The 56,131-nt window shown below is 57.7% G+C and carries 59 protein-coding genes and 1 tRNA gene (2 of these 60 running past the window's edge); 40 read left to right on the plus strand and 20 right to left on the minus strand.

From position 1 onward, the window contains the following. The 8 genes from A6F69_RS06995 to A6F69_RS07030 form a co-directional block, all read left to right on the plus strand. Positions 1–3,218, plus strand: partial view of an intermembrane phospholipid transport protein YdbH family protein gene (locus tag A6F69_RS06995; protein WP_067599142.1) — the 3' portion only. The gene continues 55 nt to the left of window position 1, outside the view; 3,218 of the gene's 3,273 nt are visible here — the last part of the coding sequence; its start codon lies beyond the left edge, outside the window; its stop codon occupies positions 3,216–3,218. Positions 3,219–3,319: 101 nt separating this feature from the next. After that, a complete protein-coding gene (locus A6F69_RS07000) occupies positions 3,320–3,472 on the plus strand; it encodes a YnbE family lipoprotein (RefSeq protein ID WP_425388048.1) in 153 nt (50 codons plus the stop codon). 39 nt (positions 3,473–3,511) lie between these two features. Continuing rightward, positions 3,512–3,901 (plus strand): YdbL family probable chaperone protein, encoded by a 390-nt coding sequence (locus A6F69_RS07005; protein ID WP_067602707.1) that lies wholly within the window; start codon positions 3,512–3,514, stop codon positions 3,899–3,901. Positions 3,902–4,068: 167 nt separating this feature from the next. After that, on the plus strand, positions 4,069–4,404 hold the full coding sequence (locus A6F69_RS07010; protein ID WP_067599145.1) for an AtpZ/AtpI family protein: 336 nt from the start codon (positions 4,069–4,071) through the stop codon (positions 4,402–4,404). Between the two features lie 69 nt (positions 4,405–4,473). Then, positions 4,474–5,235, plus strand: coding sequence for a F0F1 ATP synthase subunit A (locus A6F69_RS07015; protein ID WP_067602710.1), 762 nt, complete (start codon positions 4,474–4,476; stop codon positions 5,233–5,235). Positions 5,236–5,285: 50 nt separating this feature from the next. Further along, a complete protein-coding gene (locus A6F69_RS07020) occupies positions 5,286–5,513 on the plus strand; it encodes a F0F1 ATP synthase subunit C (protein ID WP_067599148.1) in 228 nt (75 codons plus the stop codon). A 78-nt stretch (positions 5,514–5,591) separates the two neighbouring features. Then, positions 5,592–6,086, plus strand: coding sequence for a F0F1 ATP synthase subunit B family protein (locus tag A6F69_RS07025; RefSeq protein WP_067599151.1), 495 nt, complete (start codon positions 5,592–5,594; stop codon positions 6,084–6,086). Next, positions 6,079–6,603, plus strand: a complete 525-nt coding sequence (locus A6F69_RS07030) for a F0F1 ATP synthase subunit B family protein (protein WP_067599154.1) — start codon at positions 6,079–6,081, stop codon at positions 6,601–6,603. Before A6F69_RS07025 ends, A6F69_RS07030 begins: the two co-directional genes overlap by 8 nt. 71 nt (positions 6,604–6,674) lie before the next feature. Here the strand turns inward: A6F69_RS07030 and A6F69_RS07035 are convergent, their stop codons facing one another. The 6 genes from A6F69_RS07035 to aroA form a co-directional block, all read right to left on the minus strand. Continuing rightward, positions 6,675–7,655, minus strand: a complete 981-nt coding sequence (locus A6F69_RS07035; protein ID WP_067599157.1) for an NADPH:quinone oxidoreductase family protein — start codon at positions 7,653–7,655, stop codon at positions 6,675–6,677. Between the two features lie 5 nt (positions 7,656–7,660). After that, the gene (gene gloB, locus A6F69_RS07040; RefSeq protein ID WP_067599160.1) at positions 7,661–8,419 is read right to left on the minus strand and encodes a hydroxyacylglutathione hydrolase; all 759 of its coding nucleotides are present in this window, start codon (positions 8,417–8,419) and stop codon (positions 7,661–7,663) included. Between the two features lie 269 nt (positions 8,420–8,688). Then, complete coding sequence (gene rpsA / locus A6F69_RS07045; protein WP_067599164.1) at positions 8,689–10,395, minus strand: 30S ribosomal protein S1; 1,707 nt, start codon at positions 10,393–10,395, stop codon at positions 8,689–8,691. Between the two features lie 211 nt (positions 10,396–10,606). Further along, complete coding sequence (cmk, locus tag A6F69_RS07050; RefSeq protein WP_067602717.1) at positions 10,607–11,227, minus strand: (d)CMP kinase; 621 nt, start codon at positions 11,225–11,227, stop codon at positions 10,607–10,609. 14 nt (positions 11,228–11,241) lie between these two features. Then, positions 11,242–11,439, minus strand: coding sequence for a CBU_0592 family membrane protein (locus tag A6F69_RS07055; RefSeq protein WP_067602713.1), 198 nt, complete (start codon positions 11,437–11,439; stop codon positions 11,242–11,244). Between the two features lie 41 nt (positions 11,440–11,480). Further along, entirely contained in the window at positions 11,481–12,794 is a 1,314-nt protein-coding gene (aroA, locus tag A6F69_RS07060) for a 3-phosphoshikimate 1-carboxyvinyltransferase (RefSeq protein ID WP_067599167.1), read from the minus strand. Between the two features lie 183 nt (positions 12,795–12,977). Here aroA and A6F69_RS07065 point away from each other — a divergent pair, with 183 nt between their 5' ends. From A6F69_RS07065 to A6F69_RS07105, 9 genes are all read left to right on the plus strand, one after another. Beyond that, positions 12,978–13,319 (plus strand): TIGR02300 family protein, encoded by a 342-nt coding sequence (locus tag A6F69_RS07065; RefSeq protein ID WP_067599170.1) that lies wholly within the window; start codon positions 12,978–12,980, stop codon positions 13,317–13,319. A gap of 283 nt (positions 13,320–13,602) precedes the next feature. Further along, a tRNA-Ala gene (locus A6F69_RS07070) sits at positions 13,603–13,678 on the plus strand. A 117-nt stretch (positions 13,679–13,795) separates the two neighbouring features. Beyond that, positions 13,796–15,280: a signal recognition particle protein gene (ffh, locus tag A6F69_RS07075; protein WP_067602720.1), complete on the plus strand. Its 1,485-nt coding sequence runs from the start codon at positions 13,796–13,798 to the stop codon at positions 15,278–15,280. 43 nt (positions 15,281–15,323) lie between these two features. Next, positions 15,324–15,836: a 30S ribosomal protein S16 gene (rpsP, locus tag A6F69_RS07080; protein WP_067599173.1), complete on the plus strand. Its 513-nt coding sequence runs from the start codon at positions 15,324–15,326 to the stop codon at positions 15,834–15,836. An 8-nt stretch (positions 15,837–15,844) separates the two neighbouring features. Then, entirely contained in the window at positions 15,845–16,363 is a 519-nt protein-coding gene (rimM, locus tag A6F69_RS07085) for a ribosome maturation factor RimM (RefSeq protein WP_067599176.1), read from the plus strand. Between the two features lie 3 nt (positions 16,364–16,366). Beyond that, on the plus strand, positions 16,367–17,320 hold the full coding sequence (locus tag A6F69_RS07090) for a carbon-nitrogen hydrolase family protein (RefSeq protein WP_067599179.1): 954 nt from the start codon (positions 16,367–16,369) through the stop codon (positions 17,318–17,320). After that, positions 17,317–18,135, plus strand: a complete 819-nt coding sequence (trmD, locus tag A6F69_RS07095) for a tRNA (guanosine(37)-N1)-methyltransferase TrmD (protein WP_067599182.1) — start codon at positions 17,317–17,319, stop codon at positions 18,133–18,135. The genes A6F69_RS07090 and trmD overlap by 4 nt, the downstream gene beginning before the upstream one ends. Beyond that, a complete protein-coding gene (gene rplS, locus A6F69_RS07100; RefSeq protein WP_067599185.1) occupies positions 18,132–18,500 on the plus strand; it encodes a 50S ribosomal protein L19 in 369 nt (122 codons plus the stop codon). Before trmD ends, rplS begins: the two co-directional genes overlap by 4 nt. A gap of 176 nt (positions 18,501–18,676) precedes the next feature. Further along, positions 18,677–20,902 carry a S9 family peptidase gene (locus tag A6F69_RS07105; RefSeq protein ID WP_067599188.1) on the plus strand — a complete coding sequence of 742 codons (2,226 nt, stop codon included), beginning with the start codon at positions 18,677–18,679 and terminating at the stop codon, positions 20,900–20,902. A 7-nt stretch (positions 20,903–20,909) separates the two neighbouring features. Here A6F69_RS07105 and A6F69_RS07110 read toward each other — a convergent pair whose 3' ends face one another. After that, positions 20,910–21,770, minus strand: a complete 861-nt coding sequence (locus A6F69_RS07110; protein WP_067602722.1) for an alpha/beta fold hydrolase — start codon at positions 21,768–21,770, stop codon at positions 20,910–20,912. Between the two features lie 75 nt (positions 21,771–21,845). On the opposite strand from A6F69_RS07110, the gene A6F69_RS07115 reads away from it, so the two are divergent. Genes A6F69_RS07115 through A6F69_RS07140 form a run of 6 tightly spaced genes read left to right on the plus strand, consistent with a single transcriptional unit; the run spans position 21,846 to position 26,062 of the window. Then, positions 21,846–22,871: an aspartate-semialdehyde dehydrogenase gene (locus A6F69_RS07115; RefSeq protein ID WP_067599191.1), complete on the plus strand. Its 1,026-nt coding sequence runs from the start codon at positions 21,846–21,848 to the stop codon at positions 22,869–22,871. A 2-nt stretch (positions 22,872–22,873) separates the two neighbouring features. Next, positions 22,874–23,662 carry an arginine deiminase family protein gene (locus tag A6F69_RS07120; protein ID WP_245638204.1) on the plus strand — a complete coding sequence of 263 codons (789 nt, stop codon included), beginning with the start codon at positions 22,874–22,876 and terminating at the stop codon, positions 23,660–23,662. Positions 23,663–23,701: 39 nt separating this feature from the next. Continuing rightward, entirely contained in the window at positions 23,702–24,352 is a 651-nt protein-coding gene (locus tag A6F69_RS07125; protein ID WP_067599197.1) for a 2-hydroxychromene-2-carboxylate isomerase, read from the plus strand. Continuing rightward, positions 24,349–24,801 (plus strand): GFA family protein, encoded by a 453-nt coding sequence (locus tag A6F69_RS07130; RefSeq protein WP_067599201.1) that lies wholly within the window; start codon positions 24,349–24,351, stop codon positions 24,799–24,801. The genes A6F69_RS07125 and A6F69_RS07130 overlap by 4 nt, the downstream gene beginning before the upstream one ends. Then, entirely contained in the window at positions 24,798–25,550 is a 753-nt protein-coding gene (locus A6F69_RS07135; RefSeq protein ID WP_067599204.1) for an alpha/beta fold hydrolase, read from the plus strand. The genes A6F69_RS07130 and A6F69_RS07135 overlap by 4 nt, the downstream gene beginning before the upstream one ends. Further along, entirely contained in the window at positions 25,547–26,062 is a 516-nt protein-coding gene (locus A6F69_RS07140) for a hypothetical protein (RefSeq protein WP_067599207.1), read from the plus strand. Before A6F69_RS07135 ends, A6F69_RS07140 begins: the two co-directional genes overlap by 4 nt. Before the next feature lie 79 nt (positions 26,063–26,141). On the opposite strand, the gene A6F69_RS07145 is transcribed toward A6F69_RS07140, so the two are convergent. Further along, positions 26,142–26,702 carry a phosphoribosyl-AMP cyclohydrolase gene (locus A6F69_RS07145; RefSeq protein WP_083984848.1) on the minus strand — a complete coding sequence of 187 codons (561 nt, stop codon included), beginning with the start codon at positions 26,700–26,702 and terminating at the stop codon, positions 26,142–26,144. 314 nt (positions 26,703–27,016) lie between these two features. Here A6F69_RS07145 and A6F69_RS07150 point away from each other — a divergent pair, with 314 nt between their 5' ends. From A6F69_RS07150 to A6F69_RS07165, 4 genes are all read left to right on the plus strand, one after another. After that, positions 27,017–28,039 carry a YncE family protein gene (locus A6F69_RS07150; RefSeq protein WP_067599210.1) on the plus strand — a complete coding sequence of 341 codons (1,023 nt, stop codon included), beginning with the start codon at positions 27,017–27,019 and terminating at the stop codon, positions 28,037–28,039. Beyond that, positions 28,040–28,510 carry an ATP-dependent zinc protease family protein gene (locus A6F69_RS07155; protein ID WP_067599213.1) on the plus strand — a complete coding sequence of 157 codons (471 nt, stop codon included), beginning with the start codon at positions 28,040–28,042 and terminating at the stop codon, positions 28,508–28,510. It begins immediately after the preceding gene. Between the two features lie 6 nt (positions 28,511–28,516). After that, positions 28,517–29,422 carry a 30S ribosomal protein S6--L-glutamate ligase gene (gene rimK, locus A6F69_RS07160; RefSeq protein WP_067599215.1) on the plus strand — a complete coding sequence of 302 codons (906 nt, stop codon included), beginning with the start codon at positions 28,517–28,519 and terminating at the stop codon, positions 29,420–29,422. A gap of 147 nt (positions 29,423–29,569) precedes the next feature. Then, positions 29,570–30,115, plus strand: coding sequence for a DUF4287 domain-containing protein (locus tag A6F69_RS07165; protein WP_067602728.1), 546 nt, complete (start codon positions 29,570–29,572; stop codon positions 30,113–30,115). 41 nt (positions 30,116–30,156) lie between these two features. On the opposite strand, the gene A6F69_RS07170 is transcribed toward A6F69_RS07165, so the two are convergent. The 5 genes from A6F69_RS07170 to rpsF all read right to left on the minus strand — a co-directional run bounded on the left by A6F69_RS07170 (position 30,157) and on the right by rpsF (position 33,759). After that, a complete protein-coding gene (locus A6F69_RS07170; RefSeq protein WP_067599218.1) occupies positions 30,157–30,927 on the minus strand; it encodes an SDR family NAD(P)-dependent oxidoreductase in 771 nt (256 codons plus the stop codon). Beyond that, positions 30,924–32,372, minus strand: a complete 1,449-nt coding sequence (locus A6F69_RS07175; protein WP_067599221.1) for an AMP nucleosidase — start codon at positions 32,370–32,372, stop codon at positions 30,924–30,926. The genes A6F69_RS07170 and A6F69_RS07175 overlap by 4 nt, the downstream gene beginning before the upstream one ends. A gap of 124 nt (positions 32,373–32,496) precedes the next feature. Then, positions 32,497–33,156: a 50S ribosomal protein L9 gene (gene rplI / locus A6F69_RS07180; RefSeq protein WP_067599225.1), complete on the minus strand. Its 660-nt coding sequence runs from the start codon at positions 33,154–33,156 to the stop codon at positions 32,497–32,499. Positions 33,157–33,169: 13 nt separating this feature from the next. Continuing rightward, positions 33,170–33,394, minus strand: coding sequence for a 30S ribosomal protein S18 (gene rpsR / locus A6F69_RS07185; RefSeq protein ID WP_067599228.1), 225 nt, complete (start codon positions 33,392–33,394; stop codon positions 33,170–33,172). Beyond that, on the minus strand, positions 33,394–33,759 hold the full coding sequence (gene rpsF / locus A6F69_RS07190; protein ID WP_067599230.1) for a 30S ribosomal protein S6: 366 nt from the start codon (positions 33,757–33,759) through the stop codon (positions 33,394–33,396). The genes rpsR and rpsF overlap by 1 nt, the downstream gene beginning before the upstream one ends. A gap of 201 nt (positions 33,760–33,960) precedes the next feature. Between rpsF and A6F69_RS07195 the strand changes: the two genes are divergently transcribed. The 3 genes from A6F69_RS07195 (at position 33,961) to A6F69_RS07205 (ending at position 36,296) form a co-directional block, all read left to right on the plus strand. Further along, on the plus strand, positions 33,961–34,914 hold the full coding sequence (locus tag A6F69_RS07195) for a DUF808 domain-containing protein (protein WP_144573644.1): 954 nt from the start codon (positions 33,961–33,963) through the stop codon (positions 34,912–34,914). Positions 34,915–34,924: 10 nt separating this feature from the next. Then, positions 34,925–35,575, plus strand: a complete 651-nt coding sequence (locus tag A6F69_RS07200) for a glutathione S-transferase family protein (RefSeq protein ID WP_067599235.1) — start codon at positions 34,925–34,927, stop codon at positions 35,573–35,575. 244 nt (positions 35,576–35,819) lie between these two features. Next, positions 35,820–36,296, plus strand: coding sequence for a DUF3592 domain-containing protein (locus A6F69_RS07205; protein WP_067599238.1), 477 nt, complete (start codon positions 35,820–35,822; stop codon positions 36,294–36,296). Between the two features lie 130 nt (positions 36,297–36,426). On the opposite strand, the gene A6F69_RS07210 is transcribed toward A6F69_RS07205, so the two are convergent. Further along, positions 36,427–37,953, minus strand: coding sequence for a class I adenylate-forming enzyme family protein (locus A6F69_RS07210; protein ID WP_067599240.1), 1,527 nt, complete (start codon positions 37,951–37,953; stop codon positions 36,427–36,429). Between the two features lie 10 nt (positions 37,954–37,963). Further along, positions 37,964–39,400, minus strand: a complete 1,437-nt coding sequence (locus tag A6F69_RS07215; RefSeq protein ID WP_067599242.1) for a glutamate ligase domain-containing protein — start codon at positions 39,398–39,400, stop codon at positions 37,964–37,966. Positions 39,401–39,453: 53 nt separating this feature from the next. On the opposite strand from A6F69_RS07215, the gene A6F69_RS07220 reads away from it, so the two are divergent. From A6F69_RS07220 to A6F69_RS07250, 7 genes are all read left to right on the plus strand, one after another. Then, positions 39,454–40,284 carry an LD-carboxypeptidase gene (locus A6F69_RS07220; protein WP_067602731.1) on the plus strand — a complete coding sequence of 277 codons (831 nt, stop codon included), beginning with the start codon at positions 39,454–39,456 and terminating at the stop codon, positions 40,282–40,284. Positions 40,285–40,308: 24 nt separating this feature from the next. Continuing rightward, entirely contained in the window at positions 40,309–41,247 is a 939-nt protein-coding gene (gene fabD, locus A6F69_RS07225) for an ACP S-malonyltransferase (RefSeq protein WP_067599245.1), read from the plus strand. Beyond that, positions 41,247–42,008 carry a 3-oxoacyl-[acyl-carrier-protein] reductase gene (gene fabG / locus A6F69_RS07230; RefSeq protein WP_067599247.1) on the plus strand — a complete coding sequence of 254 codons (762 nt, stop codon included), beginning with the start codon at positions 41,247–41,249 and terminating at the stop codon, positions 42,006–42,008. Before fabD ends, fabG begins: the two co-directional genes overlap by 1 nt. A gap of 161 nt (positions 42,009–42,169) precedes the next feature. Then, positions 42,170–43,297, plus strand: a complete 1,128-nt coding sequence (dnaN, locus tag A6F69_RS07235) for a DNA polymerase III subunit beta (RefSeq protein ID WP_067599250.1) — start codon at positions 42,170–42,172, stop codon at positions 43,295–43,297. Between the two features lie 48 nt (positions 43,298–43,345). Next, the gene (locus A6F69_RS07240) at positions 43,346–43,750 is read left to right on the plus strand and encodes a hypothetical protein (protein WP_067599253.1); all 405 of its coding nucleotides are present in this window, start codon (positions 43,346–43,348) and stop codon (positions 43,748–43,750) included. A gap of 153 nt (positions 43,751–43,903) precedes the next feature. Then, a complete protein-coding gene (locus tag A6F69_RS07245; protein ID WP_067599256.1) occupies positions 43,904–44,383 on the plus strand; it encodes a glutathione S-transferase family protein in 480 nt (159 codons plus the stop codon). Positions 44,384–44,414: 31 nt separating this feature from the next. Beyond that, positions 44,415–45,497 carry a DUF2855 family protein gene (locus tag A6F69_RS07250; protein WP_067599258.1) on the plus strand — a complete coding sequence of 361 codons (1,083 nt, stop codon included), beginning with the start codon at positions 44,415–44,417 and terminating at the stop codon, positions 45,495–45,497. Between the two features lie 9 nt (positions 45,498–45,506). On the opposite strand, the gene A6F69_RS07255 is transcribed toward A6F69_RS07250, so the two are convergent. Continuing rightward, entirely contained in the window at positions 45,507–46,076 is a 570-nt protein-coding gene (locus tag A6F69_RS07255; RefSeq protein WP_067599261.1) for a hypothetical protein, read from the minus strand. 7 nt (positions 46,077–46,083) lie between these two features. Continuing rightward, a complete protein-coding gene (locus tag A6F69_RS07260) occupies positions 46,084–47,838 on the minus strand; it encodes an N-acyl-D-amino-acid deacylase family protein (protein WP_067599264.1) in 1,755 nt (584 codons plus the stop codon). Positions 47,839–47,907: 69 nt separating this feature from the next. On the opposite strand from A6F69_RS07260, the gene A6F69_RS07265 reads away from it, so the two are divergent. Beyond that, positions 47,908–48,804, plus strand: coding sequence for an alpha/beta fold hydrolase (locus A6F69_RS07265; protein WP_067599267.1), 897 nt, complete (start codon positions 47,908–47,910; stop codon positions 48,802–48,804). Here the strand turns inward: A6F69_RS07265 and A6F69_RS07270 are convergent. From A6F69_RS07270 to A6F69_RS07280, 3 genes are read right to left on the minus strand one after another with little or no spacing between them, the layout of a single operon-like run. After that, on the minus strand, positions 48,801–50,117 hold the full coding sequence (locus A6F69_RS07270; protein ID WP_067599270.1) for an FAD-dependent oxidoreductase: 1,317 nt from the start codon (positions 50,115–50,117) through the stop codon (positions 48,801–48,803). The two genes, A6F69_RS07265 and A6F69_RS07270, sit on opposite strands and share 4 nt — an antisense overlap. Before the next feature lie 33 nt (positions 50,118–50,150). Then, positions 50,151–51,035 (minus strand): alpha/beta fold hydrolase, encoded by an 885-nt coding sequence (locus A6F69_RS07275; RefSeq protein ID WP_245638205.1) that lies wholly within the window; start codon positions 51,033–51,035, stop codon positions 50,151–50,153. A 40-nt stretch (positions 51,036–51,075) separates the two neighbouring features. Further along, positions 51,076–52,773: an alpha/beta fold hydrolase gene (locus tag A6F69_RS07280; RefSeq protein ID WP_083984733.1), complete on the minus strand. Its 1,698-nt coding sequence runs from the start codon at positions 52,771–52,773 to the stop codon at positions 51,076–51,078. Between the two features lie 214 nt (positions 52,774–52,987). Between A6F69_RS07280 and A6F69_RS07285 the strand changes: the two genes are divergently transcribed. Both A6F69_RS07285 and A6F69_RS07290 read left to right on the plus strand, forming a co-directional pair. After that, positions 52,988–55,165, plus strand: coding sequence for an EAL domain-containing protein (locus A6F69_RS07285; protein ID WP_245638206.1), 2,178 nt, complete (start codon positions 52,988–52,990; stop codon positions 55,163–55,165). Positions 55,166–55,280: 115 nt separating this feature from the next. Beyond that, positions 55,281–56,131, plus strand: the 5' portion of a protein-coding gene (locus A6F69_RS07290; protein WP_245638207.1) for a sensor domain-containing protein. It continues 1,354 nt past the right edge of the window; 851 of the gene's 2,205 nt are visible here — the first part of the coding sequence; it begins with the start codon at positions 55,281–55,283; its stop codon lies off the right edge, out of view.

Here is a 56,131-nt window from a genome sequence, read left to right on the forward strand (position 1 = left end):
GGCCGCGGCGGAAGCGTTTTCAGTTTCTGTTCGTGCTGCTTGTGCTGTTGCTTGTTTCCAGTTTCCTCAGCTGGCGCGCGCGCGACAACATCGCCGAAGATTTGATCACCTCGCAACTTGAGGCGTTGGGAATAGAGGCCACATACGAAATCGAATCTGTCGGGATTGCGCGGCAAGTGCTCCGCAATTTTGTTGTTGGCGATCCCGAAAATCCGGACCTGACCATCGAACGTGTCGAACTTGTCCCGGTTGTGCGAATTACCGGTGCGGACATCGGTACGCTCACGCTCATTCGCCCGCGGCTGCGCGCGACGTATCGGGACGGAGAGCTCAGCCTGGGCGCGCTTGATCCGGTCTTTGAGATTGAGACGGATGGACCCGCGCGCCTTCCCGGCTGGTCACTGTCACTGGTCGATGCGCGAGGCTGGATCGAAACAGACTACGGTGTGGCAGGCTTCAAGGCAGACGGGGCGGGTCGGCTGAGCGGCGGTTTCCACGGCGTGGCCGCGCTTGTAGCACCGCCTTGGGATATGGACTCTTGCGAATGGTCCAACGCGCAACTTGTCGGAGAGCTTCGAACTTCGCGTGGACAAGCTTACTTTAATGGGCCGCTGGAAGTCACCGAACTCTCCTGCCCGGACCAGAACTTGCGGCTACCCAAGATTACCGCTCTGTCTAGCCTGCAAACCGATGAAGATTTGGTCGGAGGTTCGGGAACGTTCGCTCTGAACGAGTTGGACGCGTCGGTGGGCGATTTGCGCACGGCTGGTTTGTCCGGGAGCTTAGAATTTGACTGGAGTGAAGGACTGGCGACCGGTCGCTATAGCTTCGGCGCGAGCGAGTTTGAAAACACCTACGGAGAGGTCAAAAGGCCAGCGGTTGATGGCGGTTTTCGCGTTCGAACTGCGGACTTCCGTTGGGAAATGGACGCAAATCTGTCTGGCTCAGACCTGGCTCTTGGAGAACGCTCGCAGAAGGCGCTCGGGTCGGCGGCCTCGGCGGGGGAAGGGACCCTGATCGAACCCATCCTAGACCGTTTTCGGGCTGCTCTGGAAGATGGCCTGCGATCAAGCAGCCTACAGGCAAAAATTTTGGCACGGCAAAGTAGCGATGGCGTATCGCTTGTGGTGCCTGAGGCGCGCATACGCGACAGGGATCGACGTGCGATCTTGTCGGTTTCTCAGGGGCAATGGGCGAGCGATAAGAATGGCGTTCTTCGCCTTGCCGGAAACCTCTCTCTAGATAGAGATGGCTTGCCGCAGATTCAGGGGCGCATGGAAAGTACAGGAGCGGGAGCACCTGCGCTGCGTTTCCGCATGGCACCCTATCGAGCAGGAGCTTCGGAACTTGCTGTTCCCCAAATGCAATTAACTCAATTCGCCAGCGGCTCCTGGCAACTGAGTGGCGAAGTGAGCGCCAGCGGTGCTATCCTCGGCGGAAGTGTGGAGCAGCTACGATTGCCGATCGAAGGTGGCTGGTCAGACGCCGGTGGCCTCGCGCTTTGGAAGCGTTGTGCAGATTTGAGATTTGAACAACTGAAGCTTGCAGACCTTAAGCTTGAGTCTGACATCATATCGGTTTGTCCCGATAAAGGATCTGCGATTGTACGAAGTGGATCAACAGGCACGCAGGTTTCAGCCCGGATCGATAGTTTGCAACTGCAAGGGCAGCTTGGCGATTCGCCGATCCGGCTTGGATCGCGCCAGTTCGGATTCTCCGATGTTGAAGGTCTGCTTGCCCATGACGTGCGGGTGGAACTGGGAGAGCCAGAAGCGCAAAGCGAACTGACAATTGCAGAGGTTGCCGCAAGTTTCTCAGAAGAGACATCCGGCACTTTCACTGGGCTATCTGGTGGGCTGGATGCGGTCCCACTCGATATTGAGGCAGGACAAGGAAATTGGCGCTTCGCAGAGGGCGCGTTGACACTCACCCAAACACGGTTCGATTTGCTCGATCGTGAAGAAGATCAGAGGTTCGAGCGCCTGACAGCGCGCGATGCGCAGCTGACGCTGGCTGACAATGGGATCAACGCCAGCACGTTAATGCGCCACCCCGGCACGGATCGTTTGATTGTTGCAGTTGACCTGGTGCACGATCTGACGAGCGGGATTGGTCATGCCGATCTGGATGTACCTGGCATCATTTTTGATGATCAGCTCGAGCCGGGAGCGCGGATCGATCAATGTGATGACAGCTTCAAAGGAGCATCTGGTCCGACCGGGCTAACTTGCCTGGCAACTGGCGTGATTGCTCTCGCCGAAGGAGTTGTGAAGGGCAATGGCAGGATCGACTGGAGCCCAGAAAATGTTCAAAGCAGCGGCACATTTTCGACTGACGCGTTCAACTTTGCCGCAGCATTCGGGCCGGTCCGCGACGTGTCTGGCACGGTTCGTTTTAGCGATCTGATCAGTTTGACTACCGATGGAACGCAGCAGCTAGCGGTTGGAACTATCGACCCCGGCGTAGAGGTGTACAACGGGGTGCTTGATTTCGCGCTGATCAACGGATCGAATGTATCGTTACGGGGAGGCCGGTGGCCATTCTTCGGCGGAACCATGTTGCTTCGCCCGACCGAGCTGAATTTCGCGGCAAGCGAAGAACGCAGCTATGTTATCGAAATTACCGGAGTAGATGCTGCACAGTTCATCGCAGCGATGGAATTTTCCAACATTTCAGCCAGTGGAACTTTTGACGGAACCGTGCCGCTGGTGTTCGATGAGATGGGCAACGGAGAGATCATCAACGGATTGCTGATTTCGCGGCCACCTGGAGGCAACCTGTCTTACGTGGGTGAGCTGACCTACGAGGATACCGGAGCAATTGCGAATTATGCCTTTCGATCTTTACGCTCGCTAGATTTCAACCAGATGATGGTCGAGATGAATGGGCCGCTTACTGGCGAGATCATCACGAGACTGCTGTTTGATGGTGTTAGCCAAGGCGCGGATGCAGACCGGAACTTCATCACGCGACAGATCGCCAAGCTGCCGATCCGTTTTAACGTAAATGTCCGCGCATCTTTCTATCAGCTCATGAATGACCTTCTCAAAACCTACGATCCGGCCACGCATATCGATCCGGCTTCTTTGGGACTGATTCGCGGTGCCAATGGGCGCATGGTGCGCCCCTCAATCCTAGAAAAGAACGTCCCTGCCGAGAGGAAGATCGAGCAGGATGAACCCTCCATTCAGACACAAGAAAGCGAAACTCTGCCATGACGCGCGCAAGTTTGACCGCCAGTAGGCGCGGTGCCACAAGTCAGGCCATGCAAAGGCTGAGCAACAGGTGCGGTGTCGCTGTGCGGCGAGGATGGGTGTTATTGCCGATCACATTGCTGGGCGGGTGTATCGGTGTTGAGGCACCCGACGGGCCAATCGTGATCGAGCTCAACATCAACATTCGCAGTGAAGTTATTTATCAGCTGGCCGAAGACACGGCTGAAACGATTGAAGAGAATGCTGACATCTTCTGATATGAAGATGTGAGACAGGAAAGGGCCCGGGCCATGAAGATGTTTAGGAAGCTTGCTTTTGTTGGTGTTATCTCCGCTGCCTCGCTGGCCGCATTGGTTGCGCCCGCGCAGGCGCAGCGTGATCCGGCTTATGCCGCAGCGCGTTCATCGGGTCAGGTGGGCGAGAAGATGGACGGGTATCTCGATATCGTGGGCGAGGGCACTCCAGAGCTGCGCCGCCTTGTCAGCGACATCAATATCAAGCGCCGCGCGGTCTATGCGCAGCAAGCGCGCGAAAACGGTGTCACTCTTGAGGAATACGCGCTCTCGACCGGTTGCCAATTGATTCTGAAGACAGTTCCGGGCGAGATGTACCAGGCGCCTGATGGATCGTGGCAGACCCGAACGTCAGCTCCGCCGCGGCGTGATCCGCGTTGCCCGCCGGGTTGAAACTAATCAACTTTCGCTGGTTTTTTCGCTGCGCTGCAAAAAGACCCCCAATTTCGACTGATTGAGGCCCGCTTGCGGTTGACTTGCCTATGGGCGTCGCCTAGGGGGCAGGCGCCCTCGGCGGGCACCTTTGCGCGTGCTGCGCGTTCCACATTCTGGAGGCTGGCATGAGCAAAGAAAAACCCGCACGGGAACCCATCGCTGAGGATGCGCGTATCGACGCGCTCGAAGCGCGGCTAAAGGCCGCACGCGAGCGTGAAGATGAACGCAACCGGCCGCAGGTCAAGGGCGCTGATGCGAACTATCGCATGGGCAACCGGGTGCTGGCGGATCTGCTTGGTGGGATCCTGGGTGGAGCGTTGATTGGTTGGACCATTGACCAGCTTGCCGACACTTCGCCCTGGGGTCTGTTGGTGATGTTGTTCCTCGGGATCATCGTCGCTTTCAGGAATGTCATTCGCTCTGCGAGCACACCCCCTGCTGATCCCGACGCGGATAAGTAGCGGCAGTTTGAATTTTTAGGCGTTAGGGAAACTACGATCGTGGCAGCCGAAGAAGGCAAGGTCGACCCGATGAAGCAATTCGCCATTGAGCCGATGTTCGGCACTGGCGGGTTCGAGGTGGCCGGTTACAATCTCGCTTTCACCAACAGCGCGCTGTGGATGTTGATTGCCACAGTGCTGCTTTGGATCTTTGTGGCAGGCGGCATGAAGCGTCAGCTCGTGCCGGGCCGCTGGCAGATGGCGGTTGAAAGCTTCACCGGCTTCATCGACGATATGCTGGAAGCGAACGTGGGCAAGGAAGGGCGCAAATATGTGCCGTACATCTTCAGCCTGTTCATGTTCATCCTGTTCGCCAACCTGCTGGGCCTGTTGCCGGTCGGCATCATTCCCGGCGTCCACGCTTTCACTTTTACCAGCCACTTTACCGTCACCGGTGTTCTGGCGATCCTGAGCTTCGCGATCGTGCTGATCGTCGGGTTCTGGAAGCACGGCCTGCATTTCTTCAGCCTGTTTGTGCCACACGGCACGCCATTGTGGCTGATCTGGCTCATTCCGGCGATCGAGCTGATTTCGTTCCTCGTGCGTCCATTCAGCCTCGCGTTGCGTCTTTTCGTGGCGATGATGGCAGGCCACGTGCTGCTGAAAGTTCTCGCCAGCTTCGTGATTGACAGCGTCAACGCTGGCGCGGTCTTCGGTGGCTTCATCGGCATTCCCAGCCTTGTCCTGATGATCGCTATCAGCGCGCTGGAAATCCTGGTTGCAGGCATCCAGGCTTATGTTTTCGCTCTTCTGACGTCGCTTTACATCAACGACGCAGAGAACCTTCACTAGAGTTTTCTCACTCAACTTTTTCAAGTTTCCACCTAAAGGAGTTTTTCAAAATGGAAGCAGAAGCAGCCAAGCTCGTAGGCGCAGGCCTTGCAGCAATCGGTGCCGGCGCCGCAGCAATCGGTGTTGGTAACGTTTTCGGCTCTTTCCTTGAGTCAGCACTGCGTAACCCGGGTGCAGCAGACAGCCAGCAGGGCCGTCTGTTCATCGGCTTCGCAGCAGCCGAACTTCTGGGCCTTCTGGCCTTCGTCGTTGCAATGATCCTGATCTTCGTTGCCTAATGACGATTTGCATTATCCGATCGGTCTGTGGGCCGATCGGGCAATGTTCTTTTTTGATTTGATTTTCGGACTCGAAGCATGCCTCAGATAGCTCAACTTGCCGAAGTTTGGTCGAGCCAGGTTTTCTGGACGCTGATCTTCTTTGGTATCACGTTTTTCTTCATCGGGCGCGGAATGGTGCCCAAGGTGATGGAGACCGTGGCCATGCGCGACAAGCAAATCGCAGACGATCTGGCTGCCGCTCAAGCTGCGCGTGACACCGCTGATGAGCAGGAAGAGACATGGCGCAAGCGCGAGAATGAAAACCACGCCAAAGCGCAAGCCGTGATCGCCAAGGCCAAGGCAGATGCCGCAGCCAAAAACGAAAAGAAGATCGCTGCAGCGCAAAAGCGTTTGGATAAGAAGCTTGCCGAAGCTGAAGCGCGGATTGCAGAGGCACGTGGCGTAGCAATGGCTGAAGTTGAATCCGTTGCAGCCGAAGCCGCCCAAGACATTGTAGCGCGTCTTGCCGGTGCATCGGTTGACGGTGCAGCTGCCAGAGCCGCTGTTAAGGAGGCGATGACCAATGGTTGATCTATTGCTGATCCTGGTCGCCGCCGGCGACAATGAGCCAGCGGCTCTTGGCCTTGATTCCTACCAGTGGGTGTCGATTGCGATGCTCGTCCTGGTCGGCATCTTCATCTGGAAGAAGGTTCCGGGCCTGATCACTGGCGGCCTCGACGCCAAGATTCAGGAGATCAAGGACCAGCTCGACGAGGCCAAGAACCTTCGTGCAGAGGCCGAGGCCCTGCGCGATGAGTACTCGGCCAAGCTGAAAGATGCTGAAAAGCACGCGGAAGATATGCTTGAGAATGCAGAGCGTGATGCGGACGCGATCCTCAAGAAAGCGGAAGCGGACGGCAAGCTGATGGTTGAACGCCGCAAACGCATGGCTGAAGACAAAATCGCCGCTGCAGGACGTGAAGCGGTGGACGAAGTCAAGGCAGTGGCGGTGGGCGCAGCAGCGTCTGCTGCGCGCAAGCTGATTGCTGACAAGCATGGCGCCGACGCAGACAAGAAGCTCGCCGATGAGGTGATCTCTTCGATCTGAGCTTAGGCTTGAAACAAATCAAACGGGGCGGCCTGAGGGGGTCGCCTTTATTGTTGGTGCGCGTGTTTTCTCTATTCGCCCGGCTCGAACACCACCTTGCCGACTAATTCGCGGTTAGCCATGGCCTCAAAGCCTTGGCGCCATTGCGAAAGCGGCAATACACGGTCGATTGCTGGCTTTATCCGGCCTTCGGACGCCAGTTTTGCTATCCCGTCACTAATCGCTGCACCGCGTTCCGGGAAACGCCGGGCATATTCACCAGCGCGCAGGCCGACGACGGAGAAGCCTTTGATCAGCGGAATATTCGTTGCGATGTCGGCAATGCGCCCGCTGGTGAAGCCGACCACGACCAGCTTGCCCGAAAAGCTGACGCAGCGGGTGCATTCGTCGAATACGTCGCCCCCAACCGGATCGAACACGATATCGCAAAGTTCGCCACCAGTTATCTCGCTTACCTGCTCGCGGAACCGGTCTACGCTGACGATCACGGCATCAGGTTTGTAGAGCGCGTCAATGCGTTCACGCTTGGCATCCAAACCGGTTGCCGCAATCACTTGTGCGCCTAACGCCTTGGCCAGATCGATCGCAGCCAGTCCCACACCGCCGCTAGCCCCGGTCACCATGACCCATTGCCCGGCGGTAAGGCTGCAGAGTTCAACTAGTCCTGTGTAAGCAGTCTGATAGGCCGCGCCCATCGCTGCGCCTTGTACGAAGTTCAGACCACGGGGAAGGGGGCGTAGTCCGCGTTCAGGAATGCATGCGAACTCTGCGAATGCACCCGTCTTGTTGCCGCCGATGACCTTGTCGCCTGGCTTGAAGAGGCTGTCCTTATCAGCTTCGATAACTTCGCCTGCCAGCTCTAGCCCGATTGTAAAGGGAGGTTCCGGTTTGAGCTGATACTTTCCCTGCGTCATCAGCAAGTCAGGGAAGTTGAGCGAAGCCGCACGGACACGCACCAGCACTTCGCCTTGATTACGCACTGGCTGTGGCTGATCGGCCAGCGCAACGCCTGACAGGTCATCAGAAATACGTTCGACGCGAAGAGACTGCATTGCCTTTAGAAATTATCCTTCGCGGCACGAAGAGCGGCAAAGGTCTCATGCGGCGCGTCGCCCCCCCATTTAGCCATTATCGCCGGATCATCTGCGCGCAGGAAGGGATTGGTTTCAAGCTCGCGCGCCAGCTGGGCGGGAACGGTCGGTTCGTCCTGGTTGCGAATGCTGACAACCAAAGCTGCGTAAGCTTGCAGCTGCTTGTTTTCCGGATCGGCATGAACTGCGAACTCGGCATTCGCTAGCGTATATTCGTGTGCACAATAGAGCATTGTTTCCGGCGGCAATGCCTTGATCCGGCTGAGGCTCTCCCAGAATTGCTTGGGCTCGCCCTCGAACATCCGACCGCAGCCGAGCGCAAACACGCTATCGCCCACAAACGCTACACCTGCTTCGGGAATATGGAACGCGATATGGCCATTAGTGTGGCCGCTGACGTCAATCACATGGGCTGTAAAACCGCCAAGCGAGATGCTGTCGCCATGGCTGACCATCTGATCAATCTCGGACAGTTTTTTGACCTCCTGCGGCGCAATTACCTTTGCACCGGTTGCAGCAATGATATCCTTGTTCCCGCCTGCATGGTCGGGATGCCAATGGGTGTTCCAGATCTGCGTGATCTTCCAACCTTTTGCGTCAGCTTGCCGCAGATATTCCTTACCATCCGGCGTATCGATCGCAGCGGTCTCACCACTTGCGGGATCGTGGATGAGGAAGCCGTAATTGTCGGACAGACACGGAAACTGATGGATTTGTAAAGTCATGCGGTCAATCTAGGCTTCATAGGTGCAATAGAAAAGGCCCGTCTGCTGCGATGAGCAAACGGGCCTTTTCTTGTTTGGCTTCAAGCGCCGGCGGTTGCATCCGCAACCTTGGCTATCCTCGGCCCTGTCGGGCCTGCGGACGGGCGGTCGCCCTTGCACCTCGCTGGTCGCTCGGCGTTTTGGTCCCTGGTCACGGCAGTCCAAGCGCGACCGCGCGCCGGCCGGTTAGGCCGAAGGGCGTGGATCGGATGATCCACGCCTCTCCAACATTAGTCGTCTTTGCCCTTGAGTGCTTCGCCAAGGATGTCGCCGAGAGATGCACCACTGTCGGTCGAACCGAACTGTGCCACTGCTTCCTTCTCTTCAGCGATCTGGCGCGCCTTGATCGAGAAATTCGGCTTTTTCGAACGGTCGAAACCGGTGATCATCGCATCGACCTTTGCACCCACCTGGAAACGATCCGGGCGCTGCTCATCGCGGTCGCGACCAAGATCAGAACGCTTGATGAAGCCGGTTGCGCCATCGTCGCCCACTTGGACTTCCAAGCCGCCATCGCGAACTTCGAGGACGGTCACGGTAACAGTCTGACCCTTGCGCAGTGCGCTTGCGTCTGCGCCGTCTGCCGATGGTGCGCCCTTCTCAAGCTGCTTCATGCCCAGGCTGATGCGCTCTTTTTCGACATCAACGTCGAGAACGATCGCCTTGACCTGCTCGCCCTTACGGTGGAGCGCCAATGCGTCTTCGCCTGAAATGCCCCATGCGATATCCGACATGTGAACCATGCCGTCGACGTCGCCATCAAGACCGATGAACAGGCCGAATTCTGTAGCGTTCTTGACTTCGCCTTCGACTTCGCTGCCAACTGGGTGCTTCTCTGCAAACTCTTCCCAAGGATTACCCTGAGCCTGCTTCAGACCCAGCGAAATACGGCGCTTCTCGCTGTCGACTTCGAGAACCAGAACTTCAACTTCCTGGCTGGTCGACACGATCTTGCCCGGGTGCACGTTCTTCTTGGTCCAGCTCATTTCAGACACGTGGACGAGGCCTTCGATGCCGGCTTCCAGCTCAACAAAGGCACCGTATTCAGTGATGTTGGTGACTGTGCCTGAAAGCTTCGCGCCGACCGGATATTTCGCAGCAACACCATCCCATGGATCGCTTTCGAGCTGCTTCATACCCAGGCTGATGCGCTGCGTGTCTTCATTGATACGAACGATCTGAACGGTCACGGTCTGACCGATCTCGATGATTTCGCTCGGGTGATTGACGCGCTTGTAACTCATGTCGGTGACGTGCAGCAGACCGTCAATGCCGCCCAGATCAACGAATGCACCGTAATCGGTGATGTTCTTCACTACGCCGTCAATAACCTGACCTTCAGCCAGATCGTTGATCAGCTCGCTGCGCTGTTCTGCACGGGTCTCCTCAAGAACCGCACGGCGCGAGACAACGATGTTGCCGCGGCGGCGATCCATCTTGAGGATCTGGAACGGCTGCGGCACATCCATCAACGGAGTGACATCGCGAACCGGACGGATATCAACCTGTGAACCGGGCAGGAAGGCAACTGCGCCGTCGAGATCGACTGTGAAGCCGCCCTTGACGCGGCCGAAGATGCGGCCGTCTACACGCTTGCCTTCGCCGAATTCGTTTTCGAGCTTGTCCCAGGCTGCTTCGCGACGCGCACGGTCACGGCTGAGCATGGCTTCGCCGTCTGCGTTCTCTACCCGGTCAACGAAGACTTCGACTTCGCTGCCAACTTCGAGACCGTGGTCGTCATCGCCACGAGAGAATTCTTTAAGAGAGACGCGGCCTTCTGACTTCAGGCCTACATCGATCATCGCCATGCCGTTTTCGATGGCGGTCACGGTGCCTTTGACTACGCGGCCTTCAAAACCGCCATCGTCTGCACCACCGAGTTGTTCGTTAAGTAGCGCTTCAAAATCGTCGCGCGTTGGGTTGGGCGAAGTCGCCATAAGTTAAGTTTCCTAATCGTTTTGCTACCGGCCACCGGTTTTTCCGGGGTCTTTCTCCGTCTCAATACGCACCATTGCGCAGGTGTACGGGGCAAGAGGCCGACATCTCCGCGCGGCCGAATACCAGCGCAGAGGTCCTTTCAATCCGATAGATTGCGAGAACGGGCGCGCGCCTAAGCGAAAGCGGGCCAGAAAGCAAGCAGTTTGAGGTCTAGCGCAGCGCCTGAGTGACGGCTTCGATTGCTGCCTCGATTGCTTGGTCTTTGTCAAAGGCCGTGGTGTCGATCACCAGCGCGTCTGGCGCGGCTCGCAAGGGCGCATCCTTGCGGTTGATATCACGGGCATCGCGTGCAGCAATGTCGCGCTCGATATCTGAGAGGGGAATGTCGATTTCCCGACCCCTCATCTCTAGCCAGCGGCGCTTGGCGCGTTCTTGCACGCTCGCGGTAATGAACAGCTTCACATCTGCCTCTGGCGCAATCACGGTGCCGATATCGCGCCCATCCAATACAGCGCCACCTTCCTGGTCGGCAAAAGCACGTTGACGCTCGTACAGAGCATTGCGTACCTCTGGGTGAGTGGAGACACGGCTCGCATATCCGCCAGTCTCTTCGCTTCGTAGCGCGGAGGATCGCAACAGATCGCTGCGAAAATTGCATGCTTCCAGAGCATCTTGCGGGTTATCAGGATCGCCGCCATCTGCAACTGTTTGATAGCCGACCGCTCGATAGAGCAGGCCAGTGTCGAGATAGGGCAGCTCGAAATGCGCAGCAATGGCTTTGGCTATAGTGCCCTTGCCCGAGGCAGTGGGTCCGTCGACAGCGATGATCATGTCTTGGCTTTCCGTCACTTCAGCGCCTTCCACAAGCCCCAGATTGCAATAGCGGCCCAAAAGGCTTCGAGAACCAGGCTCGGCCAATTGGTGTGAACCAGCAAAGATACGGTCAAAAGGGCCGCACCGACAAGGTTGGTACCGTGCAAGATGAACGGGTTCGGTTCGTCCTTGGCGGTAAGGTAAAAATAGGCGCCAATGATACAGGCCATGCCAACGAAGCCGATCAGGCTGTATATGTCGAGTGCTTCACTCAAGATGCAGCCTCTTGAAGCAAGTCCATAAAGTTCGGGAAGCTGGTCTGGATAGGTGACACGTCATCCACTTCCACGCCGTCGCGACTGACAAGGCCGGCCACTGCCATGCTCATGGCAATGCGATGATCAAGGTGCGTCGTGACAGGTTCGCCCGATGTGCCGGCAAGTGGCTCGCCGCCCGTTCCTTGGATTACTAAGCCGTCCTTGCGTTCCTCCACTCTCGCACCCGCTAGCGTGAGCGCGGCCGCCATCGCTGATAGCCGGTCGCTCTCTTTAACACGCAGTTCGTCGAGGCCGTTTGTAGTGGTTGTGCCGTTGGCGAGTGCTGCAGCCACGAACAGCACCGGAAACTCGTCAATCATGCTGGGCGCAACCGCCGGATCGACATCGATGCCGGTCAGCGCTGAATGCTTCACATTCAGGTCCGCAACAGGTTCACCGCCAACTTCGCGGCGGTCCAGCTCTTCGATATACCCGCCCATGTCACGCAGGACCTGGATCAGACCCGCACGCGTCGGATTGAGGCCGACATTCTCAATAACAAGATTGCTGCCTTCGGTTATTAGCGCTGCGACAATGAAGAAGGCCGCTGATGATGGATCGCCAGGAACAACGACGTCTTGAGGCTTGAGATCCGCTTCGCCATGAATACGGATCACGCGTTCGCCTCCTGACTCTTCGACTTCCATCTCGGCGCCGAATCCGCGCAGCATCCGCTCCGAATGGTCGCGTGTCGGGACTGGCTCGATCACGGTCGTAATTCCGGGCGTATTGAGACCCGCGAGCAGGACCGCGCTTTTCACCTGCGCGCTGGCGACCGGGAGGCGGTAGGTGATCGGTATGGCGGGCAGGGCGCCATGCATGGTGAGCGGCAAAGTCCCGCCCTCTGACGCTTTGAAACTTGCGCCCATTTCGCTCAGCGGCGTGATCACCCGGCCCATCGGGCGCTTGGACAGGCTTGCATCTCCAGTGAATCGCGCGGTGATGCCGTGGCTAGCGATAAGCCCCATAAGCAAACGCGTGCTGGTGCCGCTATTGCCCATATCAAGCGAAGTATCGGGTTGGAGCAGCCCGCCGACGCCAACCCCATGGATAGACCAATCATCTCCCCGCTTTTCGATGGTTGCACCCATTGCGCGCATCGCAGCGGCGGTCGCCATCACGTCTTCGCCTTCGAGCAGGCCGGATACGCGCGTCTCGCCCACTGCCAGAGCTCCGAACATGATCGAACGGTGGCTGATCGACTTGTCGCCGGGAACGCGCAGACGCCCGGTTAACGGTCCAGATGCGGCAAAACGGTATTGTGGCAAGGAAGGTTCTCGGTATCAAAAAGGATGCAAATATGTGCCGCGGCTTTTGACAGCGCCATGCCCCTATGGCAAGGCGCGCCGCGCTCTTGATTCGGGCTGAAATACTACCCATCAAGAAAGAGATATTTTTGCGCGGCTCGCATATCCTAGGTTCAGCGGGCCCGACCAAGGGAATATGAAGACATGGCTAAGCCAGAATGGGGCACAAAGCGTTCCTGCCCCAAATGCGGGGAACGTTTCTATGATCTGGGTAAGGATGATCCGGCAACGTGCATCGAGTGCGGCGAAGAATGGCATCCAGAACCAGTTCTGAAACCGAAGCAGCCGATCCCGTTCGAAGACGAGGACAAGAAGAAGGACGGCGAAGCGGATAGCGATCTGGGCGGCGACGATGATGATGATCTGAAGGATCTGGAGAATATCGACGACGCTGACGATTCGCCTGACAATGATGTTGACCTCGGCGGCGATGATGACCTTGGCGTAAGCAAGGGCAAAGGCGACGACGAAGACGACGACTCCTGATGTGACCCTAAAGCGCCGGGCGCGGGCCATCCGGCCCGCTTGGCTTTCGGCCTAACCGGCCGACGCGCAGTCGCGCTTTGACTGCCGTGGCCAAGAACCAATCGCCGAGCGACCAGCGAGGGGCAAGGGCGACCGCCCGCGGCGACGCGACCTTCAGGTCGTGAGAGCGAGGAGATCGCGAACGCGGATGCGTTTGCGGAAAACAAAATACTCTTGCAAAGAGTAGCGGCGCCGAATAATGGGCGCTTCCTGCGGTTCTTGAGACCGCAAATATGACTGGCGCGGGGCCTTAGCTCAGCTGGGAGAGCGCTACAATGGCATTGTAGAGGTCAGCGGTTCGATCCCGCTAGGCTCCACCAGTCACCTGATAAAAGTCGGATTTCACATGAGATTCGCACGCTGGCCGACGAGTTCTCGTCCGCCGGCGTTTTTCGCATTTAATCAGACCAATCGGTCTGAATGAGGAGTTGAAGACGATGTTTGACAATCTGTCCGACCGCTTGGGCGGCGTCTTTGACAAGCTCAAAGGCCGCGGCGCTCTGAAAGAGCAAGATGTTCGTGACGCAATGCGCGAAGTGCGCATCGCCTTGCTTGAAGCCGATGTCGCTTTGCCGGTGGCGCGTCGTTTCATCGATGCCGTGACCGAGAAGGCCGTGGGTCAGGACGTTCTGCGTTCGGTGACGCCGGGGCAACAGGTCGTCAAAATCGTTCATGACGAACTGGTCGACATGCTGGGCGGGGAAGAGACCCCGGGTCTGAATCTTGAGGCCAAGCCGCCGGTCGTGATCATGATGGTCGGTCTGCAGGGCTCTGGTAAGACCACAACGACTGCGAAGCTGGGCAAGCTGATCCGTGAAAAGCACGGCAAGAAAGCGCTGATGGCGTCGCTCGACGTCAATCGTCCCGCGGCGCAAGAACAGTTGGCCGTGCTGGGTGAGCAGACAGACACGTCTACCTTGCCGATCGTTGCCGGCCAGCAGCCGGTTGATATCGCGCGCCGCGCAATGGAAGCGGCGAAGCTGCAAAACTTTGACGTGCTGCTGCTGGACACTGCGGGCCGTTTGCACGTCGATGAAGCACTGATGGCCGAAATGAAGGCCATTTCCACCGTGTCGGCGCCGACCGAGGTGCTGCTGGTGGTCGACAGCCTGACAGGTCAAGACGCCGTAAACGTTGCGCAAAGCTTTACCGGTGAGGTTCCGCTGACGGGTGTCGTGCTCACCCGTATGGATGGCGATGCACGCGGCGGTGCGGCGCTGTCTATGCGTCACGTGACCGGCAAACCGATCAAGTTTGCCGGTACGGGCGAGAAGCTCGATGCGATTGAAGCTTTCCATCCGTCACGCGTTGCCGACCGTATTCTGGGCATGGGCGATGTCGTCAGCCTGGTCGAAAAGGCCGCGGCGACGATCAAGGAAGAAGATGCCGCAGCGCTCGCCAAGCGCATGGCCAAGGGTCAGTTCGACATGAATGACCTGCGCACCCAGTTGCAGCAGATGCAGAACATGGGCGGGTTGGGCATGCTGGCGGGCATGATGCCGGGCATGAAGAAGGCCAAGGCGGCGCTGGCAGCAAGTGATATGGACGACAAGGTGCTCGTCCATATGGATGCGATCATCGGTTCGATGACGCCGAAAGAGCGCGGACGGCCCGAATTAATGAATGCCAAGCGCAAGAAGCGCGTGGCGGCAGGCAGCGGCACCGATGTGCAGACCGTGAACAAGGTTCTGAAGATGCACAAGGAAATGAGCCGCGCGATGAAGCAGATCAAGAAGATGGGCGGCCTCAAGGGCCTCGCATCGATGTTTGGCGGTGGCGGTCTGGGTGCTGCGATGCCCGGCCTTGGCGGCCCCGGTGGCGGCATGGGCGGCGGAATGCCCGGATTAGGTGGCGCTAAAGGACCGTCGGTTGATCCCGACACCCTCCCGCCGGAACTTAGAGACATGTTGAACAAGAAGTAATTTCACGAATTTACAAAGATTTAGACTGGAAAGGTAATACACAATGGCAGTTGCAATTCGTTTGTCGCGCGGTGGCGCGAAGAGGCGCCCATACTACCGCATCGTCGTTGCAGACGTGCGCGCGCCACGTGACGGCAAGTATCTGGAGCAGATCGGTACCTACAACCCGATGTTGCCGAAGGATTCGGGTGAGCGCGTGAAGCTCAACGAAGATCGTGCACGTCACTGGCTGAGCGTTGGTGCAAAGCCGTCTGACCGCGTGCACCGCTTCCTTGATGCGGCTGGCATCCTTGAGCGTGCACCGCGCAACAACCCGCAGAAGGGTGAGCCGGGCGAAGCTGCGAAGGAACGCGCTGAAGAAAAGGCGGCTAAGCTTGCTGAAGCCGAAGAAGCAGCCAAGGAAGCTGCCGAAGCACCGGCTGAAGAAGAAGCAGTTGTTGAAGAAGCTGCAGCTGAAGAGGCGCCTGCTGAAGAAGCAGCCGCCGAAGAAGCTCCTGTGGAAGAAGCACCCGCTGAGGAAGCTGCTGAAGAAGCAACCGAAGAAAAGGCTGAGTAAGCTTTTTCATGACGGATACGCCCGTCACGCCGAAATCGATCGATTTGGCCGCTGTTACCGGCGCGCATGGCGTGGCGGGCGAAGTCCGCCTGAAGCTGTTTGGCGAAGGCGTGGATGCGCTTGCCAGGCATAAGAGCTTCAACGGGGGTGACCTAACCCTCACTAAGATACGCTCTGACAACAAAGGCGGCGCGATTGCGCGCTTTGCCGAGGTGTCAGGTCGCGGCGCTGCGGAAAAGCTGCGCGGAACCGTGCTCAGCGTTTCGCGCGAGGCGCTGCCTTCGCTGGACGAAGGTGAATATTACCACACGGACCTGGTCGGGCTGGCTGTCGTCACCGATGCGGGCGAGACTGTGGGACGGACAGTCGCCGTGCAGAACTTCGGCGCGACCGACGTAATCGAGATCGAAAAAGACCCGCCACCGGCTAAGGGCATGAAGACTTTTATGGTCCCGATGACCAAGGATGCAGTGATCGAGTGGAACGACGAAAGACTTGTGATCGCAGCCGATTTCGTTGACGAGTAGGGGATGACCAAACTCAACGTCGCCATATGTCAGGCCGCGCCCATTCCGCTCGATTTTGCGGGCGGGATCGAGAAAGCAACACGGCTTGCCAAGGAAGCGATCGACAATGGCGCGCAGATGGTCGCGTTTGGCGAGACGTTCCTTGGCGGATATCCGCTGTGGCTGGATGAAGCGCCGGGGGCCGCAGTGTGGGATCATCCTGGCACAAAGGCGCTGCACGCGATCATGCTGGAGCAGGCGATTGTGCCCAATGACGAGCGGCTGTTGCCTTTGCAGGAGTTGTGCGATGAGACGGGCGCGTGCATCTCGCTCGGCGCGCATGAGCGGGTGCGCCAGAGCCTTTACAACAATCAGCTGCTGTTCCGCCCCGGCGAAGCGCCGCTGGATCACCGCAAGCTGGTGCCGACGCATGGTGAGCGGTTGATCTGGATGCGCGGCGATGGCTCGACGCTGGGTGTGCATCAGGCGGAGTGGGGCAGGCTTGGCAATTTGATCTGCTGGGAGCACTGGATGCCGCTTGCGCGCGCCGCGATGCATAACCTGGGCGAAAGCGTGCATGTCGCCGCATGGCCAACCGTGCGCGAGCAATATGCGATTGCGAGCCGCCACTATGCGATGGAGGGGCGCAGTTTCGTGCTCGCCGCAGGGCTCGTGCAGCACCGCGCTGATCTGTTTGATGGGCTGGAAAGAGTAGGCGGCAATGATGAGGCGTTGGCTTTGTTCAACGCCATTCAAGGCGAGCGGCTGAATCGGGGCGGTTCGATGATTGTTGCTCCCGATGCGCGCGTGATTGCGCAAGCAGGCGAGGTCGAAGAAACGCTGTATGCAGAGCTGGATCTTAGAGAAATTGACCAAGGCCTCGCGAGCCTCGACACCGATGGCCACTACTCACGCCCTGATGTTTTCGAACTCAGTGTCGATACGCGTTCGAAGGATGGGGTGAATTGGAGACAATGACCTTCGCTGCCACCATCCTTACTCTCTACCCGGAGATGTTTCCCGGGCCGCTGGGCGTTAGCCTTGCGGGCAAGGCGCTCGAGCGCGGTGATTGGTCTTGTGACACGGTCAACCCGCGCGAATTCGCTTCGGATAAGCACCGCACGGTGGATGATACGCCTGCCGGTGGCGGTGCGGGCATGGTGCTGAAGGCGGATGTAATGGCCGCTGCGTTGGATAGTCTGCTTGCAAACGGCGGAACGGGTGGACTGTCCTCAAGCAGCGAAGCGATAGGACACAAGGGTGCGGAGGGCGCGGGTGGCCCCGTCTCCATACCAATATTGGCCATGACACCGCGCGGGAAACCGATCACGCAGGCGCGCATTCGCGAGATTGCCTCCGGACCCGGCGTCACCATCATTTGCGGCCGTTTTGAGGGGTTTGACGAGCGCTTGTTCGAGGCTCGCCCCGAAATCGAGCAAGTCAGCCTTGCCGATATCGTGCTTTCCGGCGGGGAACCGGCGGCTTTGGCGATACTTGATGCTTGCATTCGGCTGCTTCCCGGCGTAATGGGCGCGCCTTCAAGCGGACATGAGGAATCCTTCGAAGACGGATTGCTCGAATATCCGCAATACACCCGACCTCAAGAGTGGGAAGGGCGCACGATCCCTGAAGTGCTGCGATCGGGGGATCATGCGAAGATCGCAGCCTGGCGTAAAGCTCAGGCGGAAGAGACAACACGGCTACGCAGGCCGGACTTGTGGGAACGCTATAGTGGCGATCCGGTCCGTTCTGCCTCTGGTGTGCAGCGAAAGAAGAAGGACTTGGACCAGTGAACCTGATCCAGCAGATCGAAGCGGAAGAAATTGCCAAGGCTGGCAAAGACATTCCTGAATTTCGCGCAGGCGACACCGTTCGTGTCGGCGTGAAGGTTAAGGAAGGCAACCGCGAACGTATTCAGAATTTCGAAGGCGTGGTGATTGCACGTTCGAACCGCGGAATGGGCTCGAACTTCACCGTGCGCAAGATGAGCTTTGGCGAAGGTGTTGAGCGTGTATTCCCGCTTTACGCGCCGATCGTTGACAGCATCACTGTGGTTCGCCGCGGTGTCGTGCGTCGCGCGAAGCTTTACTATCTGCGTGGCCGCACCGGTAAGCGTGCGCGTATCGCAGAACGTCGGGATAACGCTCCTAAGGCGTAAGTCTCACATCAACGAAATAGAGAAGGGCGGTCCACCACGGGCCGCCCTTTTTCGTTCTGGGGACCTTTTTCGTCATTGCGAGCGTTAGCGAAGCAATCCATGGTACATCCTTGGATTGCCGCGCAACCTAACGGTTGCTCGCAATGACGATGAAATAAGAGGTCTACCCCATTGCTATGCGCACATTGCTTGCTGTTGCTGCTTCGCTTGCCTTTGCCACTCCAACACTCGCGGATGATCACGCAATGAGTGATGCACCAGAACTGACTTTTGAGCGTGTCTTTGCCTCGCCCAGCCTTAATGGTTCCAGCCCGCGCGAGGCCAAGCTGTCGCCTGATGGGCGCTATCTGACGCTGCTGCGCAATCGCGAGGATGACAGCGCGCGTTATGATCTGTGGGGCTATGACCGCGAAACTGGCGATTGGACCATGTTGGTCGATAGCGAGAAGCTCAGTTCCGGTCGTACTTTGTCCGAAGATGAGTTGATGCAGCGTGAGCGCCAGCGCGTCGGCAATCTGAAGGGCATTATCAGCTATCAATGGGCGAGTGACGGGAAGTCCGTGCTCGTGCCGCTGGACGGTGATCTGTACCTCGCCGGGCTTGATGGTTCGGTCACTCAGCTGACCGATACCGAGGAAAGCGAACTCAATCCCAAGCTCAGCCCGCGCGGCGGATATGTCTCATTCGTGCGTGACCGCCAGCTCTGGGTCGGTGAAGTCGGCGCGGAAGCCAAGCCGATAACCCTCAAAGAGGGCGAGAATATTCGCTGGGGTGAGGCCGAGTTCGTTGCACAGGAAGAGATGGCGCGCCTAACCGGCTTCTGGTGGGACGGGAATGACACGCGCATCGCGGTCCAGCGCACCGATGAAACACCCGTCGCGGTGGTGAACCGCGCCGCGATTGGCGCGACCGGCACACGGGTTTTCTCGCAGAAATACCCATTTGCGGGCAGCGACAATGCACTGGTTGAGCTCTACATCATGGACCCGGAAGGCGGAAACCAAGTGAAGGTCGATCTGGGTGAGGAGACCGACATCTATCTCGCACGCGTGGACTGGGGGCCGGACGACTATCTTTACGTCCAGCGCCAGAACCGCGAGCAGACCGTGCTCGATATGCTGCGGGTCGATCCGAAGACCGGGACAAGCGAAGTGTGGTTCACGGAGAACGCAGCGCGTGAGGAATTCTGGATCAACCTTGACGACAATTACCGCTTCCTCAACGACGGATCGCTGATCTGGTGGAGCGAGCGCGACGGTTTTGGGCACCTCTATCGATTTGCCGAAGGCGAATGGGCGCAGCTTACCAGCGGCGAGTGGGTCGTCACCGGCCTCGTGGGTGTCGATCAGGAGCGCGGCAGGCTGTACTTTGAAGGCAATGCCGATGGCGTGCTGGAACGCCATATCTACGCGCTTGATCTCGATACACCGGGCGAATGGACGCGGCTGACCGAGCCGGGATTCGTCAACTCGGCGAGCATGGACAAGAAGGGGCAATCGCTGCTGATTTCGCGTTCGGCATCGAACCAGCCACCGCAAACCTATCTGGCCGATACTGACGGCAATCGCATCGCATGGGTGGAAGAAAACGCGCTCAACGCGGATCATCCCTATGCGCCGCATCTGGCCAGCCATGTTGCGCCCGAGTTTGGCACGATCCCTGCCGAAGACGGTACGCCGCTGCATTACATGATGCTCAAGCCGGAGATGGAGCCGGGCAAGAAATACCCTGTGTTCTTCTACCACTATGGCGGGCCTGGCCCGCAGTTGGTTGATCGCGGTTGGGATGGCGCGCTGGCGCAGGCTGTGGTCGACAAGGGCTACATCTGGTTCGCGCTCGACAACCGCGGATCGAACAATCGCGGGGTCGATTTCGAACAGCCGATTTACCGCGCGATGGGCGGCGTTGAAGTGCGCGATCAGGCGAAGGGGACCGAGTACCTCAAGACGCTCGATTTCGTCGATCCGGACAAGATCGCGATCTATGGCTGGTCCTACGGTGGCTATATGACGCTCAAGCGCTTGCAGGCAGAGCCGGGCGTATACGCGGCGGGCATTTCCGGCGCGCCTGTGACCAAGTGGGAGCTTTACGACACCCACTATACCGAGCGGTACATGGGCGACCCGCGCCTTGTGCCTGAAGCTTACACCGCTGCCAATGCGATGGCGGATGCAACCAAGATGTCCGATCCGCTGCTGCTGGTGCACGGTATGGCGGATGACAATGTGGTTTTCGAACACTCGTCAGAGCTCATTGCGGAGCTGCAAGGCAACAATGTGCCGTTCGAAATGATGCTCTATCCCGGCTACACACATCGCGTGGCGGGTGAGCAGATTTCACCGCATCTGTGGTACACCTATTTCAGCTTCCTCGCGCGGCATGGAGTAACTCCGCCGGAATAAGGCGGGGCTATCCAGCCAACCATTCGAGTACCTTGGCGGTGACTTCGCCAGGTGCTTCCACATGCGGATAATGCCCGATTGTGGGCAGCAAATGGTGGCGCGCATTGGGCAGCACCTGGCACCATTTGCGATAGGCGTGCTCGCCGGACACTGGATCAAGCGCACCATTGATCAAGCCGATACGCGCCTGCGTATGTTCCAACGCGCTCACCCAGCGCGCCTCATGTTCGCGGCGATCGGCGATGTAGTGCAGCAGCTTGTGAAAGATCAGATTGCCGTCATTCTCGCTCATGAACTCCCAAAACTCGTCCAGTTCAGCCTCGGTGGGCTGAGTGTCTGGGCCGAAAACTTCCGAGAAGCTTTTTCCGAAGCCTTTGCGGTTCATTAGCCGACTGATGATGAAGCCTATGGGCGAAGTGCCGAGTTTCTGGATTGGCCGCGGGCGGTGCTGATCCGGGAAAATCCCTCCGTTAAGGAAGAGCATTTGCCCAAGGCCCGTCGCGCCTGATCCCTCATGCTGCCGCGCAAGCAATTCCTGACCCACCGACACACCATAGTCATGCACAAGCGCATCGAACTCGTTGATCCCAAGGTGTGAAAGCATGGCTTCCTGAAGATCAGTCTGGCGGTGGATCGAATAACCTGAACGGGGTTTTGCGGACAAACCAAAGCCCAACATGTCGCACGCGATCAGGCTGTACCGCTTGGAGAGCTCCTCCCATACTGGCGCCCAATCCCACGAGCAGGTGGGAAATCCATGAACCAGCAGAAGCGGCGGGCCTTCCCCGCCCGTCCAATAGGCAATCTGGTGCCCTTCAAAGGTGAAATAGTTCGCGCGGCTGCGCCAGTCTGCTGTATCGGCGTGCATAGGATTTCCTCTTGCCATGCAGGGCTACCTTCGGCAGCGGGGCGTGCAAGCAATTTTATGCGACGGAGAATGTAATTGGGTTATCGTGTGGCCGTTGTTGGAGCGACCGGAAATGTCGGGCGTGAAATGATGCAGATCCTTGCCGAGCGGGAGTTTCCTTGTGACGAAGTCGCAGCGGTTGCTTCATCGCGCTCGCACGGGACTGAGGTGGAATTTGGCGACACCGGCAAGATGCTCAAGTGCCGCAATATCGAACATTTCGACTGGGCAGGCTGGGACATCGCTCTGTTCGCTGCCGGCAGTGGGCCGGCGAAAGAGTATGCGCCCAAGGCAGCGGCGGCAGGTTGTGTGGTCATCGACAACAGCTCGCTCTACCGGATGGAGCCTGACGTTCCGCTGATCGTGCCGGAGGTTAATCCTGAAGCGATCGACGACTATTCCAAGCGCAACATCATCGCGAACCCAAATTGCTCGACCGCGCAGATGGTGGTGGCATTGAAGCCGCTTCACGATGCGGCGACGATCAAGCGCGTGGTTGTATCGACATACCAATCCGTATCGGGTGCAGGCAAGGCGGGCATGGACGAGCTGTTCAGCCAGAGCCGCGCAATCTTTGTTGGTGACCCGATTGAAGCGGAAAAATTCACCAAGCAGATCGCCTTCAACGTGATCCCGCATATAGACAGCTTCCTGGACGATGGATCGACCAAGGAAGAATGGAAGATGGTGGTCGAGACCAAGAAGATTCTGGACCCCAAGATCAAACTGAATGCCACATGCGTGCGGGTGCCGGTGTTCGTTGGCCACTCCGAAGCGATCAATATCGAATTTGAGAACGAAATCAGCGCGGACCAGGCAATGGAGATCCTGCGCGAAGCGCCCGGCATCATGCTGGTCGATAAGCGCGAGGATGGAGGCTACGTCACGCCGGTCGAATGTGCGGGCGACGGCGCAACCTATGTCAGTCGCGTTCGCGAAGACCCGACAGTCGAAAACGGCCTGACCATCTGGTGCGTTTCTGACAATCTACGCAAAGGCGCCGCGCTGAATGCGGTACAGATTGCAGAGCTGCTGGGCCGTACGCATCTGAAAAAGGGCTGAGTTTGAGCGCTTTTGATTTCACGCATGCGCTTGTCCGCGAACCGGCAACTTCGGTGACCGACGGGCTGCGTGACGGGGATCATGCCGGGCCTTCCTACGATGCAGTTAAGCGCGAGTATGAGTCATATATCGCCACGTTGAGAAAGCTCGGGCTTGAGGTCGACGAGCTTCCCGCGCTTGAAGACTATCCGGACTCGATCTTTGTCGAAGACCCGGCGCTTGTGTTCAGCGAAGGGGCGATCCTGCTTCGTCCCGGCGCACCCACGCGGGCAGGTGAAGTGGCTGAGATCGCGCCGGAACTCGAAGCGCGCTTTGAGCGGGTGCTGAAACTCCGCAATGGATATGTCGATGGCGGCGATGTTCTCACTACGCCGGATGAAGTGCTGATTGGCTTGTCCGAACGGACAGATGCAGCGGGCGCGAACGCTCTTATCGCGGCTCTGGCTGAGCTGGGGCGCAAGGGCAGGGTAGTCACCACGCCGCCCGGCGTCCTGCATTTCAAGACGGGCTGCGGGCTGATCGACGAAGAGACCGTCGCAATCTCAGCCGCGCTTGATGATGCTGAGATGTTCGGTGCCCTGGAGCGCATGATTCTCCCCGCTGGCGAAGAAGCAGCCGCCAATATCCTGCGTATCCGCGATACAGTGCTGATCGGTGAAGGATTTCCCAAGACTCGTGAAATGATTGAGAACCGCGGCGTAGAAACGCTGGCGCTGCCCATCTCCGAGATCGCCAAGATTGATGCGGGGCTGTCTTGCATGTCGCTGAGGTGGCTGGCCGTCGCAAGCTAAGGCTGGCGAGGAATGCCATTCGCGGCTAGCGTGCGCCGCATGACACTTGCAGCCGATCTTTTCTTCAGCTTCCGCTCGCCTTACAGCTACCTGGCCATCGGGCGGTACCGCGACCTTTCCGAAACGCACAATGTCGATATCACGCTAAGGCCGGTCTATCCGATCGCCATCCGCGACCCGGACATCCTGTTTACCGGCACGCCGCTGGCAGGGCGATATATCTTTATGGATGCCGCACGCTCGGCTCAGATGCTGGGCATTCCCTATCGCTGGCCTCGGCCAGATCCGATTGTCCAGAACCTGGCGACGCGCGAGATTGCGGCGGAACAGCCCTACATCTACCGCCTCACCCGCATGGGTCAGGCCGCGGCGAATCGGGGCAAGGGCCTTGCATTCGCTGATGAGGTTTCGAAGATCATCTGGTCAGGCAACACCGATGACTGGCACGAAGGCGCGCACATGGCACAGGCTGTGGCGCGCGCGGGCCTGGACCTGGCAGAGCTTGACGCGGAAGTTTCTGCCCAGGCCGAAGAACTCGATGCAGAAATCGCCGCTAATGAAAAGGCGCTTGAAGCTGGCGGTCATTGGGGCGTGCCGACACTGGTGTTCGAAGGCGAACCATTCTTCGGACAGGACCGGGTAGAGATGGCCAAGTGGCGCATGGAGCAGAAGGGGCTGGCCAAGCGATGACCGCCACTCTGACTGGTGGTTGCCAATGCGGTGCCGTGACCTATCGTGCCGTGGCCGAACCCAAGGGATACGCCTGCCACTGCCTCGATTGCCAGAAGCAATCCTCAAGCGCGTTCGGCATTTCTCTGCCTATGGATGCGACGGATTTGACCGTTGATGGGGAGCTAGGCTGCTACACCAAGACCGCAGACAGCGGCGCTCAGACCGATTGCTACTTTTGTCCCAGTTGCGGCAGCCGGATCTATCACGAAGGCAAGAGCAGGCCGGGCAAGGTGACGATCAAGGCGGGGACACTTGATGACACCTCCGCACTCGTACTGACCGGTCAAGTCTGGACCAGCCGCAAGCAGCCTTGGCTTGATCTCGATCCCGATTTGCCGGCTTGGGAAACGCAGCCGACTTCGCCAGAAGAATGGGAATTGCTTTGGAGTGGCAAGGGCGAAGAATGACGGACTATTTCGAAAGCTTTGACGGCACCAGGCTGGCGATCCACCGCACAGGTGAGGGAGCGCCGGTTGTCCTCCTGCACGGCCTTTTCTCCAGTGCCGAGATGAACTGGATCAAATGGGGGCACGACGCAAAGATCGCCGAGGCGGGCTTTGAAGCAATTATGCTCGATTTCCGCGTGCATGGAGAAAGCGAAAGCCCGACCGATCCGGACAGCTATCCGCAAAACGTGCTCGTGCGCGATGTCGCGGCGCTGATCCAGCATCTGGAATTGGACGACTATGTGCTTGGCGGATTCTCGCTTGGCGCGCGTACATCGCTGCATGCTGTTGCACACGGCGTCCTCAATCCGTCGCGACTGATTGTGGGCGGCATGGGGACCGCAGGGCTGGGCGAGTGGAACAAGCGCTCCGCCTTTTTCAAGCGTGTGATCGACGAATTCGACACCATGAACGCGGATGACCCGGCATGGTACTCGCGGCAGTTCCTGAAGTCTCAAGGCGTGGACAGAGTCGCAGCCCGTCTATTGCTCGACACGATGCCGGACATGGACCTCTCCATGCTGGCCAGTGTCACCATGCCTACATTGGTCGTGTGCGGCGATGAAGATCGCGACAATGGATCGGCAGATGAACTGGCACAGCTGTTGCCCGACGCAACATTCGTCGAAACGCCGGGCAACCATCTGATGAGCGCGACCAAGCCTGAAATGGGCGATGCAATTGCGCGCTGGCTTGGAGAGAATACGTGACGGAGGAAAAGACCCCGCTTAGGCTGTGGCTTGCAGGCCTCGGAATCTTCGGGGTATTTATCGTTCTGGGCATGCTTGCCGGCGATGCGAGCCAATACAATATCGTCGATCACCAGGCTGCGGGTACGGCGGAAATGGTCAATACCATCCAGGCAGATTGGCGCGCCAATGGTCTGCGCAATGCTGTCATCTACGGAATGATCGCGGACTTTGTTTTTATTGCGGTTTACGGCTGGGGAAGTTTCGTTGCCGGGCGCAGCTTCTATCAGTCGGGCAATAGACTGGTTCGAATTCTGGGCGGATCTGTCGCGGCTGCTGCAATAGTCTTCCTGATCAGCGACTATCTGGAAACGATCCTGCAGTTCATCCAGATGCTGCGCGACGAAGGTGTCGACTGGATGGCGGCAACGGCGGCGACGGCTCAGCCGATCAAGTTCGCTGCGTTCTATGTTACCTTTTTCGGAGTGATCGCCGCTCTTTGTACCCGGCTTGTTACTCGTCCCAAGAGTTGAAGCAAAATAAGACCCCCGCCGCATCTTTGCGCGACGGGGGCCAAACTCCTGCCCTAGGGGCAGGCTCGCTGATAAGCGTTTACTCCGCGCTGAAGGGCAGCGATGAGTGGTGCAGGTTGATCACCAGTTCGCCCGCTTCGTTACGGGTGTAACCAAAGGTGTACTCAACCTTGGTTTCATTGCCTTCGGTGTTGGTGAAGTAGTAATTGCCCATCGCCATCGCGCTATCTTCGTCGATGATGGTGCCTTCGTTTTCCCAACGCACGGCTGTGTAAGGTGCGATTGCGAAACCGCCATCTTCCGTGCCCTCTGTGCCGATGAAGTAGCTCAGGGCTTCGTCAAAGGTGCCGCGGAACTGGTCTTCAGCTGCCAGCGTTGGCTTGAAGAGAATTTCGTTGCCATCTTCATAGGCGTAGAAGGTGTTGATGTGGTCAGTCGCGGCGGCAGCAAAGTCGCCGCCTTCACTGTAAACCTTGCCGATGTTGACGATGCCTTCGCCCCAGCCTTGCTGCGCTGCGGCCACTTCTTCAGCTGTGATTGGTGCAACGTCTGAAGTTGCATCGGTAGCTGCTTCGCCACCACAACCTGCAACCGTAAGGCTAGCCGCTGCAATCGCAGGTACCATTACAATCTTGCGCATTTTAATCTCCAAAAAGAATTTCTGCCCCCACATGGGGAAATGATGATCATCACCGACAGTGGTCTTTAAGGGGGTCACACACCGGACCCCACTCGACCTCAGTCGATACGGTCCGACATCACGTGCATTTTCAGGTTGCACGCCAGAGGGGCCCGGCCCGTGCATTTGTAACTGTGTATCCTTTGGTTGGTTCCATGCTTATTGCGATTTTCTCGCAATTGCCGTTTGCCCGGCGAAAGCGCTTGGGATGGGTGGGGCAAATGCTGTAGGGACCCACCATTCCGTAACGGCTGGACCAAATTGAGAGAATTGTAATGAAGACAAAGCTCCATACCCTCTGCATCGCTTTGGTGATTGCAGGCTGCTCGCCGGTTGAGGGTGGCACGGCCGCCAGATCCATCGATACGGCAGCTCCTGCGTCAGGTACGCTTTTCGTCGCCAATAAGTTCGGAAATACGCTGTCGAAGGTCGATTTGGCCAATGGTGAGGAAGTGCTGCGGCTTGATAGCTGCACCAATCCGCACGAGCTGGCGACCTCGCCTGATGGGCAGCATGTCGCGCTGGCATGCTACGGGGGCACTACAGTCGATGTTTTTCTGACCGATACGCTGGAGAAGGTCCGCAGTATTGATTTGGGCGAGAATGCCCGCCCGCACGGGATCGTGTGGCATGCGAACGGCGATCTCTATTCGACAGCAGAGGGGCGGCAGTCGATATTCTGGATACGCGACCCGCTGGGTAAAGCGGAAAGATTCGAGTATGCTTCGGGCAAACTTGGCACCCACATGCTGGTCGTGGCCCCCGATGCGCGACATGCCTGGACTACGGATCTCGGTTCGAAGACCGTTACAAGGATCGACCTGCGGACACGCCGTGCACCGCTGTCAGTCACTGTAGGAGAAGAGCCTGAAGGGATAGCTTTGTCGCCCGATGGGTCATCTCTGTGGGTTTCTGCGCGCGGTTCGAACGAAGCCTATGAGCTTGATCCGCAAACCATGGAAGTCCGCACCACGTTGAAGACCGGTGCATTCCCCCTGCGCCTTGCGATCCGCCCGCAAGGGGACTTCGCAGTGACGTCTGACCTGATGGACGGCGGTCTGTCTGTGATCGACCTCTCCAAACGCGCAGTCGTTCGACAGATTTCGGTGTCCAGTCCCGATGAGGCCGAAGATCGCTTTCAGGTGACCATTCTTTGGTCAAACGACGGAGAGCGTATCTATGTGGCAGAGACGGCCAGCGACACCATTGCAGAGGTCGATTTCGAGACGGGGAGCGTGCTGCGTCGCATCGGCGTAGGGGACGGCGGAGATGGCTTGGCCATCCTGGAGACTTATTGAGTGGCCACTGCGCGGACTGAGCCTTCAATTGTCGGATGGCGCGAACTGGTCAGCTTGCCTGACCTGGTCGATGTTCGCATCCCTGCCAAGATTGACACAGGCGCGCGCACGTCATCACTCCATGCTACGGAAATCGAACGATTTGATCGCGATGGACAGCGATGGGTACGTTTCCTGCTCGATCTGGGTGAAGGGCGCAGCCAGCCTGTCACCTGCGAGGTTCCCCGCGCTGACAAACGCATCATTACCAGTTCGAATGGGGAAGGGCAGGAACGGTTTATCATCAAGACTGCTTTGACATTGGGCGATCAAACCTTTCGGGCCGAATTCAGTCTGGCTGACAGGTCTGATATGAAATTCCCCATCCTGATCGGGCGCACTGCGCTGCGCAGGCGTTTCCTTGTCGATTCAGGCCGATCCTACCTCCGATCATCCGCACATGAACGCAAATTGCTGAAAAGCAGAGGATAAATTCACATGAAAATCGCCATGCTGGCGCGCAATCCGAAACTCTACTCGCATCAACGCCTGGTTGAGGCGGCCAAGGAGCGCGGGCACGAGATCGACATTCTCAACACCTTGCGATGCACAGTCCACATCGCAAGCCACCGCCCTCAGGTATTCTATGAAGGCAAGCCTGCGGTAGGATATGATGCAGTGATCCCGCGTATCGGCGCATCGATCACCAACTATGGTCTTTCAATCCTGCGCCAGTTCGAGATGCGCGGCTGCTGGCCGCTGAACGAAAGCGTCGCGATCGGTCGCAGCCGCGACAAGCTGCGTAGTATGCAGATCCTTGCCAAGCATGGACTGGGCCTGCCGCTTACGGCCTATGCAAATGACCCCAAGCAGGCTGAAGAGATCATCAAGGCGGTCAACGGCCCGCCGGTCGTAATCAAGCTGCTGGAAGGGACACAGGGCATCGGCGTTGTTCTGGCGGAAACAATGTCGAGCGCAAAGTCCGTGATCGAAGCGTTTCGCGGCGCAAATGTGAATATTCTGGTGCAGGAATTCATCAAGGAAGCGGGAGGCACCGATATCCGCGCGCTTGTTGTCGGGGGCAAGGTTGTCGCGGCGATGAAGCGCACCGGTGCGGCGGACGATTTTCGCTCGAATCTGCACCGCGGCGGCAGTGCAGAGATCGTGAAGATCACGCCTGCCGAACGCGCGACGGCCGTGGGCGCGGCACGGCGCATGGGCCTGAACGTCTGCGGCGTTGATATGCTGCGGTCAAATCACGGGCCGGTAATCATGGAAGTGAACAGTTCGCCGGGCCTCGAAGGGATCGAGAAAGCGACCGGCAAGGATATCGCCGGGATGATCATCAAGTTCATGGAAGACAACGCCAAGGTCGGAAAGACCAAGACAAAGGGGAAGGGATGAGGGTCTGCTGACGACCCAGAAGGCGCCCTCTCTGCGTTTAGGCAGGCCGTCTCACAAGCGCCCAATCGCCCCATCTCGCAAATACTTTACTTCCGTGGCACAATGGTCCTGCGGCAAGGAGCAAGACGTCACACGGGAGATCGGACAATGGGGAGTTCACCAGAAGACCAATTAGCCACCATGATGGCGAACATTCCTGAAATAACAGGGAAGCCGCTGTCGGATTGGATTGCGATTATCGCGAAGAGTGGTTTGGAAAAACACGGAACCATCCTCAAGCTACTCAAGGAAGAACACGGTGTAACACACGGCTTCGCCAACCTGATCGCGGCAAAGGCGCGCGAAACGGGCGAGGAAGTCGATCTAGTCGCCGCTCAATATGCGGGACCCAAAGAGGCGCTGCGTCCCCTTTACGAAGACATTGTGAAGTTCGCTCAGTCGCTCGGTTCCGATGTTGAGATCGCTCCCAAGAAGACGAGCGTCAGTCTTCGTAGAAAGAAGCAGTTTGCCTTGATTACTCCAGCCACCAAGACACGAATTGACTTGGGGGTGGCGCTCAGAGGGGAAGAGCCGACCGCGAGGTTGGAAACCTACAACGCCATGTGCAGTCACAGGGTCCGTCTGGAGGCAGTCTCTGACTTCGATGAAGAGGCCAAGGGCTGGGTCAAGGAAGCCTATTCCAGATCAGGCTAGATGCCCTAGCCAATGTCCGCTTCCTACCCCAGTTTCAGACCCTACGCATTTCGCGCCATCAGCCCGCCATCGACCGGGATCACTGCGCCGGTAATATAGCTCGCCGCAGGCAGCACCAGTGACAGTGTAATGTGCGCGACCTCTTCAGGCTCGCCATAGCGCTTCAGCGCGGTGCGGCGCTTGGCGAAGATCTCCTTATGCTCTTCAGGCACCTTGTCGGTCATCGCGGTGCGGATCGGGCCGGGGCAGATGCAGTTCACTGTGATACCTTCAGGTCCAAGATCGACCGCCATCCCACGGGTCAGGCCGGTTACACCGGTTTTGGCCGCGACATAAGGAGTATCACCGGGCGTGGCGCCCAATCCCTCGGTGCTGGCGATATTGACGATCCGTGCGGCATCGCTCTGGCGCAGATGGGGCAGGGCGGCGCGCACCATGCGCTGCTGCGCTGTGAGCATCACAGACAGGGCACGCGCCCAGATATCGTCATAGGCTTCGTCATCCAGCGCGCAGAAGCTCGACACGCCGGCGTTGTTGACGAGGATGTCGATCCCGCCGAAGTCCTCGGCCACTTGCGCGACGACACGCTTGATTGCCTCGTGATCGGATACGTCGAGCGCATAGGGCCGCGCATTGAGCCCGCATTCGCGCGCCACGGCCTCGCAAGCGGCCTGATCAAGATCGGTGACAGCAACCATCGCGCCCTCCGCCGCGAACAGCTTCGCGGTAGCGCGGCCCATGCCGCTGGCAGCACCGGTGACGATAGCCACACGGCCTGCGATTGATCGCGAACGGTCCGGTAAACCACTCACCGGAACGGTGGCTCGTTAAAGGCGCGAAGTTTGCGGCTATGCAAGCGGTCGCCTTCATCGCGCAGACGTTTGCACGCCTCCAGCCCGATCTGCAGGTGCGCCGCAATCGCTTCTTCATAGAACTTGTTGGCTTGACCCGGCAGCTTGATCTCGCCGTGCAGCGGCTTGTCAGACACACACAGCAGCGTGCCGTAGGGCACACGGAAGCGATACCCCTGCGCCGCGATGGTGGCGCTTTCCATCTCGACTGCAATCGCGCGGCTTTGTGAGAAGCGCTTGGCAGAGCTGGAATAGTGCAGCTCCCAATTGCGGTCATCGGTTGTGACAACTGTGCCCGTACGCATGCGTTGCTTGATGTTGGCGCCTTGAACGCCAGAAACCTCACCCGCAGCGGCGGCCAGAGCTTGTTGTACTTCGGCAATCGGCGGGATCGGGATTTCAGGAGGCAACACATTGTCCAGCACGTGGTCATCGCGCAGGTATGCGTGGGCAAGCACGAAATCGCCGATCTTCTGGCTTGAGCGGACGCCGCCGCAGTGACCAATCATCATCCATGCATGCGGACGCAGCACGGCCAAGTGATCGCAGATCGTCTTCGCGTTCGATGGTCCGACGCCGATGTTGACCAGCGTAATCCCTTTGCCGTCTTCGCGGATCAGGTGATAGGCGGGCATCTGGTGCTTGCGCCAAGCGGTATCGTTGAGCTGCGCCTGTGCATTGTCAGTGCATTCGTCGATGTCGAGTCCGGCAGCACCCTTGAGCGCCACATATCCGCTGCCATCGCCCTTGTCGCAGATTTGCTGCGCGCCCCAATTGACGAATTCGTCGACGTAGCGGTGGTAGTTGGTGAACAGGATGAAGTCCTGAAAATCCTCCACTCGTGTGCCGGTATAGTGCGCCAGGCGCGCAAGCGAATAGTCGGTGCGCAGCCCGTCAAACAGTGACAGCGGCATGGCTTCATCTTCGTGGAACTCGATCCCGTCGGCCAGCTCGTCTCCGATAAGCGAAAGGTCGGTTGAAGGGAAGTATTGCGCGATATCCTGAGGTGCGATGCCGATCATGGCCGCGCCCGCTTCACCGTCCAGCACGTACGGAAACGGGATTTCCTGACGCGACTTGCCGACTTCTACCTCGATTTCATATTCCGATGCGATCAGTTCGAGTTGCTCGGTCAGAAAACTGGCGAACAGATCGGGTCGCGTAATTGTGGTCGTATATGTCCCGGGAACCTCAAGCCGCCCGAACGCGCGGCTCCTGTCCTTGATTTCGCTTTTTCCCGAATAATGCAGTGTGAGTTGAGGATAAGCATAGCTGCCATCTTCGCGCTTGCGTTGTGGCGGCACCGTGCCGTCACGTCCGAAAGCGATAACGTCTTTGCGAAGCGTCGAAACCGCTTCGTCATAGGTCTGCTGCAATTGTTCAAGAATCTGCGAAATTGGGGTCATACATTCATCCTTATTGTTATTGTTTTTCGTTTCAAGGACAGGCCAGCATAGAACAGTCTGCCCTTCTTACAAAAAAGGCGCGACCTTTCGGCCGCGCCCCTTTGCGTCAAGAAACGAAACCCGATCAGGCTCCGTCCTCTTTTTCTTCTTCTGTTTCGGCGGCCGCGGCTTCGATGTTCTCGACCGCTGCATCTTCCAGCATGTCAGCTGGGATTTCGCCCGGCTCAAGACCTGCATTGTCGATGCGCGTGTCTGCGGCAGCTTCTTCGATCTCTTTCTGCTCTTCCTCGAAGAGCTGAGCAAGAACGTCCACGCCCTGGCTCTGAAGCTCGGCTTCGTCGTCTGAACGTGCAACGTTTGCCTTCACAGTGACGTGAACTTCAGGGTGCAGAGCAACGGTTACATCGTGCATGCCGATCGTCTTGATCGGCGCGCCCATGATAACCTGCTTCTTGTCAATCTCGTGGCCCTGCGCGGTAAGACCCGCAACCATGTCACGCACGTTGACTGAGCCGTAAAGCTGACCGGCGTTTGAAGAGGCACGGATCAGAACGACTTCTGCACCGGCAACCTTTTCGCCCAGCTTTTCAGCTTCGCTTCGCTTCTCAGCGTTTTCCTTCTCAAGGCGTTCACGGTTCGCTTCGAAGACCTTCTTGTTGGCTTCGTTAGCGCGCAGCGCCTTCTTCTGCGGCAGCAGGAAGTTGCGTGCGTAACCGTCTTTTACAGTGACAACGTCACCGATCGTGCCCAGCTTCTCGATACGTTCGAGGAGAATGATATCCATGTTCTCTCTCCTCTTACTTCACGATGTAAGGCAGCAGGCCGATGTGGCGCGCGCGCTTGATCGCCTTGGCGAGCTCACGCTGCTTCTTCGCGCTGACGGCGGTGATGCGGCTTGGGACAATCTTGCCACGCTCGGACATGAAGCCCTGCAGCAGACGAGTGTCTTTGTAATCGATTTTCGGCGCGTTCTTGCCAGCGAACGGGCAAGACTTGCGGCGGCGGAAGAAAGGGCGTGCCATTAGTCGCGCTCCTCACGGTCAGAGCGACGTTTGCGGTCGCGGTCATTCTTGCGCATCATGACAGACGGGCCATCTTCATGCTCGTCCACACGGATCGTCATGTAACGGATCACGTCTTCGTTGATGCGGGTTTGACGCTCCAGCTCTTCAACAACGCTGCCAGGGGCATCGATGTTGAGCAGCACGAAATGTGCCTTGCGGTTGCGGTCAATCTTGTAAGCGAGAGACTTAAGGCCCCAAGTTTCAGTCTTGGTCACCTTGCCTTCGTTCTTCTCGACGATTTCGGTCGCCGTGGCCGCCAGCGCATCGACTTGAGCCTGGCTCAGGTCCTGACGCGCGAGGAAGATATGCTCATAGAGAGCCATCTTGCTTCCTTTCACTCTATGCCGATCGCTGGCTGATCCGTACCGATCACGGGGCCCCTCCGGCTCTCTTCAATCCCATAGCGACGGCGGTTCCGACGCAAGGGTTGCGCGCACATAACGGTTTTCGCCGCTAATGCAAGCCTTGCGAAGGTGAAAAAGCGCGGGCAGTGCAGACAGGAATCGCAATTTGGGAGGCGTTTAGTGCCAGGTGGTTTGATGGCTTTGCTCGACGATGTTTCGATCATCGCGCGCGCAGCGGCCGCTTCAATAGACGACGTCAGCATCGCGGCAAGCAAGGCTGGCACGAAAGCCGCCGGCGTTGTGATTGACGATGCGGCCGTGACGCCAAGCTATGTCACCGGGCTTAGCCCCAAACGTGAGCTGCCGATTATCTGGAGCATCACCAAGGGCAGTCTGAAGAACAAGATACTGATTTTGCTGCCCGGCGCATTGGCGCTCAGCTGGTTTCTGCCGCAAGCGATCATCTTCCTGCTGATGCTCGGCGGCGGTTTCCTGTGCTACGAGGGCGCGGAAAAGATAATGGAAAAGCTGGGCGGGGAGAAGCACGGCAAGACGCTGGACGACCCGATCACCGATCCGGCAGAGTTCGAACAGAAACGCATCAATGGCGCGATCCGTACCGACCTGATTCTGTCGGCGGAGATCATGGCGATATCCTTGAACGAAATCGCGACTATTTCTGACAGCTTCTGGGTCCGTGCGGCGGCGCTGGCGCTGGTCGGTATCGCGATCACTGTTGCCGTCTATGGGACCGTCGCCTTGATCGTGAAGATGGACGACATCGGGTTGAAACTGGTTGAACGCAAGAGCGGTTTTGGCCTGACATTCGGCTATTTCCTGCTTCAGGCCATGCCGAAACTGCTGGTGCTCCTTTCCTTCATCGGAACCATCGCCATGCTGTGGGTCGGTGGAGGGATCATCCTTCATGGCACGCATGAGGTAGGCTTCCATTTGCTGTCGGACCTTGCGCATGGTGCCGAGCACGCGGTGACTGGCGTGACCGGCGCGCTAGGCGGCGTGTTCGGATGGCTGACCTATGCTGGCCTGTCTGCGATCTTCGGGTTGATCCTGGGCGCGATCATCGCCGTGCTCCTGCACAAAGTGCTGGGTTTCGGAAGCGACGAAGCGCACTAAAGAAGCTCGCATGAGCAAACCGACACTTTACACATGCGCGCGATCCCGCGGGCTTCGCGCGACATGGGCCGCAGAAGAAGCCGGCGTTGATATAGACCTGAAAATTCTGCCGTTCCCGCCGCGCTATCTTGCGCCTGAGTATCTCGAGATCAATCCGCTCGGCACTGTCCCGCTGTTGGTGGATGGTGACGCGCAGATGACGGAGAGCTGCGCGATTGCACATTATCTGGCGAGCAAGGACGGGCCGAGTGATCTGGTCATCGCGCCGGGCGAGCCTGACTACGCGCAATACTGCGATTTCACCTATCACGCGGACGCAACAATCACTTTCCCGCAGACGGTCTTCATGCGCTTTGCCATTTTCGAAAAGGACAAGGGCTGGGCCGAGGCGGGGGAGGCCTATGCCAAATGGTTCTGGAAGCGGCTGGTGAAGCTGGAACAGAGGTTGGATGGGCGCGAGTATTTGTGCGCTGATCGTTTCACCGTGGCAGACATCTGCTGCGGATACGCGCTGATCCTGGCGAAGAGTGTCGGGCTGGACGAAGGCGTGCCCGACAGTCTGAAGGCCTATCGCGACCGGCTCACCTCACGCGATGCCTACCAACGCGCCTTTGCCCGCGAAGAAGAGGGACGAAAGGCGCTGGAAGGCAGTCAGAGCTGAACTGCTGATTTCAGCCTGTCCTTGAGTTTGGTAAAGCGTCTGCAATTGGGGTGTGGCGGGCCTAGCTCTACATGCTGATAGCCAGCGATCGTTTTGACGGTGCCGATTTTGCTCAGTTCGGCGATGTACTAGCTAAGAAGCGCCTCCGGCTTATCTAGGCAATGCTGGAACGAGCAGCTTGGATAGTCCTCTCGGCGGCAATTTTTCTACTTTAAAAACAGATACTTTATGCTAGCCAAGCCGCATGACCACATTCTTGGAGAATTTATTCGCAGGCGACCGGGATGCTATCCTTTTGGCAGCCGCGGGGTACTTCGTTCTGATGGGAATGATCGTTTCTGTACGTATGATCCGTCTCAGTCAGTGGCCCGGCGTAGTTGGTGAATTGCACGAGGAAGGTATCAAAAACGCCGGAATTGGCGCGATTTCAGTCGATGAACGCGAATATTCAGCTAAAGTTCGGTACAGCTACACCGTTGACGGTGTTCGCTTCGAGAATGATCAGTTGAACCCATGGTACGTCAGAGTCAGCCACAATCTGCGCGCCCTGCTGAAACTTCAGTTCCGGGGAATCGAGAGGCTGGGGGGCGCAAGGGTCAGGGTCTATTTTGATCGCCATAATCCGCAGAAATCCTATCTGGACGTCCCCGGCTGGAAATCGATTCTGCTGGTTGCCGCGATGATGTTTGGGTCGGCGGCGCTTATCCTCTCTGCGATCTAGTTCGAGGCAGCAGGAAGGTACCGAAGCAGTCGTTCGCTAGGATCGCGATGAACTCTGCAATGGTTCGTTAGCCGAAAGCCCTCTTTTCGTTGGATAGGGCTAATTCTAGCCCTAACTCACAACAACGGAACTAAGCCGCCTGATCGGGCGTAACCGGGCGCTGGCTAAGCTCCAAGCGCTGTAATTTGCCCAGCATATCGCGCGGCAGCTGATCGACGAACTCGATATAGCGCGGGCGTTTGTACCCGGCGATCTGGTCTTTGAAGCGCGCGGTGATTTCCTCGCGGCTGATCGTCTCGCCCGGCTTCAGCACGACGAATGCCTTCACTGCTTCGCCCCATTGCGCGTCAGGCACGCCGCAGCACCCGGCATCGGCGACTTCATCCATCGCTTGGAACACCGCATCGACCTCTGCCGGATAGACATTCTCGCCGCCGGTCTTGATCAGTTCCTTTGACCGGCCAAGCAGATAGACCAGCCCATGTTCGTCCATCTTGCCCAGATCGCCGCTGCGCAGCCAGCCATGGCCGAGCGCAGCCTCGGTCGCTTCCGCGTTGCGCCAGTATCCGAGCATCACTGTCGGCCCGCGCATGCAAATCTCGCCTTCCTCGCCGGGCGCCAGCCGATTGCCGTCCGAATCGAGAATTGTGAATTCGACATGCGGCATGGCCCAGCCGATTGAGCGGGGGTGGGCACACATGTCGGGATAGTCGATCGCGGTGGCAAATCCGCAAATCTCGGTCTGGCCATAACCGCCGACGACCTGGCAATCCCACTCGTCTTCAAGGAATTCGTAAAGCGGAACAAAGCCCGGGCCAGCGCCGCCGGTGTAGTTGGTCAGCGGGATCGCGCCGTCGCGCAATGGCTCCATACTGCACCACGGCAACAGGATCTGCGGAAACGCGCTGGTGGTGGTGCATTCCTCGCGGTGGAGCAGGTCCAGCATGGCTGCCGCGTCGTCGTCACGCCCGGCGAACACCATCGTGCCGCCGCACGCGATCATTGCGGCGACTTGCTGCATGCCGACAACGTGGAAAAGCGGGTTTACCGAGAGCAAACGCTCGCGATGCGTCCATCCGCGGCGTGTGCACATTCCCAGCGCGGAAGTTGCAACCGCGCTGGAGGCTTGCAGGCATCCCTTGGGACGCCCCGTCGTGCCACTGGTGTACATCATGTATAGTGGGCGATCAGGCCTCAGGTCCGGCTGTGTTTGGCGCGGTTGGTCATGGGCGACTACGCTTTCAAACGCGCCTTCGTCGTCGTGTTGCTCATCCACCAGCACCACTTCGCCTGCCTCGCTTTCGCTTAGTAGATGCTTGAAGCGCGGATTGGCGAAGGTCATGCTCGGTTCGGCATTGCCCATGATCCATGCGATCTCACCGGGGGCGAGCCGCCAGTTCAGCAGCACCGCAATCGCGCCGATACGCCCGCAAGCAAGCAGTGTGGTGACAAAAGGCGCGCCATCGGTCAGCAGCAGAGCGATCCGGTCGCCCGCGACGATGCCTTTAGCGAGAAGCCAACTCGCCAGATTATCGACCCGGGCATCAAGCTCAGCGTAGGTAAGCCGCTGGCTGTTATCGACGGTTGCTTCGTGGTTCGCGAGCCGCAGCGCGTTGGCGCGGAACAGCGTATCAAGTGAGAAATCGCGCGGGGTCATGCTCGCAGGTTTAGCTGCGCGTGCTGATCCGCTCCATGATCGATTTTGCGAATGTCGTCAGCGTGTCGTCGCGTGCGCCCATCACTGCGATGCGGTCGCCGGGCTGAGCCAGTTCGACAATCCGCGCGCCGCAATCTTCACGGTCAGCGATATGCTCGGCCGTGCCGCCAGCATCCTCAATCATCGCGATGATCCGTTCGGTCCCTTCGCTGCGATCGACTGTGCCGCCGAAATAGACCGGGTCACACATGATCGTGATGTCGTCTGCGTCCAGTTCGCGCGCGAAAGTCTCGGCCAGTTCCTTGCCCATCTGTTTGAGCGGACCGTAGCCATGCGGCTGGAAGAACGCGATCACGCGCCCGGGGGACGATTTGAGCGTGCGCAAGGTCGCGGCGCATTTCTCCGGATTGTGGCCAAAGTCATCGATAACGGTCACACCGGTGGGGGACGTACCGATGATGTCAAAACGCCGCGCCAATCCCGCAAAGCTCGCGAGAGCTTCAACCGCTACAGCAACCGGAACGCCCGCGCAGGCCGCGCCTGCAATCGCCGCGAGCGCATTGGAGAGATTGTGCCGCCCCGGCATGTTGAGCACCACCGGATGCTCGCTGCCATCGTGACGATCGATCACCACTCCGGCCTGCCGGATCGGGCCATCGGCGATGCTGCCCGGCACGATGCCGATTTGCGCTTTCTCCTGCTCGACCCCGAAAGTTATCGCCTGCTGCGCTGCCGGTAATAGCGCCAGCGCCTCTGCATCGTCGGCGTTGATTGCGGCAATTCGGCTGCGCGCGAGATACTCGCCGAACAGCACACGCAATTCGTCCATGCTCTTGTGGTCGAGCGAGACGTTGAGGAGCACGCCGACAGCCGGGCGATAAAGCGCGATGGAGCCGTCGCTTTCGTCGACTTCGCTGACATAGATGCTGCGCCCGCCCACAACCGCGCTGGCGATCGGGTGATCTTCAGTAACGAAGTTCTTCATCACTGCGCCATTCATGATCGTCGGTTCGCGCCCGGCGAATTGCATGATCCAGCCCAGCATGCCAGTGACGGTCGATTTGCCGCTGGTCCCCGCAATCGCGATCCCTGCGCCGCTGGTGTTGAACAGGATCGAATTGAGCTCGGCCCGCGTCAGCTTCAGGCAGCCCAGCTCTTTCGCGCGCACCATTTCAGGCACAGTGTCTTCCACAGCGGCGGAAGCGACCAGGATCTGGTCTTTCGAAGTGATCCCGCTGCCGTCTTGCGAGAAGAGCTTGAAACCTTGCGCCTCGAGCGCGGCGAATTTCTCAGGCGTGCGGCCCTGATCGCGGCTGCGGTCCGAGCCAGAAACCTGCGCGCCTTGCCCGGCCAGGATTTGCGCCAGCGGAAGCATGCCTGACCCGCCAATCCCGCAGAAGAAGAACGGGCGCTGCAACAATTCATCATAGGTGGGGAATTCACTCATGCGCGGTGCGGTATTGAGTTGTGCGCAGCAAGACAAGCGGGCACAGTAGCAAGATGACCAGAATTGCTGTTTGCGCCCCTGCCACTGCGATAACCCGCGATCATGCTGAAGCGGCCGAGGCACTGGTGGCGGACGAATTCCCGCAGCATTCGATCCATTTTCACGATCAGTGCTTTCTTGGCGCCGGGCATTTCGCGGGAGCAGATATCGAGCGGCTCGAAGCCTTGGTCGAACTGGCCAATGACCCGCAATATGACGCTGTGTGGTTTGCCAAGGGTGGCTATGGCTCGAACCGCATTGCCGAGGCAGCGGTTGCCCGCATGAATGAGGCTGCCAGAGCAAAGACCTATGTTGGCTTTTCGGACATGGGATATCTGCTGGCTGCCTTTTATCGGCACGGCATAGGCCAACCAGTCCACGGTTCCATGCCGGTAAGCGCTCGCAGCGAGACAGGCCGTGAGGCGGTTCGGCGCGTGTTGCGCTGGTTTTCGGGCGATGGCAGCGGGCTGGAGCCTAGCCTTGATGGGCAAACTCCCGCGGTTGCTTTTAACCTGATTACGCTTGCGATGATCATCGGGACGCCGCTGATGCCGAAACTCGACGGGCATGTCGTGATGGTCGAGGAAGTGAGCGAGCACCTCTATTCGGTTGACCGGTTGTTTTTCCACATTGCCAATGCCTTGCCGCGCATTGCCGGGTTCAGACTGGGCAGCGTAACCGCCGTTCCCGAGAATGATCGCGAATTCGGGCAAGAGGCTGAAGATATTGCGAAATTCTGGTGCGCGAGAGCGGGTATCCCATATCTTGGACGGGCGCAGATTGGCCATACAGCGGAGAACCGGATTGTGCCATTCGGCCTTGCGAGTCCGCCGACTGGCGACTAACCGGCGCCTCAAGAGGAGACATTGATGAGAGCATTCATTTTTCCGGGGCAGGGCAGCCAGAAGGTTGGCATGGGTGCAGATCTTGCTGAAGCCAGCGCCGCTGCGCGCGAGGTTTTCGAAGAGGTAGATGAGGCGCTGTCGCAAAAGCTTTCCGCGATCATGCGTGAAGGCCCCGAAAATCAGCTTACCCTGACGGAGAACGCGCAGCCTGCGATCATGGCCAATGCCATTGCCACCTTGCGCGTGCTTGAACGCGAATTCGGCGTATCTCTGGCCGAGAAGGGCGCTTGCGTTGCCGGCCACTCCCTCGGCGAATATTCAGCGCTATGCGCGGTTGGTGCATTTTCGTTGGCGGACACTGCGCGGTTGCTGAAATTGCGCGGGCAGGCGATGCAGGCAGCCGTACCTGTGGGTCAGGGCGCAATGGCGGCTCTACTGGGCGCGGATATCGATAAGGCCACTGCCTTGGCCGAAGCTGCGGCTGACGGTGAAGTTTGCGAAGTCGCGAATGACAATGACCCGACACAGGTTGTTATAAGTGGCCATAAAGGTGCCATCGACCGCGCGATTGTGCTAACCAAAGAGCACGGCATCAAGCGCGGGATTGCGCTGCCGGTCTCTGCACCATTCCACTGCTCTCTGATGCAGCCGGCCGCAGACCGCATGGCAGAGGCACTGGCAGTGACACCTCCGGGCGAATTCACACTGCCTGTTTTTGCCAACGTTACAGCCGCAAAGGTTAGCGATCCTGCTATAGAACAGCAGCTGCTGGTCGAACAGGTCACAGGCCGCGTGCGCTGGCGCGAAAGCGTGCTGGCGATGCGCGCAGATGGCGTAGAGCAATTCGTCGAATTGGGCGGAAAAGTGCTGGGCCCAATGGTTGGCCGGATTGACAAGGAAGCCTCAACTGTCAGCCTTATCACTATGGAAGATATCGAGAATTTTGCGAAGGAGATCGCCTGATGTTCTCACTCAATGGCATGAATGCGCTGGTAACAGGCGCTAGCGGCGGAATAGGTTCGGCGATCTGCAAGGCACTGGCTAGCCAAGGTGCACGGCTGGCGATCTCAGGATCAAATGCAGCCAAGCTTCGCGCTTTTCGCGATCAACTCAATGACGAGTATGAGCATGACAATGGCGAGCATGTAGAGATTACCTGCAACCTGTCTGACAGCACACAGGTAGAGGAACTGATCCCGGCCACGCTCGACACGCTGGGCGGGATCGATATTCTGGTAAATAACGCAGGGATCACGCGCGATAATCTGGCCCTGCGAATGAAGGACGAAGAATGGGATGATGTGATCCGCATCAACCTCGAATCGACCTTCCGCCTGATGCGTGCCTCTGCGCGCCCGATGATGAAGAACCGCTTTGGCCGGATCATCTCGATCACCAGCGTCGTCGGCGCAACAGGTAACCCGGGTCAGATGAACTATGCTGCTGCTAAGGCGGGCATCGTTGGTATGACCAAGAGCTTCGCGCAAGAAGTCGCAAGCCGCGGCATCACCGCCAATTGCATCGCGCCGGGCTTTATCCGCACCGCCATGACCGACCAATTGCCGGACGCGCAGAAAGACGCGCTAAATGCGCGCATCCCTATGGGCCGCATGGGTGAAGGCGAAGATATCGGCGCGGCAGTGGCGTTCCTTTCCAGCCGGGAGGCTGGCTACATCACTGGCGAAACCATGCACGTGAACGGAGGCATGGCGATGTTGGGATAAGAAAATCGCAAAACGGGAAGATTTTCCCTTCTTTTCCCCAAAGAATCGCGCTGCGAAAGCGCGCGAACTTGCCGCCTTTGCTGCGTGCGCTACAGTCACCTACGGTTTACCGGTGCCGGAGTGCGATTCCGGCGCGCACAAATGAGGATTGAGTAGGACCTATGAAGGCCACAATCGAACGCGCAACGTTGCTGCGCTGCCTGTCTCACGTTCAATCGGTGGTGGAGCGCCGCAACACCATACCGATCTTGTCCAACGTTCTGATCGAGGCCGCTGATGGCGGTACGGTCAAGGTGATGGCAACCGACCTTGATCTGCAGGTTGTCGAGAACATGGCGGCTGCATCAGTTGAAAGCCCGGGCGCGATCACGGTATCCGCGCACCTTCTGTTCGATATTGCTCGCAAGCTGCCTGAAGGCAGCCAGGTAAGCCTGGAAACTGCCGACAACCGCATGGACATCAAGGCCGGACGCAGTCGGTTCAAGCTGCCGACCTTGCCGCGCGATGATTTCCCGGTGATCGTCGAAGGCGATTTGCCGACCAGCTTTGAAATTCCGGCGAAACAGCTGGCCGAGCTGATCGATCGCACCCGGTTTGCGATTTCGACTGAAGAAACCCGCTATTACCTCAATGGCATCTTCTTGCATGTGACTGACGATGATCAGCCTGTGCTTAAGGCCGCCGCGACCGACGGCCACCGTCTGGCTCGTTTCACTATCTCGCGCCCCGATGGCGCGGAAGGCATGCCTGACGTGATCGTGCCACGCAAAACGGTGGCTGAACTGCGCAAGCTGCTGGAAGAGGCGATGGACGGAAACGTCCAGATCGATCTTTCGGCCAGCAAGATCCGCTTCACGCTGGGCGGCGAAGGCGGCGTTGTCCTGACCAGCAAGCTGATCGACGGGACCTTCCCTGATTACAGCCGGGTTATCCCCACGGGTAACGACAAGCTGTTGAAGCTTGATCCGAAGAGTTTTTTCGAAGGTGTCGATCGTGTGGCGACAATCGCTACGGAGAAGACGCGGGCCGTTAAGATGAGCCTGGATGCGGACAAGGTTACCCTGTCAGTCACGTCGCCAGACAATGGCACTGCTGCGGAAGAGCTCGCAGCGGACTACAGCTCTGAAGGCATCGAGATCGGCTTCAACGCGAATTATCTGAAAGATATTCTCAGCCAGATTGATAGCGACACGGTTGAACTGCATCTGGCCGATGCCGGGGCGCCCACGTTGATCCGTAAGGATGACAAATCGCCTGCGCTCTATGTATTGATGCCGATGCGCGTATAGCATTGGAATGAAATGGTTTCTTAATGCCGCTGCACATATGGCGCCGGCATGAGAAATTTCATTCTAACGATCGCCTTGGGACTGCTGCCCGCATCCCTTCATGCTCAGGAAACGGTTTCCGGTTCAGCCCTGACTGAACAGGTAAGCCCTGAACAAGACCTCGATTGTGCGATATGTGTAGCTCTTACAGGAGCGAATGCGGAAGGCACTAGGCAGAGCGGAGTTATCGCAAGCATGGCGTACTTTATTGGACGCTTTGAGGCTGCGACTGGCGCCGACTTCAGCAGTGCTGCTGCCGAGCGCCTCCGGTTGGCCGCGCTTGAAGAGATCGTTGCTCAAAGCGGGATCTGTATGTCCAGGATGGAAGCGTTCTCCGTGAGACTCGACAAGTTTGGGGAGGCGTTCAAAGGCTTACAGGGCGAACTCAACTCGACCGAACAAATGGACGACTAGTTGATGACCGCCGAAGTCCGCATCTTTGGCACGGTGATCTCAACCTATACGGGCATAGTCGAGATCGCCTGTCAGTAAGCGGGGCTTAGTCACGAGACGATCCCCACACCTGCTCATTCGCCGCAGAACCGCCATCCCTTTGGCAAAGTGCCAGTGGTGGAGGTTGACGGGCTGGAGCTGTATGAGAGCGTCAGCATCGTGCAGTACCTCGACAATGCGCATAACTCCGGCGCTTTGCAGCCAAGCGATCCCGCCGCACGCGCAGTCATGGATCGCTGGATCGCCATCGCGAACAATTACCTGTTCCCGCTGTTCGAGCATGGGCTGGTGATGCCGTGGATTATGCACAATTACATGGGCGCAGAGCTGGATCGCGCCAAGATAGACCGCGCACTGCCCAATATTTCGCGCGCGCTGGCGTTTTGCGACGCGGAAATCGCCAATGACGGTGCGTGGACGAATGGCGACTTCGATCTGGCTGACATCTTTCTCTATTGCGTGCGGCGCGGGGTACAATTGACGCCGCAGGGCGGGGTGGGGATTGCGCAGTGCCCGCATTTATCCGCCTGGATGGCTGTGACTGAGCATCGCGATTCAATCCGCGCAACACGCTGGGAAAGTGAACCTGACTAGGTTAGAGGTTTTGCAAGGAGGAGATCTGCTCATGACCACACAAGTCCATGTTCGCCGCGATGATTTGAATTCAGCCACTTTGGTCGAAGTACCGACAGGCGAGCTTTCCAATGGGGCAGTGCGGCTTGAAGTGGAGAGCTTCTCTGTCACTTCGAACAACATCACTTATGCGGTGGTGGGCGAACAGGTTGGCTATTGGAAGTTTTTCCCGGCTCCCGAAGGCTTTGGGATCGTCCCGATGTGGGGCCATGCCAAGGTCATCGAGAGCAAATGCGATGATATTGCCGTCGGTGAGCGTGTCTATGGCTATCTGCCGATGGCATCGCATCTTGACGTCGTGCCCGGTAATGTCTCCGCGCATGGCTTCGTCGACATGACCGATTACCGTCAGCCTCTGCCGCCGATCTACAACCAATATTCGCGGCTCAACGCAGACCCGGAGCATGATCCCGCACGCGAAGGCGAACGGATGATCTTCGGACCGCTGTTCAAAACCGGATTCCTGATCGACTATTTCATGCGCGCGAATGATTGGTTTGAGGCAGATCGGGTAATCATGACCAGCGCCTCGTCAAAGACAGCCATGGGCCTGGCAAGTGTCGCGAAGCAGAATTCGCCTAATATCAAGCGCATCGGTCTGACCTCTGAAGGAAATGTCGATTTTGTTGAAGCGACTGGCCTTTATAATCAGGTTTTCGCTTACAAGGAGGTGGGACGGATGTCGCTTGGACCTGCGGTCTCTGTCGACTTCGCAGGCAATGGCAAAGTGCTGGCGAGCATCCATGAGCATTTTGGAAAGAGCCTGAAGTACTCGTGCCTTGTTGGGGTCACCCATTTCGACGAACGAAGCGGCCCTGTCGGACAATCAGAGGGACTTCCCGGTCCCACGCCAACGCTGTTCTTCGCCCCAGATCACGCCGTGGCTTTGTTCAAGGAAGTGGGGCCACAGGAAGCCGGCGCGATGATGGCGAAGGCTTGGCACGGTTTCCTTGCCGATGTTGGCGATACGGTAACGATCGAGAAGCATTCGGGTCTCGAAGCAGCGCGGCAGACCTATCTGGAGATGGTTGGCGGCAAGGTTGATCCGGCGAAAGGCATCGTGATCGAGCCTTAGGTCACGCGATCAGTCGTCTTCTGACGCGTCCAGCTTGGTGTCAGGCGTTGGTGCGTCTGGACTTTCGATTTCTCCATAGAAGCCGACTGGTTCGAAGTCGCTCAGGCTGCCCAGCTTTGCGTCGATCCAGGCGACGTATTCGGGATTGAAGGCGAATTTGCGATCTTGCCACCAGTCGTTTGCGGCAGGTGACTTAAGCAACCGACTGAGGTGGCCAAGATACGTTTCGTACTGATCATCGTCCAGCAGGCCGTTGCGATGCTGGTAATAGATATTCTCGCCCATTTGCATTGTAGGAAAGTAGAGGCCGCCGAACACCTGTCGTTGCTGATCGGTCATGTCCTTTGTTTCAGCGCCCATGATCATGAACTTGTACATCTCGGGATAGCGAACCCATTCGAGCGCCATCTGACGATAGGATTCGGCTATCTCCTGATGCACTTGCGCGCGAGCGGTTTGTTCTGCGTGTCTGGATTGAGCCATGCCGGCACGCACTTGCAGACCGACAAAGATCAATGAAGCGACCAGCGCGGCAGCCGCGATCACCTGGCTGATGAAATAAATCGCTTCGAGGTTCACGAACCGCTTACTCTGCGGCCTCGGCCAGTTCCGCACGCTGTGGTCCGCGGATCAGGCCGCCGGGTGTTTCACCGGTCCATTTGCCGTCGCGGAAGGTGACGTGCCCGTTCTTGATCGTGCAGACGTAGCCATCCGCCTTTTGCAGCAAGCGCTTGCCGCCTGCAGGCAAGTCAAACGCGAGCCATGGCTTGCCGAGCTTCAGCTTGTCCATGTCGATCACATTGAGGTCAGCCAGATAACCCGGCGCGATGATCCCGCGATCCTCAAGCCCATACAGCTTGGCCGTGTCCCAGCATTGACGCTTGATCGCGTTCTCCAGCGTGATCCTGTCACCGCGCTTGCGATCGCGGACCCAATGCTCGAGCATGAAAGTGGGCGAAGCAGCATCGCAGATGGTTCCGCAATGCGCGCCACCATCGGACAGCGAGTTCACTGTGTCGTCTGCGTGTTGCAGCGGGTGGAGGAAGTCGAGATTACCGTCTGCATAGTTCAGGATTGGCAGGTAGATGAAACCCTTGCCATCGTCCGCGCAGAGCATGTCATAGGCGTACTCCTGAGGGTCGATCCCGGCGGCCTGCGCGCGCGCATTCACGCTGGCTGACGCATCCGGTTCGTAGTCAAAATCGGGGTCCATTTCATACTGGAGCGCCCAGCCTTGAGTGATGACCATGACCACGCCGATGATATCCTTTGGAGCTTCGGAGTAGTCATTGGATTCGCTCAGCAATTGCGCCTTGAACGCCGGATCAAGCAGCTTTGCCTTTTGCTCTTCCCACGGCAGTTCGTTTATCGCTTGCCAGCTGGGGCGGTACACGAACGGGTTTACTGTCCCTTGCCACGCCATGATGATGCCGTTGCCGCGCAGCGCGATCTGCGCGATGATGTTGGCGCCATTGTCATTCTCAGCACGCATGGTTTCGATCTGCTCTTTGAGCGGCATTTCCTTGGCGATCGATTCCAGCGCAGCGAAGGTGACGGGCAGGCCGGTCTCACGGCTGAGATTGCCCATCCACTCGAACTCTTTCCACTCGCGGTTGAGATCGCTTGCCATTTCGAACACGCCATGCCCGGCGCGGCCCATCGCACGGCCAATCTCGATCAGTTCTTTCTTCGTCGCGGTCGTTCCCGGGACAAGCTCCCCATCGACTGACTTGTGCAGCACTGTGCGGCTTGTTGAAAAGCCCAGCGCGCCCGCGCGAACGCCTTCTTCGACGATGCGGCTCATTTCGGCCACATCCTCATCGGTTGGAACGGCTCCAGGCTGCTCGCGGTCACCCAGCACGTAAGCGCGCACCGCTCCATGCGGCACATGCGTGCCGACATCGACAGCGCGCGGCATCTTCTCGAGCGCGTCGAGATATTCGGGGAATGTCTCCCAATCCCACGTGATGCCTTCGGCAAGCGCGGTGCCTGGAATATCCTCCACGCCTTCCATCAGGCTGATCAGCCATTCGTGCCGGTCTGGCTTGGCAGGCGCGAAGCCCACGCCGCAATTGCCCATCACAACGGTGGTCACACCGTGCCAGCTTGATGGGGCCATTTCAGGATCCCACGTAGCCTGACCATCGTAATGCGTGTGAATATCGACAAATCCGGGGCTGACGACCATGCCGCTTGCGTCGATCTCTTCCGAAGCATCGCCCGTAACATCGCCTACCTGTGCGATCAGCCCGTCCTTCACCGCAACGTCGCCGGTGAAACGCTCTGCGCCTGTGCCATCAACAATGGTGCCGCCGCGAATGATGAGGTCAAACATGGCCATCGAAACTCTCTCCCAGTTCTCTTTGAAACGGACATAGCACAGCGAAACGCGTGATGCTAAGCTCGCAGAATGGACAGGGAAACAAGCTGGGAACCCGCGCCTGACAGCGGGATTTCGATCAAGTGGATCGAGGCGAACGGACTGACTTTCGAAGTCGCTACGGCGGGCGAGGGCGACAAGCTCGCACTTTGCCTGCATGGCTTCCCGGAACTGCATTACAGCTGGCGACACCAGATGCCGCTGCTTGCAGAAATGGGCTACCGCGTGTGGGCACCCAATATGCGCGGTTATGGTCAAACGACACGCCCGCCAAACAAGAAGGATTATCGGCTCGATAACCTGACCGCCGATGTGGGGGCGCTGATTGATGCCAGCGGCGCAAAGGAAGTGACGCTGCTGGCGCATGATTGGGGCGCAATCGTCGCATGGCAATTCGCTATCCAGCAGGTTCGCCCGCTGACACGGCTGATCATCATGAACGTGCCGCACCCGCTGTGCGCGAGGCGCGAACTCAAGACGTGGAAGCAGCTGAAGAAGAGCTGGTACATGTTCTTCTTCCAGATCCCCAGATTGCCTGAGATACGCTTGAGCAGAAATAATGCGGCGGTCATCGGTCGGCTATTCCGCGAGACTTCGGTTAACAAGGATCGCTTCACGCGTGAGGAAAGCGAGCCCTATCGGAAGGCGGCAGCCAAGCCCGGCGCAATAACTGCCATGCTGAATTACTATCGAGCGCTATTCCAGACCGGGGACGCGCGAAAGATTGGGGATGGCAAGGTGCATGTGCCAACACTGATCGTTTGGGGAGAGAAGGACATTGCGATCGATATCGCGTGTTTGGATGACACCGATCAATATGTCGACGATCTGACGGTGCGTCGTTTCCCGAACGCCTCTCACTGGGTGCAACAAGATATTCCTGACGAGGTCAACGCAGCCCTGGAAGATTGGCTGCCTGCGGCTTAGCCCTTCGCGCGTATCATCGCTTCTATCTCGACGAACTTTTCACGGGGAGAGCCGTCGCGCGCTGCCGCCGCCTCTGCCTCTTCGATCTTCTTCCAATCGCGGAAAGTGACGATGTCGAGGCCACGCTCTTTTGCCAAAGTGTCGAAAGCCTCGCGACCTTTCTTGTCAGCGCGTCCCAGCACGCCTGAGCTAAGATCCTCTGCAATCAGATCGACAACTCCAAATCCATCAGGACGGTTGGTTCCTATTGTGCCTGACGGCCCACGCTTGGCCCACCCAACACAATAGATGCCTGGTAAAATGCGTCCTCCATCATTGGCAAATTTGCCCGCACGTTCGTCAAAGGGAACATCTGGGATTGGAGACGAGCGATAGCCAATGCAGCTGACCACTATGTCCGCTGGCACTGTGTAAGTCTCGCCAGTACCAACAGCTCGGCCTTGCTTCACTTCAGTTCGCTCAACCAGCACGCGTTGGACTTTCCCGTCGCCTTCAAAGGCTCGCGGACTGGCGAACATATCGAAGTGAATCTCAATGGGCTTTTCCGCGTGGACGCTCTCGGGAATAGCGGCGAAGCTGCGCAGGTGATTGACCGACTTTCGTAGGCCGGGTTCTAACACCATGTCCTCCTCTTCCTCAGGCAAATCGTCGCGATCAACCCTTGGTGAAGCGCGTTCAAGTACGGCAAGCTCGCCCAATTCCTTGGGCGTCATCATGATCTGATGCGGGCCCCGCCGCCCCAAGATTGTGATCGATCTGATGTTTGAAGAGAGCAGTGTCTGGAGCGCATGGGATACGATATCCGCACCTTCAAATTCTGCCTCGGTCTTGGCCAGAATGCGTGCGATATCCAGCGCTACATTTCCCATTCCGATGACGACAGCATGCTGGCCTGAAAGGTCCGGTGCCAGATCCGCAAACTGGGGGTGACCATTGTACCATCCCACCATCGCTGCACTGCCGAATATGTTGCTCAGCTCCTTGCCGGGAAGGTCCAGTTCGCGATCATTCGGGGCGCCGGTGGCAAGAACCACTGCATCATACATCGACTGAAGCTCGGGAACGGTAATGTCTTCGCCCACTCTCACATTGCCAATGAAGTGCACGTTTTCATTCAGTGCAGTCTTCTCATAGCGGCGCGAGACACCCTTGATCGATTGGTGGTCCGGTGCGACGCCGAACCTGATCAAGCCGTAGGGTACCGGCAGCATGTCAAAAATATCGACGCGTACATCGTCGCTCCAGAGCTTCTGAGCGGCTTCTGCTGTGTAATAGCCCGCTGGCCCCGAACCGATTATCGCAATGTGCCGCATATTGATCTCTCTCCCATCATGCGGCTCTTGCTCTCAGGCCGCCTGTGCTTCCTCGTCTTGCTCTGGCTCGTCCAGGAAGCGGTGAATTGCTTCGACGCATTCATCGCTGTGGCTCAACAGGAACAAGTGGCCGCCGCCACGCAGGACCAGCAGCTCACTGTTTGGAATCAGTTTTTCCAGGAACCACCCATTGGTGAGCGGCACAATGTGGTCATCGTCTCCCATCAGGATCAAAGTCTTCTTGCGCATGAAAGGCAACGCGGGAACGCTGGTCCAACCAAGCATGGCAAGCAATTGATAGAAATAGCCGCGCGGGGACGGGGGCTTTAACCGATGGATATGCTCCATCTTGTTCATCGCTTTACCCAAGGCCCCGCCATAGAGAGTCTGGAAGTGTTCCTCCATGAAGGCCGCATCGATATAGCGGCGCGGATCGGCCATCTTGCTTAGCGAGGCGGGATTGCCTGGCATCATGATCATGCCCGCGGTGGTCGCCGCCAGAATCAAGCGCCGTGTCCGTCCCGGGTGCTGAATTGCAAAATGTTGCGCCATTGCGCCGCCCCAACTGACGCCCATCACATCAACTTGGTCGATGCCGAATTTATCGAGCAGTTGCGCGGTGGTCCACGCCATGGTCACAGTATTATAGGGTACAACCGGCTCCGGCGAGCCGCCGACGCCAGGCATGTCGAACATGATAAATGCGCGATCCGGAAGAGCTTCGGCCAAAGGAGCAACCGCTTCAATGTTCGCGCCGATGCCGTTGAAGAACAGTATCGGCAAATGCTCGCTCGGCTTATCCAGTCGCCATGTGGCAACGCGCAATGTTCGCCCACGGACGCTTTCCATTGTTATGGTCGCGTCACGCATCGCTTCGTCGAGTGCTTCGTCGAGCACCTTTTCGCGTTTGTCCGCCAAATTCCCGTCCTGTCCTGCGACCCCTTTCGGGGACTTTTGTTTATCTTTCTTCCACTACGTAGAGACCGGGGGCTGGGTCCAGAGGCTTGTACTCCTCGTTCCCCAGTTCTGTTGGGGCCGGTTTCATGTCGCCGGAGCGCTTTTTCATCCAATCCATCCAGAATGGCCACCAGCTGCCGGCCACTTCTTCAGTGCCTTCCAGCCATTCGTCAGCGGTTGCTGGCAATTTACCCTTCTTCTTCTGGACGAAATACTTCGCTTTGGGATTGCCCGGCGGGTTGAGGATCGCCTGCATGTGTCCGGACTGTGAAAGAACGTACGTAACGTCCTTGGAACCAAACAATTGTGTGGACCGATACGTCGCTTTCCATGGCGTGATATGGTCCGTCACACCGCCCAGAATAAACATGTCAGATTTGACCTTGCTCAGGTCAATCTTGTGCCCAGCCATCTCAACTTCGCCCTTTTTGGTGAAAGCGAGCGTTTCGAACAGCGTCAGGAAATCGCCCATCAGGCTGGCGGACAGATTGGTCGCGTCAGAGTTCCAGTAGAGCACATCGAAGGCGGGTGGGTCCTGCCCGAGCAGGTAGTTATTGATCACATAGTTCCAGATCAGATCGTTCGGGCGTAACCACGCAAAACCACGGGCAAGATCATCAGCCTTGATAATACCTTTCTTCTCTGCTCGCTGGCGGGCCAGCTTCATGCCGTTTTCGGAAACCAGTGAGCCCGCTTCGATATCGCGCTCTTTAGGGTGCAGAACGCAAACCATTAACGTCAGCGAGCCAAGGATATCGTTCTTCTGCGATGCCAGCTTGGATGCGAGCACGCTGGCAGTTTGTCCGCCAGAACAGCCCGCGGACACGTTGACCTTCTTGGAGCCTGTAATGTCTGCGACTGCCTGGATCGCTTCCTCGCAAGAGGCGATATAGTCATCCATCCCCCACACGCCCTGTTCCTTGGACGGGTTGCGCCAGGAGATGACGAAAGTCTGGATGCCATTGTCAACCTGATACTTGATCACTGACTTCTCTGGCGAAAGGTCATTGATGTACATCTTGTTGATCTGAGGCGGGATCGTCAGCTGGGGAATCTCATGTACTTCGTCGGTGGTCGGCGCATAGTGCACCAGCTCAAACATCTCCGTACGAAGAACAACAGAGCCCTTTGATGTAGCGATATTCTCGCCCAGCTTGAACGGTCGCTTGTCGACCTGGCTCACCATCCCCTTGTTTTCGGTGATATCCTTGTATGCGTTTTGCAGGCCCTTGATCAGCGACAGGCCGCCGCTGTTGATGACTTGCTTCTGTGCGACAGGATTTCCGATCAGCGTATTTGTCGGGGCGAGGCTATCGATGATGATATTGGAAATGAAGTTTGCGCGATCACGCTCGAGATCGTCCAGTTCCAGCTCTTGCAACCAATTCGACATGCCTTTCTGGATCGCCAGGTAATACTGCGCGCCCGCACGAAAGAATGGATTGTACTGCCACGCCGGGTCCATGAAGCGCTTGTCTTTAGGGTCGGGCGCTAGATCAGACTTGCCGGTCATGATCTTGATCATGTCCTCACCCATGCTTTGCGCATGCTTCATCAGACGCTTTGGATCAGAGGCAGTTTCGCGCAACAGGACCGCCACAGCGCCAACGAAGTCTTCTCGCGCGACCCCGATCAGCGGCCCCAGCGCATTGGTCGATTGTGCTGCTTCGTTCTCGAGTTTGCTGCTCTGCGACATCATTTACCCCGGCGTTTATAAAAGACCTGAAAAGAGAGCCTTCTAGATGGCGTTCCATGTTCAGATTGGCAAGCGCCCAAAATGAGGAGGGACTGCGGTCCTCTTCGGAGGAATACGAACGTCATCATTAATTATCTGTTTGGAAACACTTATCGACTAGTGGATCGTCGAGGAAATCAGGTGGTCGCGAAAGTGGCCGAAATCAGGACTTTTTACATTGGCCAAGCCATTGTCGGTATTGAAAGATATATTCGTCAGCAGGCGGCAAGCCGCGGATGCTGCGCGCAAGGCACAGATGATTGACAGCTTTGAGAGTGCAGGACTGGGGTATTTCTGGTCGACCGATGCACAGGGCAATATCGATTATCTAACGCCGTCTGCCTTCAGCAATCTTGGATGGAACCGCAAGGCTGTGACCGGCACGCCGATCAGCAACCATTTATTACCTGCGGAAGATCCAGACAAAGGCAATGAACGCCCTCTGTCGTTTCTACTTTCCGCGCGAAACTCGATTACAGGTCTCACCGTAAAGTTGAAGACTGACATTGGCGATGTCTGGTGGGAAATTTCCGGCAAGCCTCAGTTTGACGCATCTGGTGAATTCGCAGGGTATCGAGGCAGCGCCAAGGACATTACGCATAGTCGGACTGAAGCGGCCGCCAATGATCGCCGCACCCAAGTCGATACGCTTACCGGCCTTGCCAACAAGACACAAATCAAGCGTGTTCTTACGCAAAACTTACGCGTGTTTAGAAACACTAAGCAGTCCTGCGCAGTCCTCATGGTCGACCTTGATCGCTTCAAACAGGTCAACGAAACACTTGGTCAGGCTGCCGGCAATGAGCTCCTTAAACAAGCAGCTGGCCGACTTGGCCGCATTGCAAGCGACAAGATTTCGATTGCGCGATTGAGCGCAGACGAATTTCTGGTTGTGATGCCGGACGTGGATGACCGCGCAATCCTTGGCGATATGGCTCAGCGTGTTGTGCAAATTCTCTCGCAGCCATTTGCGATTGACAGCAATCAGGCCAACGTAGGCGCTTCGGTTGGGATCGCGGTCGCTCCTTACGATGGAGTCGAAACTGATGAGCTTCTCAATGCATCAGAAATGGCTTTGTTTGCTGCCAAGGGAAGCGGAAATGGCAAATATCGCTTCTACTCTAGCGATCTGAAAAAACAGGCCAAGCACCGTGGTGAGATTGAGTCTGAATTGCGCGAAGCGATCGCCAAGGATCAGCTGCGCATGTTCTATCAACCTATCATCTGCGCAAGAACACATGCGCTGAAATGTGTTGAAGCTTTGATCAGGTGGGATCACCCCGAACGCGGCTGGATTTCGCCTGGAGAATTCATACCCATTGCTGAAGAATCCGGAGTGATCCGCAAGGTAGGCGCATGGGCGTTGCGACAAGTCTGTGAGGACGCGCAAAACTGGCCGGTTGAAATTCGCGCTGCAATCAACGTGTCCGCGGTGCAGTTTGAGCATGATGATTTCGTCCAGATCGCCAAGAAAGCTTTGATTGAATCTGGCATTGAGCCATCGAGGATCGAGCTTGAAATTACGGAAAGTGTCTTCGTCGGCGACTATGACGGGATCATGAAGATTTTCAAAGGTTTGAAGGGTCTGGGGGTCCGCCTGTCATTGGACGATTTTGGTACCGGTTACAGCTCTCTAAGCTATCTGCGCAATGCGCCATTTGACAAGATCAAGATCGATCAGAGCTTTGTTCGTGGGTGCACAGAACCGGGCAATAACAATTCGGCTATTATACGGGCGATTGTCAGTTTGGCAGAAGCGCTCGACATGGAGACTGTCGCTGAAGGCATTGAAGCGAAGGATGAGCTTGAATTGGTCAAGCGGCGCGGCGCAACACACCTGCAAGGGCTGATATTCTCGGGCGCAGTTTCCAATGATGAATTGCTCGCGAAACTTGAGAGCGGTGTACTGACTTATGAACCGCGTGGCCCTGAAAAGTATCGCGCTGACAGGCGAACAGAATTTCGCAGGATCGGCCTGATTCACGACGATCATCGTTATGATGTCGTATTGCGTAACCTCTCCAAGAGCGGAGCCTTGATTGAGGGGCTTCTGCGCGTACCGGTGGGCACTGAAATTGTGCTCGATCTTGGAGGTGGCCAACTTGCGGTGGCCACGGTGCGGCGATCCAATGAATATGCGCAAGGGGTCGAATTCGAAACACCCCTGATCAGCGACGGCGCCGACGGTTTGTGCACTCGCCACCGGGTCTCTCCATATCAGATCGAAGCGGCTGGAAGGCCACTTGCCGCTTTGCCGGATGATCCCTACGCGGCGATGAGTTCAGGATATCAGGCGCATGCGAGACCAAAGGCTTTCGTCCAGGTCGATACGTCGCGTCGAGACGCAGCTGCGTAAGCCGCAGTTAGCCGGCGCGGTCGCCGCCGAAAATTAGGAGAAAAATAACCATCTGGCTTTAGATCCCGGAAAGTGGCTTCGGGATCGAAGCGAGTAAGTCGAGGAGATTGTGGGCGTGCCCCTCAAGGGACTCTTGTCGGGTAAAGAAGGCGGACTTTTCGCCTCTGCTGGCCGTCGTTTTGGCGGGGCTGGCGCGAATTCGATGTCCGACGCCGACAAGCTCACAATGCTTGATGAACTCGAGCAGTCTGGACTCGGATGGTTCTGGTCGACCGACAAGCAAGGCAATCTTACCTATATCAGCGGCGCAATCGCCGATCGCATTGAATTGACCATTCCTGATCTCATCGGCCAACCTTTGACGGGATTATTCGAGTCAAAGGAGGGAGACGGTCGGTCCAAATCACTCTCTTTGAAACTTGGCGCGCGCAAGCCGTTTTCCGGATTTGCGGTCGCTCCCAGCAAAGGCAATTCCAAAGTGGTGATCCGGCTTGCGGGTCGGCCGGCATTTGAAAGGAACGGCACGTTTTGTGGATTTCGAGGTACCGGGACTGACATAACCGAAGAATATTACCGCGAGGAAGAAACCGCGCGGCTGGCAAAGTATGACTCCTTGACCGGGCTTTTCAATCGGCACCGCATGGCCCATTCGATTGAAACAACGCTCACTGCGTTTCGTTCGGCAAAACGCAATTGCGCCATCATGATGCTGGACCTTGACCGTTTCAAACAGGTCAATGACACGCTTGGCCACGCTGCTGGCGATGAATTGTTGAAGCAGGTTGCAAGTCGCTTGCAGCGTGCGGTTGAAAAGGACTGTGAAATCGGGCGCCTTGGCGGCGACGAATTCCAGATAATGCTGCCTGACATCGATGATCGCGGCGAATTGGGAGAGATCGCGGCACGAATTATCGCGATGCTGACTCAGCCATACTCGCTCGATGAAGGCCGCTGCATGATCGGGGC

Source organism: Altererythrobacter ishigakiensis (assembly GCF_001663155.1).
In the GTDB taxonomy this organism is placed as follows: domain Bacteria; phylum Pseudomonadota; class Alphaproteobacteria; order Sphingomonadales; family Sphingomonadaceae; genus Erythrobacter; species Erythrobacter ishigakiensis.

Bases quoted from the DNA above. Each gene is read 5' to 3' on its own strand.
- rimK (WP_067599215.1), top strand. From the start codon at position 28,517: ATGAAAATCGCCATGCTGGCGCGCAATCCGAAACTCTACTCGCATCAA.
- A6F69_RS07280 (WP_083984733.1), bottom strand. From the start codon at position 52,773: ATGATGTCGCAGAGCAGCAAACTCGAGAACGAAGCAGCACAATCGACC.
- A6F69_RS07200 (WP_067599235.1), top strand. From the start codon at position 34,925: ATGAGCAAACCGACACTTTACACATGCGCGCGATCCCGCGGGCTTCGC.
- A6F69_RS07250 (WP_067599258.1), top strand. From the start codon at position 44,415: ATGACCACACAAGTCCATGTTCGCCGCGATGATTTGAATTCAGCCACT.
- A6F69_RS07090 (WP_067599179.1), top strand. From the start codon at position 16,367: ATGACCAAACTCAACGTCGCCATATGTCAGGCCGCGCCCATTCCGCTC.
- A6F69_RS07240 (WP_067599253.1), top strand. From the start codon at position 43,346: ATGAGAAATTTCATTCTAACGATCGCCTTGGGACTGCTGCCCGCATCC.
- A6F69_RS07025 (WP_067599151.1), top strand. From the start codon at position 5,592: ATGCCTCAGATAGCTCAACTTGCCGAAGTTTGGTCGAGCCAGGTTTTC.
- A6F69_RS07110 (WP_067602722.1), bottom strand. From the start codon at position 21,770: ATGCACGCCGATACAGCAGACTGGCGCAGCCGCGCGAACTATTTCACC.
- A6F69_RS07010 (WP_067599145.1), top strand. From the start codon at position 4,069: ATGAGCAAAGAAAAACCCGCACGGGAACCCATCGCTGAGGATGCGCGT.
- A6F69_RS07150 (WP_067599210.1), top strand. From the start codon at position 27,017: ATGAAGACAAAGCTCCATACCCTCTGCATCGCTTTGGTGATTGCAGGC.
- A6F69_RS07205 (WP_067599238.1), top strand. From the start codon at position 35,820: ATGACCACATTCTTGGAGAATTTATTCGCAGGCGACCGGGATGCTATC.
- A6F69_RS07125 (WP_067599197.1), top strand. From the start codon at position 23,702: ATGACACTTGCAGCCGATCTTTTCTTCAGCTTCCGCTCGCCTTACAGC.
- A6F69_RS07005 (WP_067602707.1), top strand. From the start codon at position 3,512: ATGTTTAGGAAGCTTGCTTTTGTTGGTGTTATCTCCGCTGCCTCGCTG.
- A6F69_RS07015 (WP_067602710.1), top strand. From the start codon at position 4,474: ATGAAGCAATTCGCCATTGAGCCGATGTTCGGCACTGGCGGGTTCGAG.
- A6F69_RS07210 (WP_067599240.1), bottom strand. From the start codon at position 37,953: ATGACCCCGCGCGATTTCTCACTTGATACGCTGTTCCGCGCCAACGCG.
- A6F69_RS07035 (WP_067599157.1), bottom strand. From the start codon at position 7,655: ATGCAGTCTCTTCGCGTCGAACGTATTTCTGATGACCTGTCAGGCGTT.
- rpsP (WP_067599173.1), top strand. From the start codon at position 15,324: ATGGCAGTTGCAATTCGTTTGTCGCGCGGTGGCGCGAAGAGGCGCCCA.
- A6F69_RS07175 (WP_067599221.1), bottom strand. From the start codon at position 32,372: ATGACCCCAATTTCGCAGATTCTTGAACAATTGCAGCAGACCTATGAC.
- A6F69_RS07220 (WP_067602731.1), top strand. From the start codon at position 39,454: ATGACCAGAATTGCTGTTTGCGCCCCTGCCACTGCGATAACCCGCGAT.
- A6F69_RS07270 (WP_067599270.1), bottom strand. From the start codon at position 50,117: ATGCGGCACATTGCGATAATCGGTTCGGGGCCAGCGGGCTATTACACA.
- A6F69_RS07020 (WP_067599148.1), top strand. From the start codon at position 5,286: ATGGAAGCAGAAGCAGCCAAGCTCGTAGGCGCAGGCCTTGCAGCAATC.
- A6F69_RS07130 (WP_067599201.1), top strand. From the start codon at position 24,349: ATGACCGCCACTCTGACTGGTGGTTGCCAATGCGGTGCCGTGACCTAT.
- A6F69_RS07105 (WP_067599188.1), top strand. From the start codon at position 18,677: ATGCGCACATTGCTTGCTGTTGCTGCTTCGCTTGCCTTTGCCACTCCA.
- rimM (WP_067599176.1), top strand. From the start codon at position 15,845: ATGACGGATACGCCCGTCACGCCGAAATCGATCGATTTGGCCGCTGTT.
- A6F69_RS07055 (WP_067602713.1), bottom strand. From the start codon at position 11,439: ATGGCCTGTATCATTGGCGCCTATTTTTACCTTACCGCCAAGGACGAA.
- rpsA (WP_067599164.1), bottom strand. From the start codon at position 10,395: ATGGCGACTTCGCCCAACCCAACGCGCGACGATTTTGAAGCGCTACTT.
- A6F69_RS07260 (WP_067599264.1), bottom strand. From the start codon at position 47,838: ATGGCCATGTTTGACCTCATCATTCGCGGCGGCACCATTGTTGATGGC.
- cmk (WP_067602717.1), bottom strand. From the start codon at position 11,227: ATGATCATCGCTGTCGACGGACCCACTGCCTCGGGCAAGGGCACTATA.
- A6F69_RS07065 (WP_067599170.1), top strand. From the start codon at position 12,978: ATGGCTAAGCCAGAATGGGGCACAAAGCGTTCCTGCCCCAAATGCGGG.
- A6F69_RS07215 (WP_067599242.1), bottom strand. From the start codon at position 39,400: ATGAGTGAATTCCCCACCTATGATGAATTGTTGCAGCGCCCGTTCTTC.
- fabD (WP_067599245.1), top strand. From the start codon at position 40,309: ATGAGAGCATTCATTTTTCCGGGGCAGGGCAGCCAGAAGGTTGGCATG.
- dnaN (WP_067599250.1), top strand. From the start codon at position 42,170: ATGAAGGCCACAATCGAACGCGCAACGTTGCTGCGCTGCCTGTCTCAC.
- gloB (WP_067599160.1), bottom strand. From the start codon at position 8,419: ATGACTTTACAAATCCATCAGTTTCCGTGTCTGTCCGACAATTACGGC.
- rplI (WP_067599225.1), bottom strand. From the start codon at position 33,156: ATGGATATCATTCTCCTCGAACGTATCGAGAAGCTGGGCACGATCGGT.
- A6F69_RS07265 (WP_067599267.1), top strand. From the start codon at position 47,908: ATGGACAGGGAAACAAGCTGGGAACCCGCGCCTGACAGCGGGATTTCG.
- fabG (WP_067599247.1), top strand. From the start codon at position 41,247: ATGTTCTCACTCAATGGCATGAATGCGCTGGTAACAGGCGCTAGCGGC.
- A6F69_RS07145 (WP_083984848.1), bottom strand. From the start codon at position 26,702: ATGCGCAAGATTGTAATGGTACCTGCGATTGCAGCGGCTAGCCTTACG.
- A6F69_RS07030 (WP_067599154.1), top strand. From the start codon at position 6,079: ATGGTTGATCTATTGCTGATCCTGGTCGCCGCCGGCGACAATGAGCCA.
- trmD (WP_067599182.1), top strand. From the start codon at position 17,317: ATGACCTTCGCTGCCACCATCCTTACTCTCTACCCGGAGATGTTTCCC.
- rpsF (WP_067599230.1), bottom strand. From the start codon at position 33,759: ATGGCTCTCTATGAGCATATCTTCCTCGCGCGTCAGGACCTGAGCCAG.
- A6F69_RS07135 (WP_067599204.1), top strand. From the start codon at position 24,798: ATGACGGACTATTTCGAAAGCTTTGACGGCACCAGGCTGGCGATCCAC.
- A6F69_RS07165 (WP_067602728.1), top strand. From the start codon at position 29,570: ATGGGGAGTTCACCAGAAGACCAATTAGCCACCATGATGGCGAACATT.
- ffh (WP_067602720.1), top strand. From the start codon at position 13,796: ATGTTTGACAATCTGTCCGACCGCTTGGGCGGCGTCTTTGACAAGCTC.
- rpsR (WP_067599228.1), bottom strand. From the start codon at position 33,394: ATGGCACGCCCTTTCTTCCGCCGCCGCAAGTCTTGCCCGTTCGCTGGC.